The 51,719-nt window shown below is 57.6% G+C and carries 48 protein-coding genes; 11 read left to right on the top strand and 37 right to left on the bottom strand.

The window, feature by feature from the left end; all coding sequences use genetic code 11:
* From ASD60_RS13165 to ASD60_RS13125, 9 genes are all read right to left on the bottom strand, one after another.
* A partial coding sequence (locus ASD60_RS13165; protein ID WP_442965997.1) for an electron transfer flavoprotein subunit beta/FixA family protein occupies positions 1–258 on the bottom strand: 258 nt, incomplete at its 3' end.
* A gap of 62 nt (positions 259–320) precedes the next feature.
* Positions 321–1,523 carry a CaiB/BaiF CoA transferase family protein gene (locus ASD60_RS13160; RefSeq protein WP_056854423.1) on the bottom strand — a complete coding sequence of 401 codons (1,203 nt, stop codon included), beginning with the start codon at positions 1,521–1,523 and terminating at the stop codon, positions 321–323.
* Positions 1,524–1,597: 74 nt separating this feature from the next.
* Entirely contained in the window at positions 1,598–2,761 is a 1,164-nt protein-coding gene (locus ASD60_RS13155; RefSeq protein WP_056854422.1) for an acyl-CoA dehydrogenase family protein, read from the bottom strand.
* 66 nt (positions 2,762–2,827) lie between these two features.
* The gene (locus ASD60_RS13150; protein ID WP_056854421.1) at positions 2,828–3,424 is read right to left on the bottom strand and encodes a thiamine pyrophosphate-dependent enzyme; all 597 of its coding nucleotides are present in this window, start codon (positions 3,422–3,424) and stop codon (positions 2,828–2,830) included.
* Positions 3,412–3,951: a thiamine pyrophosphate-binding protein gene (locus ASD60_RS13145; RefSeq protein WP_019579805.1), complete on the bottom strand. Its 540-nt coding sequence runs from the start codon at positions 3,949–3,951 to the stop codon at positions 3,412–3,414. Before ASD60_RS13145 ends, ASD60_RS13150 begins: the two co-directional genes overlap by 13 nt.
* 172 nt (positions 3,952–4,123) lie before the next feature.
* Positions 4,124–5,338 carry a pyridoxal phosphate-dependent aminotransferase gene (locus ASD60_RS13140; protein ID WP_056854420.1) on the bottom strand — a complete coding sequence of 405 codons (1,215 nt, stop codon included), beginning with the start codon at positions 5,336–5,338 and terminating at the stop codon, positions 4,124–4,126.
* Positions 5,335–5,973 (bottom strand): RraA family protein, encoded by a 639-nt coding sequence (locus tag ASD60_RS13135; protein WP_056854419.1) that lies wholly within the window; start codon positions 5,971–5,973, stop codon positions 5,335–5,337. Before ASD60_RS13135 ends, ASD60_RS13140 begins: the two co-directional genes overlap by 4 nt.
* Positions 5,973–6,635 (bottom strand): RraA family protein, encoded by a 663-nt coding sequence (locus tag ASD60_RS13130; protein WP_056854418.1) that lies wholly within the window; start codon positions 6,633–6,635, stop codon positions 5,973–5,975. Before ASD60_RS13130 ends, ASD60_RS13135 begins: the two co-directional genes overlap by 1 nt.
* The gene (locus tag ASD60_RS13125) at positions 6,635–7,300 is read right to left on the bottom strand and encodes an RraA family protein (RefSeq protein WP_056854417.1); all 666 of its coding nucleotides are present in this window, start codon (positions 7,298–7,300) and stop codon (positions 6,635–6,637) included. The genes ASD60_RS13130 and ASD60_RS13125 overlap by 1 nt, the downstream gene beginning before the upstream one ends.
* Positions 7,301–7,404: 104 nt before the next feature.
* On the opposite strand from ASD60_RS13125, the gene ASD60_RS13120 reads away from it, so the two are divergent.
* From ASD60_RS13120 to ASD60_RS13110, 3 genes are all read left to right on the top strand, one after another.
* A complete protein-coding gene (locus ASD60_RS13120; protein ID WP_056854416.1) occupies positions 7,405–8,298 on the top strand; it encodes a LysR family transcriptional regulator in 894 nt (297 codons plus the stop codon).
* A gap of 155 nt (positions 8,299–8,453) precedes the next feature.
* Positions 8,454–9,272 (top strand): alpha/beta fold hydrolase, encoded by an 819-nt coding sequence (locus ASD60_RS13115; protein ID WP_056854415.1) that lies wholly within the window; start codon positions 8,454–8,456, stop codon positions 9,270–9,272.
* A 166-nt stretch (positions 9,273–9,438) separates the two neighbouring features.
* A complete protein-coding gene (locus tag ASD60_RS13110; protein WP_056854414.1) occupies positions 9,439–10,887 on the top strand; it encodes an alanine/glycine:cation symporter family protein in 1,449 nt (482 codons plus the stop codon).
* A 62-nt stretch (positions 10,888–10,949) separates the two neighbouring features.
* On the opposite strand, the gene ASD60_RS13105 is transcribed toward ASD60_RS13110, so the two are convergent.
* Positions 10,950–12,326 carry an MFS family transporter gene (locus ASD60_RS13105; RefSeq protein WP_056854413.1) on the bottom strand — a complete coding sequence of 459 codons (1,377 nt, stop codon included), beginning with the start codon at positions 12,324–12,326 and terminating at the stop codon, positions 10,950–10,952.
* A gap of 504 nt (positions 12,327–12,830) precedes the next feature.
* On the opposite strand from ASD60_RS13105, the gene ASD60_RS13100 reads away from it, so the two are divergent.
* From ASD60_RS13100 to ASD60_RS29160, 3 genes are all read left to right on the top strand, one after another.
* Positions 12,831–13,754: a LysR family transcriptional regulator gene (locus tag ASD60_RS13100; RefSeq protein ID WP_056854412.1), complete on the top strand. Its 924-nt coding sequence runs from the start codon at positions 12,831–12,833 to the stop codon at positions 13,752–13,754.
* 145 nt (positions 13,755–13,899) lie between these two features.
* The gene (locus tag ASD60_RS13095) at positions 13,900–15,009 is read left to right on the top strand and encodes an MFS transporter (protein WP_056854411.1); all 1,110 of its coding nucleotides are present in this window, start codon (positions 13,900–13,902) and stop codon (positions 15,007–15,009) included.
* Between the two features lie 297 nt (positions 15,010–15,306).
* Positions 15,307–15,465 (top strand): hypothetical protein, encoded by a 159-nt coding sequence (locus ASD60_RS29160; RefSeq protein WP_177336576.1) that lies wholly within the window; start codon positions 15,307–15,309, stop codon positions 15,463–15,465.
* Positions 15,466–15,690: 225 nt separating this feature from the next.
* Here the strand turns inward: ASD60_RS29160 and ASD60_RS28845 are convergent, their stop codons facing one another.
* Positions 15,691–15,969 carry a hypothetical protein gene (locus tag ASD60_RS28845; protein ID WP_156386265.1) on the bottom strand — a complete coding sequence of 93 codons (279 nt, stop codon included), beginning with the start codon at positions 15,967–15,969 and terminating at the stop codon, positions 15,691–15,693.
* Between the two features lie 84 nt (positions 15,970–16,053).
* On the opposite strand from ASD60_RS28845, the gene ASD60_RS13085 reads away from it, so the two are divergent.
* The gene (locus tag ASD60_RS13085) at positions 16,054–16,362 is read left to right on the top strand and encodes a hypothetical protein (RefSeq protein ID WP_056854409.1); all 309 of its coding nucleotides are present in this window, start codon (positions 16,054–16,056) and stop codon (positions 16,360–16,362) included.
* Positions 16,363–16,430: 68 nt separating this feature from the next.
* Here ASD60_RS13085 and ASD60_RS13080 read toward each other — a convergent pair whose 3' ends face one another.
* From ASD60_RS13080 to rfaH, 15 genes are all read right to left on the bottom strand, one after another.
* Positions 16,431–17,477 carry an acyltransferase family protein gene (locus ASD60_RS13080; RefSeq protein ID WP_056854408.1) on the bottom strand — a complete coding sequence of 349 codons (1,047 nt, stop codon included), beginning with the start codon at positions 17,475–17,477 and terminating at the stop codon, positions 16,431–16,433.
* 195 nt (positions 17,478–17,672) lie between these two features.
* Positions 17,673–19,136, bottom strand: a complete 1,464-nt coding sequence (locus ASD60_RS13075) for a family 16 glycosylhydrolase (RefSeq protein WP_056854426.1) — start codon at positions 19,134–19,136, stop codon at positions 17,673–17,675.
* A complete protein-coding gene (gene galE / locus ASD60_RS13070; RefSeq protein WP_056854407.1) occupies positions 19,136–20,191 on the bottom strand; it encodes a UDP-glucose 4-epimerase GalE in 1,056 nt (351 codons plus the stop codon). Before galE ends, ASD60_RS13075 begins: the two co-directional genes overlap by 1 nt.
* A 30-nt stretch (positions 20,192–20,221) precedes the next feature.
* Complete coding sequence (locus ASD60_RS13065) at positions 20,222–21,640, bottom strand: oligosaccharide flippase family protein (RefSeq protein WP_056854406.1); 1,419 nt, start codon at positions 21,638–21,640, stop codon at positions 20,222–20,224.
* Positions 21,641–21,653: 13 nt separating this feature from the next.
* Entirely contained in the window at positions 21,654–22,607 is a 954-nt protein-coding gene (locus ASD60_RS13060) for a glycosyltransferase family 2 protein (RefSeq protein ID WP_056854405.1), read from the bottom strand.
* Positions 22,608–22,624: 17 nt separating this feature from the next.
* Positions 22,625–23,938 carry an O-antigen ligase family protein gene (locus ASD60_RS13055; protein WP_056854404.1) on the bottom strand — a complete coding sequence of 438 codons (1,314 nt, stop codon included), beginning with the start codon at positions 23,936–23,938 and terminating at the stop codon, positions 22,625–22,627.
* Positions 23,935–25,047, bottom strand: coding sequence for a glycosyltransferase (locus ASD60_RS13050; RefSeq protein WP_056854403.1), 1,113 nt, complete (start codon positions 25,045–25,047; stop codon positions 23,935–23,937). The genes ASD60_RS13055 and ASD60_RS13050 overlap by 4 nt, the downstream gene beginning before the upstream one ends.
* The gene (locus tag ASD60_RS13045; protein WP_056854402.1) at positions 25,044–26,126 is read right to left on the bottom strand and encodes a glycosyltransferase; all 1,083 of its coding nucleotides are present in this window, start codon (positions 26,124–26,126) and stop codon (positions 25,044–25,046) included. Before ASD60_RS13045 ends, ASD60_RS13050 begins: the two co-directional genes overlap by 4 nt.
* 3 nt (positions 26,127–26,129) lie before the next feature.
* Positions 26,130–26,834, bottom strand: a complete 705-nt coding sequence (locus ASD60_RS13040; RefSeq protein WP_056854401.1) for a WecB/TagA/CpsF family glycosyltransferase — start codon at positions 26,832–26,834, stop codon at positions 26,130–26,132.
* A 13-nt stretch (positions 26,835–26,847) separates the two neighbouring features.
* On the bottom strand, positions 26,848–28,188 hold the full coding sequence (locus ASD60_RS13035; RefSeq protein ID WP_056854400.1) for a UDP-glucose dehydrogenase family protein: 1,341 nt from the start codon (positions 28,186–28,188) through the stop codon (positions 26,848–26,850).
* A 48-nt stretch (positions 28,189–28,236) separates the two neighbouring features.
* A complete protein-coding gene (locus ASD60_RS13030) occupies positions 28,237–29,628 on the bottom strand; it encodes an undecaprenyl-phosphate glucose phosphotransferase (protein WP_056854399.1) in 1,392 nt (463 codons plus the stop codon).
* A gap of 153 nt (positions 29,629–29,781) precedes the next feature.
* Complete coding sequence (locus ASD60_RS13025; protein WP_056854398.1) at positions 29,782–32,094, bottom strand: GumC family protein; 2,313 nt, start codon at positions 32,092–32,094, stop codon at positions 29,782–29,784.
* Between the two features lie 2 nt (positions 32,095–32,096).
* On the bottom strand, positions 32,097–32,630 hold the full coding sequence (locus ASD60_RS13020) for a polysaccharide biosynthesis/export family protein (protein ID WP_056854397.1): 534 nt from the start codon (positions 32,628–32,630) through the stop codon (positions 32,097–32,099).
* A gap of 12 nt (positions 32,631–32,642) precedes the next feature.
* Complete coding sequence (locus tag ASD60_RS13015; protein WP_056854396.1) at positions 32,643–33,803, bottom strand: outer membrane beta-barrel protein; 1,161 nt, start codon at positions 33,801–33,803, stop codon at positions 32,643–32,645.
* Positions 33,804–33,815: 12 nt separating this feature from the next.
* The gene (gene rfaH / locus ASD60_RS13010) at positions 33,816–34,352 is read right to left on the bottom strand and encodes a transcription/translation regulatory transformer protein RfaH (protein WP_056854395.1); all 537 of its coding nucleotides are present in this window, start codon (positions 34,350–34,352) and stop codon (positions 33,816–33,818) included.
* 611 nt (positions 34,353–34,963) lie between these two features.
* On the opposite strand from rfaH, the gene ASD60_RS13005 reads away from it, so the two are divergent.
* A complete protein-coding gene (locus ASD60_RS13005; RefSeq protein WP_056854394.1) occupies positions 34,964–35,941 on the top strand; it encodes an NAD-dependent epimerase in 978 nt (325 codons plus the stop codon).
* A gap of 112 nt (positions 35,942–36,053) precedes the next feature.
* Here the strand turns inward: ASD60_RS13005 and ASD60_RS13000 are convergent, their stop codons facing one another.
* The 7 genes from ASD60_RS13000 to ASD60_RS12970 form a co-directional block, all read right to left on the bottom strand.
* Positions 36,054–38,270 (bottom strand): DUF3604 domain-containing protein, encoded by a 2,217-nt coding sequence (locus ASD60_RS13000; RefSeq protein ID WP_056854393.1) that lies wholly within the window; start codon positions 38,268–38,270, stop codon positions 36,054–36,056.
* Between the two features lie 39 nt (positions 38,271–38,309).
* Positions 38,310–39,308 carry a HupE/UreJ family protein gene (locus ASD60_RS12995; protein ID WP_056854392.1) on the bottom strand — a complete coding sequence of 333 codons (999 nt, stop codon included), beginning with the start codon at positions 39,306–39,308 and terminating at the stop codon, positions 38,310–38,312.
* Positions 39,308–40,219: a peptidyl-prolyl cis-trans isomerase gene (locus ASD60_RS12990; protein ID WP_056854391.1), complete on the bottom strand. Its 912-nt coding sequence runs from the start codon at positions 40,217–40,219 to the stop codon at positions 39,308–39,310. Before ASD60_RS12990 ends, ASD60_RS12995 begins: the two co-directional genes overlap by 1 nt.
* Positions 40,220–40,398: 179 nt before the next feature.
* Complete coding sequence (locus ASD60_RS12985; RefSeq protein WP_056854390.1) at positions 40,399–40,608, bottom strand: hypothetical protein; 210 nt, start codon at positions 40,606–40,608, stop codon at positions 40,399–40,401.
* Between the two features lie 325 nt (positions 40,609–40,933).
* Positions 40,934–41,347, bottom strand: coding sequence for a VOC family protein (locus tag ASD60_RS12980; protein ID WP_056854389.1), 414 nt, complete (start codon positions 41,345–41,347; stop codon positions 40,934–40,936).
* Positions 41,348–41,437: 90 nt separating this feature from the next.
* Positions 41,438–42,097, bottom strand: a complete 660-nt coding sequence (locus ASD60_RS12975; RefSeq protein ID WP_056854388.1) for a TetR/AcrR family transcriptional regulator — start codon at positions 42,095–42,097, stop codon at positions 41,438–41,440.
* Entirely contained in the window at positions 42,084–42,935 is an 852-nt protein-coding gene (locus tag ASD60_RS12970; protein WP_056854387.1) for a 3-hydroxybutyryl-CoA dehydrogenase, read from the bottom strand. Before ASD60_RS12970 ends, ASD60_RS12975 begins: the two co-directional genes overlap by 14 nt.
* A 165-nt stretch (positions 42,936–43,100) precedes the next feature.
* Here ASD60_RS12970 and ASD60_RS12965 point away from each other — a divergent pair, with 165 nt between their 5' ends.
* Together ASD60_RS12965 and ASD60_RS12960 are read left to right on the top strand one after the other, a co-directional pair.
* Positions 43,101–44,153 carry an AraC family transcriptional regulator gene (locus ASD60_RS12965; RefSeq protein ID WP_056854386.1) on the top strand — a complete coding sequence of 351 codons (1,053 nt, stop codon included), beginning with the start codon at positions 43,101–43,103 and terminating at the stop codon, positions 44,151–44,153.
* A 198-nt stretch (positions 44,154–44,351) separates the two neighbouring features.
* Positions 44,352–45,356: a hypothetical protein gene (locus ASD60_RS12960; RefSeq protein ID WP_236708454.1), complete on the top strand. Its 1,005-nt coding sequence runs from the start codon at positions 44,352–44,354 to the stop codon at positions 45,354–45,356.
* Positions 45,357–45,391: 35 nt separating this feature from the next.
* On the opposite strand, the gene ASD60_RS12955 is transcribed toward ASD60_RS12960, so the two are convergent.
* From ASD60_RS12955 to ASD60_RS12945, 3 genes are all read right to left on the bottom strand, one after another.
* Positions 45,392–46,345, bottom strand: a complete 954-nt coding sequence (locus ASD60_RS12955) for an alpha/beta hydrolase (RefSeq protein WP_056854425.1) — start codon at positions 46,343–46,345, stop codon at positions 45,392–45,394.
* A 79-nt stretch (positions 46,346–46,424) separates the two neighbouring features.
* Positions 46,425–47,423, bottom strand: coding sequence for an NAD(P)H-quinone oxidoreductase (locus ASD60_RS12950; protein ID WP_056854384.1), 999 nt, complete (start codon positions 47,421–47,423; stop codon positions 46,425–46,427).
* Between the two features lie 53 nt (positions 47,424–47,476).
* Entirely contained in the window at positions 47,477–48,706 is a 1,230-nt protein-coding gene (locus ASD60_RS12945) for a YbfB/YjiJ family MFS transporter (protein WP_056854424.1), read from the bottom strand.
* A 110-nt stretch (positions 48,707–48,816) separates the two neighbouring features.
* Here ASD60_RS12945 and ASD60_RS12940 point away from each other — a divergent pair, with 110 nt between their 5' ends.
* Positions 48,817–49,692: a LysR family transcriptional regulator gene (locus ASD60_RS12940; RefSeq protein ID WP_056854383.1), complete on the top strand. Its 876-nt coding sequence runs from the start codon at positions 48,817–48,819 to the stop codon at positions 49,690–49,692.
* A 1,047-nt stretch (positions 49,693–50,739) separates the two neighbouring features.
* On the opposite strand, the gene ASD60_RS12935 is transcribed toward ASD60_RS12940, so the two are convergent.
* The gene (locus ASD60_RS12935) at positions 50,740–51,462 is read right to left on the bottom strand and encodes a pirin family protein (protein ID WP_056854382.1); all 723 of its coding nucleotides are present in this window, start codon (positions 51,460–51,462) and stop codon (positions 50,740–50,742) included.
* Positions 51,463–51,719: the final 257 nt, after the last annotated feature.

Here is a 51,719-nt window from a genome sequence, read left to right as displayed (position 1 = left end):
GACGAGGATGGCACGGTCGGCACCCAGAGCCAGCGCGGTGCGCAGTTGCTCCTGAGCGGTGGACGGGCCGACGGAGACGACGACGATTTCAGTCGCAACACCCTTCTCTTTCAGGCGTACGGCTTCTTCGACGGCGATCTCGCAGAATGGGTTCATCGACATCTTGACGTTGGCAAGATCGACGCCGGAATTGTCCGCCTTGACGCGAACTTTCACGTTGTAGTCGACTACTCGCTTCACAGCTACCAGGGTCTTCATTGGACGGTGTTCTCTCAAAAACTTTGATCGTTGCAAGCAGGCCTTTTGTTTTCAGACAAAGGCTAAATCGCCCCGGCTGCACGCATTTGTTCAATACGGTCCGGACCCAGCCCCAGTTCCCTGAGCACCTGCTCGGTGTGCTGGCCGAGACCCGGAACGGCATCCATGCGAGGCTCGAACGCGCTGTTGCTGCCCGGAGGTATCAAGCTCGGGACGATACCGGCGCTGGTTTCGACTTGCCGCCAGCGATCACGGGCCTGAAGTTGCGGATGGTCCCAGACGCCTTGCATATCGTTGACCCGGGCGTTGGCAATTTGCGCATGCTCCAACCGATCCAGTACCGCATCAAAATTGAGTCTGGAGAACGATTCAACAATGATTTCCCGCAGCGTCTGACGGTTCTCGACGCGCTTGAAGTTGGCGCAGAAGCGTTCGTCTTTCGCCAGTTCAGGTGCAATCAGGACTTTGTCGCAGAACAGCTGCCACTCTCGTTCGTTCTGCAACCCCAGCATGACTGTGGTGCCATCACCGATGGGGAAGGGGCCATACGGGTAGATTGTGGCGTGCGCGGCGCCGGCGCGCGGGGGCGGTGCAGCACCGTCGTAGGCGTAATACATCGGGTAGTTCATCCACTCGACCAGGCTTTCCAGCATGGACACATCGAGGTGGCTACCTTCACCAGTGCGTCCACGCAACAGCAAGGCAGAAAGAATTCCGGTGTAGGCGTACATGCCGGCCGCGATGTCAGCAATCGAGCAACCAGCCTTGGCCATGTCTTCCTCAGCCGGTCCGCCGGTGACCGACAGGAATCCGCCTTCGCTCTGGATCAACAGGTCATAGGCTTTTTTCTTTTCATAGGGGCCGCCTGCGCCGTAGCCTGAAATATCACAGACAATCAGGCGTGGAAATCGCTGATGCAAAGCCCCAAATGAAAGTCCCATTCGTGCTGCCGCACCCGGCGCCAGGTTCTGCACCAGGACATCAGCAGTGGCCAGCAAACTGTCTAGCACCTCGGTGGCTGAATCTTGTTTGAGATCGAGGGTCAGGCTTTCTTTCGAGCGATTGGTCCAGACGAAGTGCGAGGCGAGGCCGTTGACGCGTTGGTCGTAGCCTCTGGCGAAGTCACCCGCGCCAGGGCGCTCGACCTTGATCACACGCGCACCAAGGTCGGCCAGTTGTCGGGTGCAGAAGGGCGCTGCAATCGCATGCTCAAGGCTGACGACGGTAATCCCATCGAGTGGACGGATACCTTTGGGTTGGCTCATGATTATTATCTCTCTTGTCATGGCTCCCCAGTCGCGCCTGCTTAAGCCGACGCACTGGGCTTTACGCTGTTCCTTTAGAAGGAGCGCGGCAGTTCAAGCAGGTGTTCGGCAACATACGAAAGGATCAGGTTGGTGGAGATTGGCGCCACCTGATACAGCCGGGTTTCGCGGAATTTACGCTCGACGTCGTACTCGCAAGCAAAGCCGAAGCCCCCGTGAGTTTGCAGGCAGGCATTGGCCGCTTCCCACGAAGCTTTGGCGGCCAGGTACTTGGCCATGTTGGCGCTGGCACCGGCGTTGATGCCGCTGTCGTATTCCTCGCAAGCGCGCCAGCGCATCAGGTCAGCCGCTTCGATTTCGATGTGTGCTTCAGCGATGGGGAACTGAACGCCTTGGTTCTGCCCGATAGGGCGTCCGAACACCACGCGATCGCGGGCATAGGCGCTGGCCTTTTCGATAAACCAACGACCGTCGCCAATGCATTCGGCGGCGATCAGTGTGCGTTCAGCATTCAGGCCATCCAGGATGTACCTGAATCCTTTGCCTTCCTCGCCGATGAGGCTATCGGCAGGAATTTCCAGGTTGTCGAAGAACAGTTCGTTGGTTTCGTGGTTGACCATGTTGGCAATCGGTTGCACGGTCAGGCCGTTACCAATGGCCTCACGTAGGTCGACGAGGAAGATCGACATCCCTTCGGACTTTTTCTTCACGTCGGCCAAAGGAGTAGTACGCGCTAACAGGATCATAAGATCGGAATGCTGGACGCGGGAGATCCAGACCTTCTGCCCGTTAATGACGTACTTGTCACCGCGTTTGATCGCTGTGGTCTTGATCTTTGTGGTGTCGGTACCGGTAGTCGGCTCGGTCACGGCCATCGATTGCAGGCGCAATTCGCCGCTGGCCAGTTTCGGCAGGTAATAGCTCTTCTGCGCCTCGCTACCGTTACGCAGCAGGGTGAACATGTTGTACATCTGCCCGTGAACGGTGCCGGAATTGCCGCCGCAGCGATTCACCTCTTCGAGGATGACCGAGGCCTCGGCCAATCCCAGGCCGGAGCCGCCATACTCGACGGGAATCATCGCTGCCAGCCAACCTGCATCGGTCAGAGCCTTGACGAAGGTTTCCGGGAAGCCTTTTTCTTCGTCGACTTTACGCCAGTAAGCCGCATCGAATTCAGCGCATAGAGCACGTACGCCCTCGCGGATGGCATTGAGTTCGTCAGAGTTGCGGTCAGTCATTATTGTTCTCCTCAACGCGTCACGCACGGCAGCCGCCCTGCGTGACCGGGTACGGGCAAAGATTGGTCAGATCGGATTGAAACCCAGTGCAGCACGAAAGCGATTCTTGATGTAGTGACCGTCTCGCGGTGGCAGCACGCGTGGCGGGTTTTCCGCTTTGATCTTGATCGTTGCGAGCTTGACACCATCGCGCGTTGTGAAACGCTCGCGCAGGTTGTGTACGCCTTCCATGTCACGGATTTCATCGGTCCAACTGAAGCCGCAAGTTTTCGCGACCTGGTCCAGGGAAATACCAAATCCCGCATGGCTGACCTGCATGCCGGTCTCGCCGAAGTGGCCGTTATCCAGTACCGCAATGGTCAGGTTGGCAGGCTTTTGCAGGGCAACCGTAGCCAGGGCGCCGAAGCCCATCAGCAATTCACCATCCCCGGTGACGACGACCACTGATTTGTCAGGTTGCGCATTGGCCAGGCCAAGGCCAACCGTGATGGCACTGCCCATGGCGGCCCACAGGTAATAGTTCAGGTCGTTGTCGCCTGCGGCCATGACGTCGTAGGACGCCGAGCCCAGACCGGTCACGACCAACACGTCTTTGCGGTCGGCCAGGAGGGCTTTAACCACTTCGCGGCGGCACAGAGTGTGGTTTGCGCTTACTTGACCCATTTCTTTTCTCCAATCAGGCGTTGACCGAGCAGCAGGGCGGTGGAGGAATCTCCGTTGAATGCCATCGTCGCGGCACCGTGCAGCAGCGGAGCGACGTCTTCCGGGACGTCCGCGCGCCAGGTCATGACCTTCATCAGGTTCAGAGAGGCTTCGGTTGCCTGACCCATAGGGTTCTGCCACGCGTTGAATTCGGCCCAGTCGCCTCGCATGGTGACGACCATCAGCAGCGGGAAGCCGGCGCAGACTTGCAGAGCGAGGGTGTTGATGCAGTTCCCGACTCCGCTGGACTGCATAAGCAGAGCGCCGCGTTCCCCGCCAAGCCACGCCCCTGCCAGGTAGCCGATGCCTTCTTCTTCGGTGGTGAGGACGACGGCTTTGATGTCTGGGTCCGCATACGACATGCGTATCGCTGCCGAGTGGCCGGCATCCGGTACAAAGACCACGTGTTTGACGTTGTGGGCCTTGAGCACGCGGAACACGTCCTCCTGCCAATCCTGTCCCACGGTTTGTTCAGCTTCTGTTGACATACCCATCTCCCAAGCAGTGCTGCTTTTGTGTTTTCACTCATTCTGGGATGGCTGGAACCGAACTGCGACTACCGTTTTTGTCTTTGAGATATGCCCGATTTTTATAGCTGGTTAGGGGCGCGTGGCGTGTCGGGCAAATGCGATAGCCACGCTTTATAGGACGGGACAATGATTAACGCAGGGAGGTGCAGAATGTACGGATGGCCTCGCAGGCTCGGCGCAATGAAGCATCATCCAGCGCATAGGCAATACGAATGTAAGGACCAAGTCCAAACGCGCTGCCATGCACCACGGCCACATCTGCCTCATCGAGTAGCGCATGTGCAACATCTTCGTCGGTGTGCAGTACCCGGCCACCCGGTGAGGTAAGGCCGATCAACCCGGCGCAGGAAGCGAACGCGTAAAAAGCTCCTGCCGGACTGACACATTCAAGACCTGGCGTGTTATTCAGCAGCGCCACCATCAAGTCGCGACGACCCTGGAAAGCAGCGCGGCTTTCACGGATAAAGTCCTTGGGACCCTCCAGAGCAGCAAGTGCGGCTTGTTGCGAAATCGAGCTGGCGCCAGAGGTTTGCTGACCTTGCAGTTTTTCCATAGCCTCCAGCAGCCAGCGTGGTCCGGTAGCAAAACCGATGCGCCAACCGGTCATGGCATAGGCTTTAGATACACCGTTCATGGTCAGTGTTCGCGGTGCCAGCCGCGGTTCGACTTGGGCCAGGGTATGGAAAGTTTGATCGTCGAAGATCAAATGCTCGTAGATGTCATCAGCCAGAATCAGCACGTGAGGATTAGCCAACAACACTTCAGCCAACGCTTGCAGTTCGCCCCGGCTGTACACCGCGCCGGTCGGGTTGGACGGCGAATTGAGGATTAACCAGCGGGTCTGCGGTGTGATCGCCGCGGCCAACGCAGGTGGTGTTAGCTTGAAGCCGGTACCCGCATCGCACGTCACTATCCGGGCTTCACCTCCACACAATTGAACCATCTCCGGGTAACTGACCCAGTACGGCGCCGGCACGATGACCTGATCGCCCTCATTAAGGGTTGCTGCCAAGGCGTTGTAGATCACCTGTTTGCCACCGTTACAGACGAGGGTGTCTTGCCAGGTGACATCCAGGCCATTCTCGCGGCGGAACTTGGCGGCCACTGCTTCTCGCAGTGAACGTTCACCGGCAACTTGTGTGTAGCGGGTATGGCCGTGCTCGATGGCGACAATAGCCGCTTCGCGAACATGCTTGGGCGTATCGAAATCTGGCTCGCCGGCGCATAGCGAAATGATCTTCGCACCTTGTGCCCGGCGTTCCGCTACACGGTCCATGATCCGATAAGTCGCTGATGGTTGTGCGCTGGCCAGGCGTTGATTCAGTCGTTGGATAACGGCGCTCATGCGCGGGTTCTCCACTCAGTCAGGTTCATCAGCTCCAGTGTCGAGCGGCCTTCGGTCAATGCCTGCATCATCTGCACTTCCTTGTGCGCACGCGCCTCGCCTTCGGCCAGCGTGCGTGCCGCATCAGCCTTGGGAATGATAATCACGCCGTCATCGTCGGCCACAACCAGATCGCCCTGAGCCACGAAAGCACCGTTGAAATTAAAGGGTTGTCCAATCGAAGGCGCGCTTACCTTGACGGTGCCTTTCACCGAGATTCCGCGGGCAAAGACCGGAAACTGGCGTTTCTTCATGGCTGCTATATCTCGTACGCCGCCATCGATTACCAGACCGACCACGCCAGCCGCTTCAGCCGCCACTGTGAGCACTTCGCCCCAGTAACCGGCGATGAAGCTACCTGTGCCTACCACCAATACGCTGCCACGAGGCACTCGTTCCATGGCCAAGTGCAGGGCGAGGTTATCGCCCGGCGAACATTCCAGCGGGTAGGCGGGGGCAGCGATGAAGGCGCCGTCCCAAATTGGACGGATCGTACTGTCGACCGCACAAGGAAGATGGGACGCTTCATACAGCGTCGAGCTGCCTAACACTTTTGCCCGTTCGTGGAAATTCAGGGGGAGGGGGAGCATGGTCATCAGACTTTCCTCTGCAAGCTGTGGTAACCCAATGCAGCGCGGGCTTCTTCAAGGGTTTTGCCTTGAGCGATCAGGGCGCGAATGTCGGCTTCGACCGATTCGATCTGACGAGCACACGCCGCCACTTCAGCCGCGCGAGCACGGGGGACGATGACCACGCCATTGGCGTCGGCGACCACGATGTCGCGGGAGCAGACTCGGGCTGTGCCGACAGACACTGGCTGGTTCACCGATTGAACTTGTACGCGGTCTTTGCCGGTGCGCATAAAGCGGCCTTTGCTGAAGATCGGATAGCCGTCGCCCAGCGCTTTGTTCACGTCACGGCAAACTCCGTCGATGACCGTTGCAGCGATCTGCCGGTGGCCGGCGTACTGGGTCATGATGTCGCCCCAGACAGTGCAGTCGGTACGGCCGCCATTGTCGATGACCACCACATCACCGGGTGCCACGTCTTCGATGAAATCGCCCACGGTGCCAGGAGGTACGCTGGCCGTGACGTACTGCACGGTGAAGGCCGGTCCGACGATAACCTTGCTGTAGTTGTCCAGCGGTGCCACGCCGAGGCATTGACCGGGCAGGCCTAGCTTGTCCAGGGCATCGGAGACGCCCGGGGTGTCAAGGCCTTCAAATAAGGCGACCAGGGTTTGATCTTCAAGATTCATCAGGCGTGCTCCACGTGGATCGCTTCGAATTGGGTGTCATGCATGACCTCGGCCACCGAACGGCCGCTGCGCACTGCCTCGACCATTGCGTCCTGGCGGCGGGCGATGCGCTCGCCAAGGTCGACCACCTTGTCGATATAGGCTTGTGGGACGAACACAGTTCCGCAGGTATCGGCAATGACATAGTCGTCTTCATTAACGTCGACGCCGGCCACTTTTATGGTCACGGCCGCGTCGATCTGAATGACTCGATTGCGGGCACTGATCATGGTGACCCCGCGTCCGTAAACCGGGTAGCCAATCGATTCGCTGCCATCGATGTCTCGACTGAAACCATCGATCACAGTGCCGCGTACTTTCTTGCGGGCCGACGCGTTGGCCAGGATGTCGCCCCAGCACGAGATGCCCTCGATACCGCCGGCGATCACGAGTACTCGGTCGTCGCTGTCGATCTTTTCAACCACTGGGGTAATCAGATGCACTGTAGGTGCACTGTCAGATTTCGGGGCCAGTTGTACCGTACTGGCGCGGCCTACGATCTTTGGGCAGTTCCACAGGGGACGCAGCCCAATGGTGGCACCCGGCAGGCCAAGGAAGTCGAGCGCATCGGACACCGTGTTGGTGTCCAGCGCTGCCAAGCGATTTAACAAGCTCTCATGGATCATGGGGTAGCCCCTCTAGTGACGAGGCGCCCAGTGTCGGTGAGGCTATTTGATAGGTATATTACTAATCACAGAACTATTAGATACGTTAAACCTATGGGTTAATCATGATCAACTTTCGTCTGATTCGTCATCTCTGGTTGTTCCTGGCGGTTGCCGAAGAACAGAATTTTGGCCGCGCGGCCAAGCGTTTGGGTATGTCCCAGCCTCCGTTGAGCGAGCAGATTCAGGTGCTGGAGCAGGCGCTCAAGGTCAAGTTGTTTGATCGCTCGCGACGTGGTGCAAAGTTGACGCCGGTGGGGGCGGCGATCCTGCCGGCCGTGCGTAAGTTCGCCGACCAGCTTGAGCGCCTGGAACTTGCCGTGGAGGAGGCAGTGGCGGGGCAGTCGGGGATGTTGACCATTGGAGCGATTTCCACGGCAATGTTCGATGTCTTGCCGAGGCTGATCGAGCAATTGAAGAGCGACTATCCGCACCTCACCGTGTCCGTGCGGGAAATCGACAGCGTTGAAGCCGTTCCGGCGCTGGAAGCCGGCGATATCGACTTGGCGTTCGCCCGCCTGGATGGTGATTTGGGGGCCTCGATCAAGTCACTGCCGCTGTTGGAAGATCGACTGGTGGTGGCTTTGCCCAGTGATCATCCCTTGGCTTCACGCACTCGAATCAGTTTGTCCAGTCTGTCCAACGAGCCCTTGGTGATGTTTTCCCGAAAGGTCAGCCCGGTATATTTCGACAATCTGATCGCGACCTGCCGGGCCAGTGGTTTTTCCCCTCGCGTGTTGCATGAAGTGCGCTCTGTTGCCTCGCAAATCGCCTTTGTCAGCTACGGTCAAGGCATTGCGCTGGTACCGGCTTCGCTGAAGAAAATGGCGCCGGCCAATGTGGTATTTCGACCGCTTAGCCAGAAGCTCAATGTCGTGACCACTGCCATGGCCTGGAATGCTGATCGGCCTAATCCGCTGGTGGAGGAAGTGGTTGACCGTTTCCGTACCAAGACCTGAGTCGGCCAATATGCTCGCTCATCGGTTGATAGGTTTGGCGTATGAAAGCGTTCCCCAATTAGGAATTTACAGAACATACGATTCCCTTGAAATTGTATGCCTGATTGCCGGCAAACCTGGCCCGGCGCTACCTTTTCGCTCAAGGAGTCAATAACGTGCCTTCACCAGAAAGCTTCAGTCACGTGCAACTTCCTCTGACGGTGGAGGGTGTTCAGTTGAACGTGGCGGCCATCCATCGCGAGGGCGTCCTGGCGCCAATTGTGTTCCTGCATGGTTTTGGTTCGACCAAAGAAGACTATGCCGACATCGTGCAGCAGTCAGCATTTGCTGGTCACCCCTTCGTCGCTTACGACGCACCGGGTTGCGGTGAAAGCCAGTGCAATGACCTTTCCAAAGTTTCCATACCCTTCCTGATGCAGACGGCATTGCAGGTGTTGGGACATTTTGGCATCGAGCGCTTCCATCTGGTCGGCCACTCCATGGGTGGGCTGACCGCACTGATGTTGGCCCATGAGTTCCCGGAGCGGGTACTCAGCTTCGTCGATATCGAGGGCAACATCGCCCCGGAAGATTGCTTCCTCAGCCGGCAGATTGTTGACTATCCGAGTAACGATCCCGAGTCGTTTTTCGCGGCATTTATCGAACGCGCCCGGCATGCCACGGCCTATGCCAGTGCACTTTATTCCGCGAGCTTGCGGCACAAAGTTCGTGCCGGTGCAGTACGGGGAATTTTCGAGTCGATGGTTGACCTCTCTGATAACGCTGACCTGATGGGTAAGTTCCTTGGGTTGGAATGCCCTCGAATGTTCATGTACGGCGAGCAGAACGCGTCACTGTCCTATCTGCCGTATATCCAGGCTGAAGGTGTACGGCTGGCAGCAATTCCTGAGTGCGGGCATTTCCCGATGTATTCCAACCCTATCGCGATGTGGCAGCAGATCGCCGATTTCCAGGCAAGCAGCCTTACCGGGTAAGCCCTGCCGTTCTGAGGGCTTTCGGATTTTTCGCGGGAGCCCCTCAGGCCACGCAATTGAAATTCACAAAGCTGGTTCAGTCACTTCTGCTGCTCTCGGGCGGCGATGTGTGCAGGCGCATGCGTGCCTGAAATTCGTGTACCTATAACAACAAGAGGTTCGACCCATGCTTGAAGTCATTAACAGTTTTCTTTCCGGCAAGCTTCTGATCGTGCTCATCGTAGGCTTGGGCGGCTACTTCACGGTGCGCTCACGCTTTGTCCAGTTCCGCCATTTTTTGCATATGTTCGGCGCGTTCCGCGATAGCGTGCAAAAGAGTGCTGGCCAGATCAGTTCGTTTCAGGCTCTGATGCTGAGCCTCGCCGGTCGTGTAGGCGCAGGCAATATCGCTGGTGTCGGCTTGGCGGTCACGTTGGGTGGTCCAGGCGCGGTGTTCTGGATGTGGATCACGGCCCTGGTCGGTATGTCCACTAGCTACTTTGAATGCAGCTTGGGGCAGTTGTACAAACGGTGTGATGCGAATGGGCAGTTCCGAGGCGGGCCGTCGTATTACATCCAGTACGGACTGAAGCAGGCCTGGTTGGGCAAGGTCATGGCCTTGTTGCTGCTGGTGACCTTTGGTTTCGCCTTCAACGGACTGCAATCCCACGCTGTGACTCACTCACTGAATAATGCCTTTGGTTTCTCTACGACGTATTCCGGCATTGCGGTTGCCGTGTTGCTTGGTCTGGTATTCATGGGCGGTATCAAGCGAATCGCTGCCGTCTCGGATCTGCTGGTGCCCGTTAAAACGCTGGCTTACATCGGTGTCACTGTCTACGTGATCGTGCTCCAGTTCGATCATGTCCCTGGCATGCTGATGACCATCTTCAAAAGCGCTTTCGGTCTGGATCAGGCCTTCGCCGGCCTGGTCGGCAGTGCCATTGTGATGGGCGTCAAGCGTGGGGTATTTGCCAACGAGGCGGGACTCGGCAGTGCACCAAACGTGGCAGCGGTGGCGAAAGTGGATCACCCCGCAGCTCAAGGTGTGGTTCAAGCCTTCAGCGTGTTCCTCGATACTTTTGTGATCTGTACCTGCACGGCGCTGTTGATTTTACTCTCAGGCTTTTACACGCCGGGATTCGAAGGAGATGGGCTGGTACTAACCCAGAATGCGCTTGCTGCTGTGGTTGGAGACTGGGGGCGCACTTTTATCAGCGTGGCGTTGGCTCTCTTTGTGTTCACTTCGATCCTCTACAACTACTACCTGGGCGAGAATAATCTGCGCTTTCTGCTGGGGGACAAGCGCGCTGCCGTAATGGTCTATCGTGGACTGGTATTGCTGCTGGTCCTGTGGGGAGCCATCCAGAATCTGGAAACGGTCTTCGCCTTTGCCGATATCACTATGACGCTGCTGGCCTTCGTGAATCTGATTGCCCTGGCGCTGTTGTTCAATGTCGGGATGCGCTTGCTGCGTGACTACGACCAGCAACGCAAGGCTGGCATCAAGACACCGGTCTTTGATTCAAGCCAGTTCAGGGATCTTGATCTTGATTTGCAGGCATGGCCGAATATGGAACAGGTGACCAAGGATATCCACGAACCTTCCACGCAGGTGGCATCCGCTACCCCGTGATGTAAAAAGGGCCCATGGATCATCATGGGCCCTTTTAATTAACCGCAGAAATCGTCAGTGCTTCAGATCCTCGCAGCCTGTGACTTTGTGCAACCCCTCAGTCCGGTGCGTTCTTCGATTTCACCCGAACCGCTGATGTAGCCATAACGGGACAGGTTAGGCATCAGTATCGCGGCGATGAAAGTGATGGCGACAATGGTCGCGACGTAGAAGAAGAAATACTCCTCGATGCCCTGCGAACGCAGCGACAAGGCGACGTATTCGGCGGTGCCGCCGAATGCTGCATTGCCTACCGCATACGGAAAGCCCACGCCTAGCGCACGCACTGCAGGTGGGAAAAGTTCAGCTTTGACGATCCCGGCAATGGGAGTGTAAAGCGATGCGATAGCGAGGCCGCCAAATACCAGCAGGAACGCCGTAAACGGACTGCTGACTGATTGCAGTGAATAGAGCAGAGGGATCACCAACAGCATGGCCAATCCGGAAAACATCAACATGTGAGCCTTGATCCCGATACGGTCGGCGAGTAGACCAAAGAGCGGCTGGCAGAACATAAAGCCAACCAGTGCCGCCGTCATGATGAAGCTCACTGTTTCCGGACTAAACCCTGCAGAGATCACCAGGAATTTCTGCATGTAGGTGGTGAAGGTGTAGAAGTACAGCGAACCGCCAATGGTGAACGCCACCACCAGTGCAACGGCACGTTTGTGTTTGAACATGCCGCGCAGAGACCCGGCATCTTTGCGGTTCATTTCTTTTTTGGTGGCGGTTTCATGCATGGCACGCCGCAGATATACCACCACGATGGAACTCAATGCACCGATAAAGAACGGAATTCTCCAACCCCATTCGCGCAACTCTTCGTTGCTGAGAGTTTGTTGAAGAATGACCACGGTCATCAGCGCCAGGAGTTGGCCCGCAATGATAGTGAAGTACTGGAAAGACCCATAAAAGCAGCGGCGACCAGGAGTTGCGATTTCGCTGATATAGGTGGCACCTGTGCCGTACTCTGCGCCTACAGACAGGCCCTGAATCAATCTGGCGACGACCAGCATGACCGGCGCCGCCACACCGATGGTTTCATAGGTCGGCATCACGGCAATCAGCAGTGAGCCGGCGCACATCATGAACACCGAAATGATCATTGAGACCTTGCGACCACGGGTGTCGGCAATCCAGCCGAAAATCCAGCCACCGAGAGGGCGCATGAAAAAACCGACAGCAAAAACGCCAGCTGTAGCGAGCAGTTGGCTCGTGGTGTCACCTTTGGGGAAAAACGAAGCTGCGAAGTAGATGGCGGTGTAGGCGTAAATGAAAAAGTCGTACCACTCCACAAGATTGCCCGAACAGGCACCCATGATTGCTCTGACACGATTCGGGCTTTTCATCTGATCGGAATTTACAGTGTGGATTGTAGATTCGCTGGTTGATGCGGACATGTTGTTCACCCTTTGTACAAGGCGAGACGATACGAGGCGCACGCTGAGGCGTGTCCGACGTTGTTAGCTCGATGGGTTGATGTGCTTAACGCAGATGCTGTGACCCTTTGACGACCAAGGCACATGAGGAGGGGGGATGTATATGAGAGCTCAGCTGTTCGCTGAGTGTGTAAGACGGGTCGGTCAAGTAACGAGAAAGGTAGTAAATCATGGCGCAAGCCCTCGAATCTTATTCTTGTATTCAGTCGATCGCTCTTGGCGTCGACGTTGAATGCACGCTACCGCAGAGTGACGAGGGTAATAAGCCGTCAGCCAGGCCTAACTGATATACCGAAATTTTATAGCTTGCCTTGCAACCCGTGCGGGCTGGGGGGTACAGCTGGCTCGAAAGTCGCGAGGCCCATGCGGCGCGGGTCCTGTGGCATTCCAAGGAACGCTAATGCGTTTACACTCATACTACTTTCGACGCATTTCGCGCCGAGCCCGACTTTGACTGGCCTGGTAATGGATGTCGTTCAACTCAAGACCCTAATTCATGTGGCCGAGCTTGGCAGTCTCAGCAAGGCCTCCGACCGGCTTCACATCGCACAACCGGCACTCAGCCGACAAATTCGAATGCTGGAAAAAGAACTCGGCACCTACCTGTTCGATCGACATGGACGAGGCATGGAGATTACCGATGCTGGTCGCGAGGTGCTAGCGCATGCCACTCGAATCATGGAAGAAATGGAGTCCATTCGAAGTTCTGTGGTGGGCGGAAAGACCTCTTTCCGGGGAACGGTCGTCATTGGTACGACGCCGACGGTAGCGGAAATCGTCACCGTTCCTCTAGTGCGCAAAATCAAAGAGGCGCATCCGAATCTTGCCGTCAGGTTTTCCTCGGCCTTCAGCGGCTATCTGCTGGATTGGGTTCAGCGTGGCGAATTGGAACTGGCGATTTCTTACGATCCCCAACCCTTGCATACGCTGCGTATCGTGCCGGTGATGATGGAAAATCTGCTGCTGGTCGGCCCCGCCAGCGCCAACCTGCGTCTTGATACACCGGTGTCGTTCGAGTCTTTGGCAGAGCAGCCATTGGTGTTGCCAAGCGCTCGACATAGCCTTCGCGAGATTCTGGATGATTGTGCGCGTGAAGTGGGGATCAAGCTCAAGACCAGTGTCGAAGCGGATTCCTTTGGCGCGATGATTGCCTTGGTCTGCAATGGGTTCGGTTTGACCGCGTTGCCTTTGGCATCGATTTACGCCCAAATCGAAGCTGGCGTGCTCAGCGCCGCCCCCTTGGTTGACCCCATTCCCATGCGCAAACTTGTTCAGGTTTTCCCTGCCGACAGGCGTGTCAGTCCCGCTGCCAAATTCGTCGGAGATGCCTTCATCGAAATTGCTGCCGACCTGGTCCATCGTAAGATTTGGGCAGGGCACATGCTTTGAGCCAACGGATTCGTTGGCTAGGTGAATCGTTCGTTTAAACGTAATTGCTCAGCTACTCACGCTATCCTTCTTTCTCACCACTGATGACATTGTCTTGAATCAACAAACGCGACTGCCTGGCGTATTCGGCATTTTTATTTTGGGGATGCTGCAGGTTCTGGTCTGGGGAGGCTCGTTCTTCCTGATGGCCGTGATGGCCGATCCGATCATGAAAGAAACCGGCTGGGCCAGCCAATGGGTGTATGGCGCACTGTCTCTGAGCATTCTGGTTTCCGCGATGCTAGCACCGTTGACCAGTCGGCTTATTGCCCGATACGGCGGCCGCCTTATTCTGGCCAGTAGCGGTCTGGGCGTCGCCATCGGATTGTTTCTGATGGCCAGTTCGACCTCGTTGCCGATGTTTTTTTTGTCTTGGGCTGTAATTGGTGTCGGTATGGCGCTGGGGTTATATGAAGCGCTATTCGCCGCTTTAGGTTCTCTCTATGGGGAGCGAGCGGGCAGTGCGATTACGGGCATCACCCTTGTGTCCGGGTTTGCTACAACACTGTCATGGCCCGCGGTTGCGCTGGTCATCGAACACGTTGGTTGGCGCACGACGTGCGAGGTTTATGGAGTGTTATTGGTCATTGTCGTGGCGCCGCTTTATCTCTGGGTGCTGGCGCGGGGCACGGGACCACTCATAAAAAGTCAGGCAGTGGGTGGCGAAAGTTTCTCAATCGATCGGCGGATCTACTTGTTGCTTACGCTGATTTTTGCTTTGGGTGCAGTGATCATGACGGCGATGTCGGTCCAGCTGATTTCATTGTTGCAGGGGCAGGGTTACTCGCTTGCAGCCGCCGTCGGACTGAGCGCATTGCTGGGGCCAAGTCAGGTAGGATCACGTGTTCTACAGGTGTTTTCGCGTAAGCGACACCCGATCTGGACGACGTTGATCTCCGTGATATTCGTGGCAATTGGTCTGCTGTTTGTGACCATCGCACCGGCAATGACTGCGCTGGGGCTGGTGATTTATGGCGCGGGTAATGGTTTGCGGGCGATCGTTCGAGGACTGCTGCCGTTGGCCCTCATGTCGCCCACCCATTATGTTTTGCTGATGGGGCGCATGGCTCGGCCATCGCTCATAGGACAAGCCTTGACCCCCCTTGCAGGCGGATACCTGTTGCAGAGCTGGGGCGCTGGCGGTGTGCTTGCGGGACTGAGTGTGCTGGCCGTATTGAACGTGCTCTTGGTATTGCTGCTCATTCGACTGGTATGAAAAGAACAGCGCTGATGGTCATCTTCCCTACGGATTCGGCTGGCATCTTCAGAGGTCAGCGACTCAAGTTCTTTGATGGTGATTTTGGCCATAAAAGTAAGTTACCCCTACTTTTCCCCCCACAAAAACGTCGGCTCTTGATGGACGTCACTGGACTCTCATAGAGCCGAATACCGCTGGATCCTGCAAAACTACCCGGTGATCTCGATGAAGAGCACGTCGTTGTTTCGTGATCATTGACGGAAGAAACGAATCTGCATATACAGTCCGCTCTTTTCAAATTTGCTGCGGTAAGTCATGAGCGAAGAAAGAGATATCCCAGAACCCGAGCACGACCACCTGCTCGATCATGAATTCCATGATGACGAGTCATGGGGTGAAGAGGACGCTCAGGCAATTGTTGGCGAAGAAGATGATGACGTTGATTTTCTTGATCAGATAGATCAGGACGACTGAGACGGATTCAATAGCCAGAAGGCCCGTCCATCCGCAAGGGCCTACATTGCATCGAATCAAACCCTGGCAGCCGCCGGGGTTTTTTATTGGCGGGAGTTTTCGCAACTTCGTGGTGACAGGAGCTGGATATAGATACTGACTACCGTTCGTCGGAACCTACGCACGATCAACCGTTTCGCAAGTCATTGAAGTAGCCCAAAAAAAAGACAGGTTTCTATGCGACCACTAATCCTCGATTTGCCGAATGGGCGTGAGCTCGCTAATGAGCTTGATCTCGCGATTTCGCAGATGATGTCCATCCCGGTCGAGCACATCGGTGGCGCTTTGTGGCTGGAAGCTTCCAGCAGGCAGCAGCAAGCTTTCCAGAAGTGGCGTGAGTATCTGCAGCTCATGGCTGATGGCCGGGTGCGTGTCGAAGCGCTTAAAGTCGCTTGAGTCCAAATGCTGAATAGATGAGCCGAACCATGCAGGCGAGGGCGGGGTCGGGTGCTTCGTTTTTGCCATTCGTCCAATGCCGGGCACTCGTCCATGGTGTGACTTTCTTACGTTTAAGCGCGGATTTACCGAGCATGAGAGCGGAGAGTCACCATGGAAATCGACGAGAATGCACCCGGCAACAAATCGCAGCAGCGCGAAACACGCACAACGGATAACGAAGCGGGCCATGATCCGAGCTGGAACCAGTATGAAGTGCCGTTACCGCCGGACGATGAATCGCCTGTGGATGAAGATATGGCGGATGTGGATGCAACTAACTCGGTATCGAGTGAGCACCCGCAATCTGGCACCAACAGCCGCGCCGATGATCCTGATGCCGACCCACAGATGAACGAATTGGGCGAAGGTGAAAAAGAGCAGCGCGGCGTGCCGGCAAGTGATCCTGAATCGGGCGCCTGAACAAGTTTGAAGCATTCCGACTGCCCGCTAATCGCGGGCTTTTTTATGTTGCTACATTGGCCAGCCAATCATCCCCAGACACGTATGAAAGATAACGAAAGGAATTTTTTAATGGACCTGGCCATGGGGATTTCTATGAGTTTGTTGATGGCGTAAGACGCACCCAGCATCAAGACGATGGTGCCCCAAAGCAATATGTGTGAGTTCACAGCCGGATAGGCAATGTTGAAGATCATGAATCCGATCATTTGATGCAGCAGGTAAAGCGGGTAGGTCAGCGCGCCCAATGCGGTCCAGTTGTATGTCGCTATGGCTCCCGTTTTGTTGGTTGAGATCAAGATAAACGTGATGAAGAACAGACCGATGACGCTGCATACGATCAGCGGGTTGTATTCGGTTGCGTATTTTGATTCGAGCAATTCGGCCCAGACAATTGCCGTGTAGTTGGCTAATGCCAGCGCACCCGCCAGCAGGAAAACCCGTGTTTTCGTGATGCCCTTGGCCCATATGATGTAGAAGGTTGCGCCTGCTATGAAATAGGCAGCGTAATCAGTAATCAGTATCGAGCGCAGCTTTTCAAAAGCGAGAAGTTCGGCAGTGGCGGATATCAGCAGCCAGAACACGAGGTAGGTCTCTACTTTTTCTATTTTCTTGAAGGCCAACAAGATGGAAATCATTAGATAGAATTGAATTTCTACAAATAGTGACCAGTACACGCCGTCGATTTGTGGAACTCCCATCAGCTCGCTCAGGAATGCCATGTTGATGATGTATTGATAAAAATCAGCGCTATATCTGGGCTGTCCAATGGCAAGGGTGATTGCAAAGGTGATCGTGCAGCACACCCAGAAAGCCGGGCAGAGGCGGACGACGCGGGAGATAAAAAACGCTCTCAGATTATTGCTCGAAGCGGTCATCAGAATGACAAACCCACTGATCATGAAAAACAGTTCAACGCCCAAATAACCGTATTTGGCGGGCTCAGCCAATAGCGGGTAGGGCATGGTAGACATGTCTCCTTTGGCATAACCGCGAAACGCATAGTGAAAAAACACTACAGCGATGGCAGCAAGGAAACGCAGCAAATCCAGTTCGTTTAATCGTCGCTTGATCATGTATATGCGCTCCATACTTGTTAGCGCGAAATGAATACTGACCTCCCTGCCGATTGAAATTTTACCCAGGGCGTACGCTATGGCGGCAGTAGCGCCTCAGGGACTTCAATTGAAGTGGGCACGCAGTTACAACGTGCGGGAAGTGAAGCGGATCCGAAGCAACAAGACCAAGGGCACCTCGGCCTTTGTGTGACGCTATCGATTGCGTTGCCACAGGCGGAAATAGTCGACTTCGAAGGTGGAAGGCAGGTCGGCATCGTCGACTACACCAAACCATTTCCACATGGCTTCGCTGTCGAAGATCACCTCCATCGGGAAGTAAAAATGGGTGTTCTTTGATTCCCTGACCAGTACACCATCGACGTACCAACTCAGGGTGTCGGGCTGCCAGTCGAAACCGTAGACATGGAAGTCGTCCGCCAGGCGCCATGGACTGATCCAGGTGCTGCCGTCGGCCAAGTGCTCCTTGCTTTGCGGTGTAGCCCACACGTGGGCATTCATGTTGTACGAGCGGTCGAGCGCCGCGTTTTTGGTTTTGCCGCCGATTTCGAAAATGTCGATTTCGGTGGCGTTGTCCTCCATACCCGTCCACGCCAGCCAGAATGCGCTGGAACCCGCAGAATTCATGGGTTTGGCGCGTGCTTCATAGTATCCGTAGAAGCCCTTTTCAATGGTTCGGACCATGGCGGAGGTGTAGTCCTTGAAGCCGAGCTGGACGTACTTCTGCGGCAAGGTTTCCTTGCGGAAGACAATGTTCAGGTTGCCGTTGTTGACGGATGCATTGTTCGGCGTGAACAACGCCGGTTTGCGTCCCAGCGACTCGTTGCCGATGGCATTGTTGACGTGCCAGCGTTGGCGATCGAGGGTGCTGCCATTGAAGTCGTCGGACAGTTTGCTGTTGAGAATCCACTTACCGGTATTGGCCTGATCGGACAGCGGCAGATTGGCGTTGACCCGTTTCGGCAGTGGGCCCAGTGGTCCGACGCGGGTCCATGTATTGGCTGATTTCGGAATGGCAACCGACCATTTATCCGCCAGGTACTGAAATGCATGCTGGCGTTCTGCGAGGGAGGCAAACGCACGGTCGTACACCAACACTTCCGCGATGTCGCCGCGAAAGTTTTCAGAATTGCCAATGGCATTGCGCCCGACGGCATAGGGGCCAATCGGCACATCGTAAAGCTCCAGGACGGATACGGTCGGCGCATACGCCGTGGTCTGTTGCAGGCTGACGGCGAAATTCGGCAACACGTTATCGTTGTCGGTGCTTTGCGGGCGTGAGCTGAACAAGCGTTGCCAGGGATCAACCTCGGCTTGTTCGGCCAATCGGCGGGAAACGATCAATACCGTGACCGGGCCTTTGGCGCTGCGGACGGTTTTTCCCAGAAACCCCGACACGCCACTGAAACGCACCACCGAATGGCCATTGAGAGCGTTTGCCATGCGCTGTGGCTTGGAGGCGCCATCATCGACTGTGGCGTGATGGGATTTTCCGGATTTGTCGTTCCAGCGCTGGACACTGTCCTGCGCGCCCAGGGTCAGCGTGTTCGCATCGGCGCCGTCCAGCCACAGCACCAGCCCGGTGGTGGGGGGCGATTGTGCGGCGGTGCAAGCCAGCGAAACCCACAGCAGTACCAGCAGCAGACAACCCCTGAACATCATTTGACTGCAACCAGCGACGGGGTTTCGAACGAAGATTGATACCCCTGCGGATTACACGACTGCCACCGCCAGGTATCGATGATCATTTGTTCCAGGCCACGTTGCGCGCTCCATCCCAATTCACGTGCTGCCTTGCTCGGATCGGCCCACATTTGCGCGATGTCACCTTCGCGTCGCGGTGCGAAGCGATAAGGAATGCTGATGCCGGTGATGTCTTCGAAACTGTGGATGATCTGCAGCACGCTATAGCCAATGCCAGTGCCCAGGTTCCAGAAATCGATGCCGCGGGTGTGCTGCAATACCTGAAGTGCCTTGAGGTGGCCGATGGCAAGGTCGACCACGTGGATGTAGTCGCGCACGCAGGTGCCATCCACGGTCGGGTAATCGTTGCCGTACACCGTGAGTTCGGGGGTGCGGCCAATCGCGACCTGCGTCAGGCACGGCAACAGGTTATTGGGGCGGCCTCTGGGGTCTTCGCCGATCATTGCGCTTTCGTGAGCACCAATCGGATTGAAGTAGCGCAGCAGGCCGATGCTCCAGCGTGGGTCGGAGTGGCACAGATCGGTGAGCAACTCTTCGATCATGAGCTTGGTACGGCCATAGGGATTGACCGGTTTGCCGGTGCCGAAATCTTCGGCAATCGGTGTGCGTGTGGGCTCGCCATAAACCGTGGCCGAAGAGCTGAACACCAGCTGGAATACGTTGTTGCGAGCCATTGCCCGGCACAGTTCAAGCGTGCCGGCGACATTGTTGGCGTAGTAGTCCAGCGGCTTGCGCACGCTTTCTTCTACGGATTTGAGGCTGGCAAAATGCACCACGGCATCAATGTCGTAGCGGTTGAAGATGGTGTCCAGCAGGGCCGTATCACGGATGTCGCCATTGATGAAATCAACCCGGGTCAGGGTCAGTTGCTCAAGGCGCGCAATGCACTCACGGCAGCTGTTGCACAGGTTGTCGAGCACCAGCACTTTGTGTCCGGCATTGATAAGCGCCAAAGCGGTATGAGAGCCGATGTAGCCGGCGCCGCCAGTAATCAACGTAGTTTTGCGCATGGTGAGGTCTTCCTGTCTCAGTGACTGAGTTCAGCGGGTGGTGAAAACCGATTTGAATTCCTGTGGCCAGCGCGGGTGCATGACGCTATACGCCACGGCATAGCTCAGCGCACCCACCACAATGTTGCAGACCAGGTGCAGGTAGCCTTGCAAACCCAGCTGCGGTGACACGTACAAGACGGTTGCGGCCATGACGAGTGAGGCAATCACGCTGCGGTAATTGGAGTCGAAGTACCGGCGCCAGCCGTAACCGATGGCTGCGTTGAGTCCACGGATTTGCAACGGTGTGATGATCAACATCCGCGTCAGCAGCGCGAGCGCCGCGGCCATACCGCCATAAAAGGTACCGAAGCCGTACACCAGCGCCAGCGCCAGTACAGTGGTTGCCACTTCGGCTTTGATCGTGAGGTGGCTGCGGTTGACCGCCACCAGTGCGGTGGTGGCGTACATGGCGGTGTTACCGATGGCCGCCGTGCAGGCCAGCACTTGCAGCAGGGGAATGGCTTCGGCCCACTTGGCACCGAATATCAACAGGATGAGGTCGTTTGCCGTCAGCGCGAGGCCAATGAACAAGGGCGTCAACAGAAAGCCGCTGACGGCGGTTGAGTCACCCAGGATCCCGAGCAATCGCAGGGGTTCTGCGCTGCGCCGGGCGAACGCCGGCAATGCATAGCTCAACAGACCGTTATAAATCGCAGTGCGTGGCAGTTCGATGATGCGCATCGCCATGTTGAACATGCCGACCGCGTTCACGCCGGCCGTCATCCCAAGCACCACGTTGACCCCGCGCTGCAGCGTTTGTGAACTCAGTGCGTTGATGGCAACCGGTGCGCCGGCTTTCAACAGTTCGCGCAAGAAAGGACGGTCAATGTAAAAGGCAATGCGCCGCGGATCTGCGCGCATCAAAACGATGATGGACACGAACTCCATGAGCAGCGCCTGGGCAACGACCGCCCAGGCACCCAGTCCCCAGAGCGCCACAGCGATGCCGCCGACACCGCCTACCACCTTGCCCAGCAACGTGCGCGATGCCAGTGTCTTGAAGTCGCCGCTGCGGCGCATTTGCGCGACATAGACACGCGCCATCATCGTGAAAAGGATTTTCACCGAGGCCACCGCCGTCAACCATCGCAGCAGCGGGTCGGGCGTGTACAGCATCACCGCGACCGAGATGACGACGATCGACACCAGGCTGACGAGGACCGAGGCCCAGAACGCCGTGCTGATGTGTTTGTCTTCCAGCCGTTCGAGCCGTACCAGCGGGTCTTCCAGAACCGACGAATACACTAGCCCGATCAACTCGACGATGGCAATGATGACGGTGCCCACCCCCAACTCTGCGGGCGACAGCAGCCTGGCATAGGCGACAAAGGTAATCATCGACAGGAAGATCAGGCCGAATTTCTCGGTGAAGATCCAGGTCAATGTCACCAGACGATGATTAGCCATGGCGGGTACCGGTTCAATGAGCGGTGGTTGACGCCGTTGCCTTGCGCAAGGTTTTGGCGCGGGCATAGAGGTAGCGCAAGGTCGGTTTGCCGTTGTGGAAGATCAGCGCTTGCCAGGAGCACTCGAGCATTCGCCGGTACACATCGATCACTTCGGCATGCTCGTCGCGTCGGGAAAACGCATTGAGAAAGTCAGTGTGGTTACCCAGCACGAAATCGATCCGTTGCTGTTTGCTGAGCTGCGCGCCATAGCGGGCAAGGTACACCTCGATGAACCTGATCTTGTTCTGGTAGTACTTTTTCGGTTGCGCGGTCATGTTGCCGGCGTTGACCGTGCGCTCCAGCAGAATTTGCGGCACCGTGTGGATCTCCCAATGTTCGGCGATCCGCGTCCACATGTAACGGTCTTCGGAGTAACGCAGGCTGGCATCGAAGCCACCCAGTTGCATGATCACGTCGCGTTTGACCAACGCGGTGGATACGCCATTGACGACGTTGGCGTGGATGAAATCGTAGAAATGCCTGCCGCTCTTGCGCACGTTGTCCAGTTGCCGCCTGCCGTCGCTGTAATTGACCTGCGTGTAGCAGTCGATCAACCCCACCTGCCGACCCTGACGCGTGAGTTCGTCATACAGGGCCAGTTGTAACTCCAGCTTTTGCGGGCGAAATTGATCGTCGGCGTCGAGCATCGCGACAAAGGTTTCCTGAGAGTGGCGCATCCCGTGATTACGAGCACTGGCCTGGCCTTCGTTGGCCTGCTGCAACAGTGTCAGGCGAAACGGCGCGACGAAGTCTCTGACCCGCTGGGGTCCGTCATCCGTAGAACCGTCGTCGACGACGATGACGTGATCGGGCAGCCGGGTTTGCTCGGCCAGCGATGACAGCGTTTGCTCAATGCTTGCGGCGCCGTTGTACATCGGGATCACGACGCACACTGTTTGCGGTGAAGGGGAGGCTTGATTGGGCACGGGTGATTCTCCTTTTGTTACGCCTTGGCTGAATCGCGCGGGAATCCCCGACCAGTCGAATGCTGGCCCAGGGTTGTCGGTGATAATTCGGGGTATGTGACGTGGTGTTGCCGGAAGGACAGGGCCAACGTGCAGAACACCAAAAACTCGGCAGAGCGGTAATTGGGTATCACGTAGGCCACATAGTTGGTGACGATGAACAAGCCGATGATCACCAGGGCGCTGGCGCGAAACCTGGCAGCCTGGTTCGCCGTTACGGCGCGGTACTGTTTAAACAGGGCTTCGCCCAGCAGCAACGCCAGCGCAGTCAACTGAATAGCGCCGCCGTTGAGCAGGGTTTCCATGTAGCCGCTATGGGCGTTGCCGATGTAACCCCAGCGACGGATGAAACCATCGGCGTCGGGGCTGGCCCAGAAGGCGCCGAAGCCGTATCCCTTGAGCCATTGGTCATCGACAAACGGCGCGAGCAGCTCCCAGATCAACGTGCGGTCAGTGAGTGACGGGTCACGACCGGCTAACTCCAGCAGCCACGAAAGGTTGTTGTACAGAAACAGGCACACCAGCAGGAACGCCAGCGTGCAAAAGAAGAACAGCCACTGCGAGCGGTTGATGTGCAGCCGGATCAGGGTGAGGAAATACCAGTAGCTCAGCGTCCCGGAAAGGATCAGTGCCACGCCCGTTGCCGATTGGGCGAGCAGGATGGCGACCAGTGAAAAAAACGCACAGAAGAGTGCCCAGCGATTGCGTTGGCGGATCATCGGCAGCAACAACAGGATGGCGATTGCGTTGAGCCGCGCCCCGGCGTTCTTTTCGGCGAAAATCCCCTTGAATGCACCGTCACGGATGCCGCCGGACAGGAACGCGACGTCAGGCATGATCACGGCGAGTATCAAACCGATAAACGCCGCCACGCCGATGGCACAGCCCAGCATGAAATTGATTTTTTCAAGCGGGTAGTTATAGGCAATGAAACCGGCAAAGAACACCACGCTGAGCAGCGCGATACAGCGCTTGAAACTCAGCATCGGGTCGCTGGACCAACTGATCGAGGCAATGACACAGAATATGAACACCAGCAGAAAGAAGTTGCTGCGGTAAAAGGTTTTGCTCAGGAACACCTTGTTGCGGATGAAGAAATACAACGGCACCAACAGTGTGATGAGGCCGCAGATCTGGTTGGCGACGTTGCCTTCGAGGTCTTTGCTGATATCACCGAAACTGGCTGCGCCACCCAGGCTGAGAACAAACGTGATCACCTGGATGTAAAACAGCACACCGAACAGGGTGAAGGCATCGCGTAGCGTGGAATATCTGATCTCCAGGGTACTCATGGCGATGGTCTCCGCAGTAACGCGGCGAGGTAGGTTTCTACCGCGCAGCCGTTCATGAAGCGCGCAGCGGCATCGATGCGGGACTGGCGCTGTAGATCTCGCGGTGTCGAGAGTTGCAGGGTGATCGCTTGCGCCAGGGCGAGCGGGTCGTCGACCGCCACCAGTGGCGCGACGAGGCCACCGATAAGAATGTCTTGCGGGCCGTGGGGACAGCGGGTCGACACCACCGGTGTGCCGGTGGACAAGGCCTCGACCAGCGCGTTGGGACTGCCCTCGAAACGCGACGACAGCACAAAGCAGTCGGCGGCGGCCACTTCTGCCATGGGATCACTGGCATAGCCCGGCAGATCGACTCGATCCGCCACGCCCAGTGTTCGGGCCAGGTCTTGCAACGAGTCCCTGAGTGCGCCCTCACCAAAAATGATCAGGCGAGTGTTGGCGTCCGGCAACGAGGCGAACGCGTTGATCAAGGTGTCGAAGCCTTTTTGCGGCGCCAGGCGCCCTACGGCGACAATCACCGGCCCGGGCTTGTCCTGGAGCCAACGGTGGCTTGGCCGCGCCGGCCGCTTGTTGCGAAAGTCGTCGTCAAGGACCGGGTTGTCGGCAATGGTCACGTCCTGGCGGCGCGCAATGGTGGTGTTGACCAGATCCTGGGCGACACCTCGCGAGACGCAGATCACCGGGTTGGGAATCAGCCGGTACAACAACGGTGCCACCAGGTATGCCAGCCGCACCATGAAGTCGGGGTTGACGTGTTTGTCATGGGAAAACGCGTTGCGCTCGCTGACATGCAGCCGTGTCAAAGTCCCCGACAGCAATGCGGCGAGGATGGCCACCACGTTGACGTGAGTCAGGGCCGCCAGTTGCGCGTCGAAGCGATTGGCCCGCAGAAACCGCGCGAGCGCCGGCACTGCACGAGCAGTGCGTGGGCTTCGCAATTCGACTTTCTTTACTCGCGGGTCGAGGTGCGCCGCATGCAGGCCGCCACCGGTGAGCATCAGCAAGGTCACGTCATTGCCGGCGTCCACCAGTGCACTGGCCAGGCGCGCCATCATTTTTTCCGCCCCGCCAGCGCTGAGGTCGTGCAGGATAATCAGCAATTTTTTCATTGGTTCCATACCTGGTAGTACGTTTTCGCGGCGTACTGGCTGGTGTACGGTTGAATGGCGTCGGCGAGCATTTTTGCGCTTGGCGCAACGCCAGTCGGTGAAACCAGGCTGTTGAGCATTCCCTTCGCCAGGGCGGGTACGTCGTTGGCATTGACCAATTGACCCAGCCGGCCGTTGTCCAGCAGTTCCCTGGGCCCGGTTTCGCAATCACATGCCAATACAGGCGTACCCAACGCCAGTGCTTCAATCAGCACAGTCGGCATGCCTTCCTGTACCGAGCTCAGAATGAACAGCCGGGCGTGCCTGAGCAGGGGATAGGGGTTGCTCAGGAATCCGCTGAAATGCACCCGATGTGCGATGCCCAATCGGCTGGCCTGGGTGGTCAGCGCATCGAGCAGGGGACCGTCACCGGCGATCACCAGATCCGGCAGGGCTTCACTGCGCAGCGCCAGGGCATAGGCATCGAGCAACAGATCAAAGCCTTTGGGTTCCACCAGGCGACCCACGCTCAACCAATAGTCGCCGGGTAACCCGACGGGCAGCGGCGCCCGTGAGGCTCGCAACAGTTGGTCGGTAACTACGGCGTTTGGGCAATAACGGATGCGTTGCCGACCCCAGGGCATCAGATCGATGAGGGACTGGCGCAGGGCCGTGGAAACCGTGACCACCTTGCCGCTGCCGCAGAGGTACAGCGCGTAGAGCAGACGCAGGCTGGAGGGGCCGGTTTTCTGTTCAGTGCAATCGAGTGCCGCGTGGCGGCTATAGATGACTTTGCAGGGAAGGCCGAGGGTGGCGAACCAGGTGCAGAGGTTGGCTTGCTCCTTGGCCGAAATGAGGTGAGTGATGCCCTCGCGGCGAATCAGCCGGCGCAACAGCACGATGGACTTGAACAGGCCGACGATGCCGTTGCCGCCAGCGCCGTTGAGCGTTTGCGCACCCGCGCTGTCCGGCGTATCACCGTTCATGACGAAAAAACTCACGCGGTTGCCGTCCTTGAGAAACTGCTCGGACAAGCGTTGCTGGACGCGCTCGATACCGCCGCCCGCTCTGAAATCCTTGAGAATGAACAGAATATGCATCGGTCATTCCCCCACGCTGATGGCGACTTTGCGCCGAACGAGCAGGGTCAACAGGTGTAAAAAATTGCTCGGGTAGTCGATCAGGTAGCGTTTGATCGTATGGGGTTCGCGGTACATCCGGTAGAACGCGCGCAGATGCAGTTGGTCGATCATGGCGGGGTAGTAATACCGGGTGGCCATGGCTTCCTGGCGAATGAACCCGCCACAGGTAAAGGCGACACCGCGAAAGCCTGCACGCAGCGCATCCTGTTCAAACCGCTCTTGCAGCCCGGCACCCAGGCCGACGATCAGAATGTCCGCTTCGCTGCGGCAGATGTCGGACTGAATGTCCACAGCCTGGGACGCATCGAAATAGCCGTTGTGATAACCGGCGATGGTCAGTCGCGGATAGAGCGTCCTGATCTTGTCGATGAACAGATCCAGTTCAACCTGCCGGGCACCGACGAAATACACGCGCTTGCCCTGTTGCTCGGCACTGCCCAGTACCGCGTCGGCAATCGAGGTGAAGTCAAAGCTGACCCGGCCGATTGCACGGCCGGTCACCCGGGACATGAACAGCGACATCAGCATGCCGTCGCAAAAATAGGCGACGGTGCTTGGTGTCTGCTCGAAAAAACTGCTGATGGATGCAAAGTTGATGAAGGAATACGCCTGGTTGGCGTCCAGTAACCTGGGAGAAAAACGCCGGACTATCTGCAGCTTGATCATGGCGCGACTCCTGTCAGTTGACCGGCCGGGTTTGCCGGCCCACGGAGACGTAGGTAATGCCGCGCTTGCTCAAACGCTGCGGATCGAACAGGTTGCGTCCGTCGAAAATCAGCGGTTGCTTGAGCTGGCGGATCAGCAAATCGAAGTCCGGTGCCCGGAACGATTGCCACTCGGTGACGATGATCAGTGCATCGGCATTTTTCAGCGCTGCTTCCTTGGTGCCCGCCAGTGTCAGGTCATCGCGCGAGCCATAAATGCGCTGGGCCTCTTCCATGGCCTTGGGGTCGAACGCCTGGACGCTGGCGCCGGCGTGCCACAAGGCCTCCATCAACACCCGGCTGGGGGCTTCGCGCATGTCGTCGGTGTTGGGTTTGAAACTCAGGCCCCAAAGGGCGAAGGTCTTGCCGCGCAAGGCACCCTCGAAATGATCGAAAACCCTCTTGAACAGGCTGGCTTTCTGCTCATGGTTGCGAGACTCCACGGCCTTGAGCACCCGGGCGTCGATATCGACGCTGGTGGCGGCGTGTATCAGCGCCTGCACATCCTTGGGGAAACACGACCCGCCATAGCCCAGGCCCGGATAGATGAACTGATAACCGATGCGCGGATCGGACCCGATTCCGTGCCGGACCATCTCGATATCGGCGCCGAGTTTTTCGGCGAGGCAGGCCATTTCGTTCATGAAACTGATCTTGGTCGCCAGCATGCAGTTGGCCGCGTACTTGGTCAGTTCGGCGCTGCGCATGTCCATGACGATGATCTTTTCGCGGTTGCGATTGAACGGTTCGTACAGTTCGCGCATGACCGCTTCGGCGTGTGGGCTGTCGGTGCCGATGATGATGCGGTCCGGGCGCATGCAGTCCTCCACCGCGCAACCTTCCTTCAGAAACTCGGGATTGGAGACGACATCGAAGGTCAGATGGCTGCGATCGTGGTCGGCCAGCACCTGCTCGATGCGTTCGCGCACCCGGTCGCCAGTGCCGACCGGGACGGTGGATTTGTCGACGATGATGTGATGGCGGTCCATGTTCAGCGCGATGGTTTGCGCAACGTCCAGCACGTATTTGAGGTCCGCTGAACCATCTTCATCAGGCGGCGTCCCGACCGCGATCAACAGCACATCACCATGGTGCACCGCACTGGCAAGGTCAGTGCCGAATTGCAGCCGACCACTTTGGTGATTATCACGGACCAGGCTTTTCAAACCCGGCTCATAGAGCGGCAGCGTGCCGTCCTTCAGCGCGTCGACCTTGGCGCTGTCGACGTCTACGCAGAGGACGTTATGGCCGACTTCCGCCAGCGCGGCGCCTTGTACCAGGCCCACATAACCAATACCGAATACGCTCACATTCATGATCTAACCTCGGGGCGTCGTGACGCAGGTTCACGATGGGGCAGGGCGTCAGTAGATGTTTTTGGAGAACAGCGTGAAGGGGGTTTTGATGAGGATCTTGATGTCCAGCCACAGCGACCATTGGTTGATGTAGTTGAGGTCCTGGGCGACGCGCAGCTGCATCTTTTCCACGGTTTCGGTTTCGCCCCGATGCCCGGTGATCTGGGCCAGCCCGGTAATGCCAGGCTTGAGGCGATGACGGGCCATGTAGGCGCGCACTTTGCCGGTGTAGTAAATGTTGTGGGTCACGGCGTGCGGGCGCGGCCCGACCAAGGCCATCTGACCGAACAGCACGTTGAACAGCTGGGGCAATTCGTCGATGGAGCTGCGACGCAGGAAGCGTCCGAGCGGGGTGACGCGATCATCGTCCCGGGTGGCCTGGCGCACGTCGCTGTCGTCGTGGAGGCGCATCGAGCGAAACTTCCAGACTTTGATCACTTCGCCGTTGCAGCCGTGGCGATTTTGCTTGAACAGCACGGGCCCGGGGGAGGTCAGCTTGACGGCAATCGCCACCCCCAACAGCAACGGGCCAAGGACAATAATGGCCATGGCCGCCAGGCTGCGCTCGAACAGATCCTTGCAAAACAGGCTGGCGGGATGCGAGCTGATCAGGCTCTCGTTGAGATAGATGGCCGGCATTCGCTCTATTTCGGAGATCGAATGGTTGAGCAGCACCATGCTGCCGAAGTCCGGGATCCACACCACATCGACGTTCATGTCCAGCAGATCGATGTACAGCGCTTCGATGGTGGCTGCGTGCGCCATTGTCAGGACGATGTAGACGCGACGCACGTCCAGGCGCGTGATGATTTCGCGGATCGAGTCGACATGTCCCAGCAACGGCAAAATGCTCGGTGCCGGGCCACTGTCATCGGCGGCGGAGATGAAGCCCAGGACCAGCGCGCGGTTCGGTCGCGAGAGTTTTTTCGCCAGTTCGTGAGCGGTCGGGCAGGTGCCGATGATCACCGAGCGACGCTCCCTGCAGATCATCCGCGAATGCAGCCGGGCGAAGGAGTGCAGCGGCAGAAAACTCGCGGCCTGGACCACAAAGCCCAGCACTGCCCAGACCATGATGACCTGGCGAGAGTACGTCGCACTGGTCTGGGTGATGAAGGCAATGCTCGCCAGCACTGCCAGCAGGATCAGCCAGCCGGCCAGTAGACGGCCGAGCCCGACCACCAGGCCATGACGCTTGTGATAAACCTGCATCATGCTGTAGATCGGCACTGAACCGAGCACAGTCAGGATCATCAGGATACGGTAAGGGCTGGTGAGGCTGCCGACGCGCCAGTACACGAGCAGCATTAACAGCGCGACCACCAGCGTCATTGCGCAAAACCACTGGCCCCAGAACGTCAGGCCTCGGCGGTGTGCCATTTGAGCGGTATAGAGCGGAGTCATGGGCTTGACCTCAAGGCAAAATGAATGCGTCAGCGCTTTAGGAGCGGACACGGCGTGGCTCCCGCAGGCTTTTCCGTAGCTCGGCAGAGGTGAAGCGAAGTGTTGTGTTGTGTTGGCAGTTAACAGCGCAGTGACAGACCGGCAGGCCGGGCGTTACCGGGGTGCGAAGTCGTAGTTATAAAACGACTTGGAATGGTGGTAGCCGTATTTGCGCGCCTTGCGCAGGTCTACCTGATTGAGCACAGCGCCAAATACCGGCACATGGCTTTGTTGCAACATGGCAATGCCTTTCTGCACTTGGCTGATCGGCGTGCTGTCGGCCTTGACCACATAGATCACAGCGTCCGAATGCTTGGCCAGCAACAGCGCGTCGCTGATCATGTCCGCAGGCGGTGAATCGATGATGATGTGGCGGTAACGCGACTTCAGCGCCTCCAGCATCCGCGCCATGCGCGGTGAACTGAGCAGATCCTGCGGCGGAGGCTGGCGTGACGCGTTAAGCGAATCGGCAGGGGACGGCAACCGCGGTGCGGCGAACAGATCCACCGAAGGCGGCATGACCATCCCGGCCGGCAGCATGTCCAGGTTGCCCACCGAAACGATGCAATCCTCGAGCCTTGCAGTGCCTGCAATCACATTGGCCAGTCCCGGACTGTCGGGCGGAAAGTCAAAGTTCAGCGACAGGGTGGGCTGACGCATGTCGGCATCGATCAGCAGCACGCGCTCCAGTGGAGTGAGCGAGCTGGCCAGGTTGTTGGCAATGGTGCTTTTGCCTTCACCGGCAACCGTCGACGTGACCAGTACCACCTGCGAGGGCATGTCGCTGCTTTGCAACATCAGCCAGGTGCGCAAGTTGCGAATGGTCTCGGAAAAACGCGGGTTCTCATTGTCTTCGAACAACCGCGCCAGTTGCCGACGGCTTTTCTTCATGACCAGCGGCACGACGCTGAGCAGCGGAATGTTCAGCGTGCTTTCAATCGTCTCGTCAGTCTTGAAGGTGTTGCTCAGTTTGTCCATGAGCAGCGCCAGCGCCATGCCGACCAACGTCGCAACCAATCCGACGATCCCCACGATCAACGTTTTACGCGGCTTGCTCGCTTCGACAGGGACAATGGCCGGGTCGACGATGCGCACTTTGGTGGAGTCCATATCGGCGGTGGCTGCGGTCTCCTTCAAGCGGGTGACGAAGGTTTCATACAGCGCGCGGGTACTGTCGACTTCACGCTGGAACTCGCGCAACTGGAACTCTTTGCGAGCGATGTCCTGGATCTGCGCCTTGTTGCTGTTGAAGGACTGGCGCAGCGAGGCTTCGCTGGCCGTGGCGAGCTGGTATTGCCGTTCGATGCCGGCGACTACCTGCTGCACCTGCAATTGCAGGCTGGTGGTGGCCGCGCGCAATTCGGACTGCGCGGAGATCAGGCTCGGGTGTTTGGGCCCGTAGCGTCCCGCCAACTCATCGACCTTGGCCTGGGCTTTGGCGCGATCCGCCTGGAATTGCTGGACCAGCGGGTTGCTCAAGACTGCCGGCACGCTGGACAGACGGCTCAGATCGCCGTTGCTCAGGGCCTTCGCCTGACGGTATTCACTCTCGGCTTCTGCACGGTTGCGACGGGCGTCGACCATGCGATTACCGGTCATCTCCAGTTCATTGGCGCTGATGGTGGCGACACCGCCGACGTCAACCAGCCCTTGCTCTTCGCGGTAGCCCTGGAGCTTTTTCTCGGCGACACGCAGGTTGTCGCGCAGCTTGATCAGTCGAGTGTTCATCCAGGCAGTAGTGGCCTGCGATGACTTCTCGCTGGTGTCCAGTTGGCTGTCGGTAAAGCCTTGGGCCAGCGCGTTGGCCGCTGCTGCTGCCAGAACCGGGTCGGGCAGTTCGACCTCGATTTCCAGCAACTGGCTTTTGCCAACGAACTTGACGCTGGTGTGCTGCATGAGGTTTTGCGTGACCTGGTTAAAGACGTCTTCTTCGCTGGGCACTTTTTTCATCGGTACCCAGGTACTCAGCCCCGGCAGCCATTGGTCAAGCTCAAGCTCCGCCAGCCATTTGCGCGGGGTGAACCAGGGTGTCGGTTGCTGGCGCGGGTCAGTGACCGGGTTGGTGGTCAGGCCGAGTTTTTTCACCGCGCGTTCGGCAAGGTCCCGCGATTGCAGGAGCGCTTGTTGTGTCTGCAAATACTCGGTGGCATTGCTGCCCGAGTCCTTGACCTGTTGGAAGGACATCAGCGGCGGGGTTTTATCGTTGAACAACAAGGTGGTACTGCCGATGTATTGCGGGGTAATGGCTGATACAGCAATGGCGGCCAACGCACAGCAGAACAGGACGAGCCAGGCGATGTTCCATTTGGCGCGCCAGATCACCCTCCAGATTTTGAGCAGGTCAATGGTGTCCTGGTTTTCGCTGTACTGTTGATGTACGTGCGTTGACAGAGGACGTTCGACGTAGGTGCTAGGGCTGTTGTCCATGATTAGAAAAAGCCTTGTGCAATGGAAATGGTATCGCCGGGGCCGATCGTGGTGTTGCGGGTGACTTCATCGGTGAGTGTGGCGCCGCCATCACCGCGCACGATGGTCACGCGTTTGATCGAGGCCCGTTCGGTCAAGCCACCGCCCAGGGCGATGGCTTTCTCCAGGGTGAGCCCGGGTATGAAGGGATAATTGCCGGGTTTTTTCACTTCGCCGTTGATATAGAACGGACGATATTCGATCTGGCTCAGGCTGACTTTCGGGTCGTTCAGATAGCCTTGCTTGAGTCCGTCGACGATGATCTTTTCGACTTGCCCGGGGGTCAGTCCCTTCGCGGAAATTTCCCCCAGGAAAGGGTACGAAAAGGTGCCGGCATCGCTCAGACGGATTTTTTTCATGCTCAGCTCCGGCTCGCCAAAGACGATGATGCGCAAGACATCGCCGGCGGCGAGTTTGTATTGGGTGCCGGGGTCTGCTGCATACGTATTGGGTAGTACCGCCAGTGCGAACAACAAGGCAACTATGCGTATGTTCATGACGAAACCCTCTTAGAGGCTTACGTTGAAGCTGATCTGAACCACGTTACGGGTAAAACTTTCGTTGTCGGCATCCGAGTCGTTGTCGCGGAAGCGATAGCCGAGCTCGATGTCCAGCCACCGGCGCATCGCATAAATCACCGCCAGGTTGTAGTCCTGTAAATCGTCCGTGCGGCTTTGGCCTTCGTAGACATATCGACCGAATCCGGCCTGTGCCAGGGTGGTGATCCGATCCGTCCAACCATGGCGCCAACCGACCTGGGTAAAGGTCGACTTCACCGCATCGGCGCCATCGTCGCCCTCGGCGAGTGCCTGGCGGGCGACAAAGGTGAATGTTGAATAGGTGCGTGGCTTGTATTGCAGGTCCACTTGCCACGTCGGGTTGTCGAGGTCCTTGGATTCGCTGTTGTCGAAGTCTTTTTTCTCGTAACCGAGGCGGACTTTACCGGTGGTCTTGGCGGTGACGTCCCAGACGGCACCGGCGTATACCGCGTTGGATTGGCTGCTGCGCGTGCTGTTGGTTTCCAGATAGTCGAAATCGGTGTAGTCATACTCCAGCAGGCCACGGGTATTGCTGCCGATGCGGTGATACCAGGTGCTCGTAAGTGCAGTGGTATTGCGTTCCTTGTCCTCGTTGATGCCATCGGAGTTGTCGGTACGCAGTTCGGCGTAGCTGGCGCCAAAATCGATCTGGTTGTCCGCGCTTTTGGCGCCATAGGTGTAAAGACCGCCCACCCGTTTGTTGTTGAACTTGTCGTTTTCACCTTCGACCGCGGTCGATTCGGTGCGCTGCCACTTGCGGTATTCGGCTTCCAGTTTCAGGCGGTGCCTGTCGGTGAACTCCATGATGCTGTCCGCCCGCAGCCGTTGTGCGGTGTAAGAGGCATCCGATTCGTCGTGATAAATGTAGCGGGCAGGCTGCCAGATCAGTCGTGTTGCGCTGTTGCGGTCTTCAGCCTTGAGCTCGAAGTTGGGCACCAGCTTGGTGATCATCGAGGACTGCGTGTTGTTTTCCAGTTCTCGAAAGTTATCGTCATAGCTCTCTGCGACCAGGAAGGTCGGCGTGAAATCGAATCCGTAAACATTGATCGGTGCCGGATCGAGACTCCAGGCCATTCCTGGGTAAAGAGAGACCATCATCAATGCAAAAGGGCAACGTGAACTCAAGGCCATGTCATGGCTCCGTCAGATATTGGGGTGAATCGAGGATAGCTGACGTTCGAGGTCACGGAGTGGCATGCAGATCGTTTGATTCCGGTTCAGAAATTGAAGCAGGATCATGACGCGCTCAGCCCCGTGCGATGTGATGAAAACCCCCTCGAGTGTTGACAGTGGCCCGCGAATTATTTGCAGGTGGTCGCCGGGTGTCAGGGGCGGGTCATCAGGGGTTAACGATGATTCAAAGCAGCGCGCACGCAGGTGCTCGATGACGTTCTCGGGCACCGTCGCAGGACCATGATTGAATTCGACGAAACGACTGACGCCACGGGTAGAGCGAATGGGCGACCAGTTGTCGTTCCCGCCAAGATGGATGAACAGGTACCCGGGAAAGAGGGACTCCCGAACCCGTTGTTGTTTGCCGCGAATGACGCGATCCCTCAAAAGCTGGGGATGAAAAACGGCATAATTCTGTTGAAGCAGATTGAGGTGGGCGCGTTCGTCCTGGTGAGGCTTGCATTGCAACAGGTACCAGTTGGAACGATCGGAGCTAATTGCGGGCATGCTGGTAAACTCCGTCAATATCGAAAGTTTAGGCAGGCAGTGGCTCTACTGAGTCCGAGAAGTTATCAAGTCAGGCAGAGTTGTTGTTTTTATTTGATGTCCATAAGTGTGTTTCAATAATGAATCACAATATGTTTCATCGGCGTAACAGTGAAGGTAACTGGATTGGCGTTATATCTGACAGCTTGTTAGGCATAACCATCAGGCAGTTTTCGATAGGCAAAGCTACCGCACGGTCCTTACCAAGGATCATTGAAAAACAGAAAAAACTGATGGCGCCCGATCAACAGAAATAAGCGTACAAACTGCACTCGTATTCTGGTTTATCAGACCTGTGTAGTTATTGACCAGTCTCGACAGCATGTCAAACGTTCCTTGTCAAAAAACATGCCTTCTATCCAATAGTTCAAAGGGTGTTGCTTAACCTGTTGTTTTGTAATGTGTTTATATTTCGGCCGAACGGATTAAACTTTTTTTGATGCTTATAGTCGTGTGCTGCATGAGGGGTTCAGAGGCAATTACCCAATAGTGGGGCTGGTTATTGAATCTGGACCCTGAAATAAAGCAAGGCTATAAGTAACGGCCATGGGAATAACACGCGGGCAGAGATCATGACGATTCTTGTGACTGGCGCTGCAGGCTTCATCGGGTATCACACCGCCAAACGGTTGTGCCGGGACGGTCTTGAAGTTGTCGGTATCGACAACCTCAACGACTATTACAGCGTGGAATTGAAACTCGCCCGACTCAAGCAACTGAGTGAGCTGAGCAATTTCCGTTTTCAGAAGATGGACATTGTCGACAAGTCGGCCTTGATGGCTCTATTTAAACAGCACGGTTTTACCGAGGTTGTGCACTTGGCCGCTCAGGCGGGGGTTCGCTACTCACTGGACAATCCGGATGCCTATGCGCAATCGAATCTGGTCGGGTTTCTCAATGTGCTGGAAGCCTGTCGACACTATCGGCCCGCACACCTGATCTACGCGTCGAGCAGTTCTGTGTACGGCGACAACAGCAAGTTGCCATTTAGTGTCGATGACGCGGTCGAGCAGCCGGTTTCCCTGTATGCCGCGACCAAGCGCGCCAATGAGTTGCTCGCCTGCAGCTATTGTCATCTGTACGGTCTGAAGGCCAGCGGGTTGCGTTTTTTTACCGTTTACGGGCCTTGGGGCCGGCCGGACATGGCGTTGTTCAAGTTCACGCAAGCGATCCTCCAGGGTCAGCCGATCGATATTTACAATCATGGCCAGATGGCTCGGGATTTCACCTACATAGACGATATTGTCGAAAGCATTGTCCGCCTGTGTCCGAAGCCGCCGGTGCCGGACAAACAGGGGGAGGGCGTCAACCGGCTTTTCAACATAGGGCGTGGCATGCCAATGGCCCTGCTGGATTTTGTCGATTGCCTGGAAGCGGCACTGGGCATACACGCTCAGCGCAACTTCGTGCCGATGCAGGCCGGCGATGTCGTCAAAACCTGGGCTGATGTTTCGGCGCTGGCAGACTGGGTCGGGTTTTCTCCGCAAGTGGAGGTTGAAGCCGGTGTGGCGCAATTTGTGAGCTGGTATCGCAGCTATTACCAGGTGTGAACGCAGCCTGACCAAGCAAGCTCGAAATACACCGATTGCCCGCACTCGCGGGCACTCTTGTGCGTTCAATTCCATCTATGTCCAGAGCGACCAACACTGAAATCCCGTGGCGCTATTTCATCTCTTCAACCTCATAATTCACATAACCGAACTCGTTGCTGCGAGCCGCCACATAGCGGCCGTTTTGCTCGAATACCGTGGCCTCGAAGGGCGCGCCGCCGAGGGTCGTCAGCAGATGCCCGTCCTTGATTTCGTATTTGGCCGGCACGCCGAATTGACCGCCATGCAGCATGTTCAGGTATTCCCCCTCTGTGGGCGGCTTGCCATCGACGCTGGCGACCAGGCGTTGGCCGTCTGTGCCGTAGACGATCTCGAATGTCTGGCCGGTGACGGTATTGCGTACCTTGATGGTTTTTCCCACCACGAAAGCTTGCAACTGCTCGTTGGTGAGGGCTTTGGCGCCTTCGGTTTTCAGTTGCTCGATGGTTTTGCCAGCCACCGCGGATTTGCTGTCCTCGGCTGACGGCGAGTACCAGATCGGTGAAGTCCACGCGCGCTCCTGGACGGTTGGCGCGACGTCGGCCGGTGGCGGTACTTGCAGTTTGGCCGCGTCGTAGGTGCTCCAGCGCGGTGTTGGAATCTGTAGCACGCGGGCGTAGTAGAACGCGTGCTGAGCCGGATCGAAATCCGGATCGACCCAGACTTTTTTCAGCTCCGTGGCACCGATGGTGTTGGAGTAAGTTGCCTTGGAGACATCGACCGTGGACCCCACCGCAGGGACTTTGCCAGTGATCGAGTCCGGCTGGCGATCGCCGGCCCAGGCGACGTCGTAGATCTTCTCGAAGGTCTGGCCGTTTTTGGTCCAGCCCTTGATGATCTGGATGCGGTCGAGGTTGCCATCGTCGGCATCCTTGACCGCCCATACCACGAAGGAGGGTGCCTGTTTACCCGGTTTCGCCGGCAAGTCAGCGCCCATGGGTACGCCCCTGGCGTAAGCGGCATGCACCCAGTCCTTTTCGTTCCACACATTATTGTCGAAGCCCCAGCCACCAAACAGGCGCACGGGAATTCGCACGCCGCTGGTGCCGTAGACTTCTTTACGCTTCATGGCATCGAAAATCGATTCACGGGTGTTTTCTTCAGCCCATACGCCAGCCAGACCCGAGGTGCTGGTTTGCAATGCCACCATGCCCGAATTGGCTTTGCCGGAAAGACGTGCCGCCGGTGTGCTGTCGGTGAAACCGTGGGAACCGAAATTGTTGTTCTGCAAATAAGGGATGACCCCGTTATGCGAGTCGCTGGCACCCACCACGCCCATTTTATAAGGGTTGTATCCGCGAGACTCCTGCAGGGCCATGCCGTTTTGCCAGGCTTGCCTGATGTAACTGCCATTGATTTTCGACGTGCTGTTGTCGACGCCAAGCAAGAAACTCATGATCTCGTAATTGGCGAATTCATCGGTCGGCGACAGCTCAGGGTGGGTTTCGGAGGTGCCCTTGACCTGGTGGATTTCGGTGAGGGATTCATTGCGCATTCGCGTTTCGGCCCAAGCCGCATCGATGGGGCGACCACGGTCATCGACATCCACCGCAAACATCAAGCCGTTGCTGAGGTTGGCGTTGTGGGAGATCGCCAGTACTTCGTTGCCCTTTTTGCGCTGATCGTCCATCCAGCCCCACAAATCCTCCGGTTTGTCCGAGTCGAGGGCCGTGAAGGGCAAGTCCGGCACCTTCTTCGAATCACGGAAAAACACGTTGCGGTGCATGTTCTGATTGTTGGGGGCCGAGGTCCATTCATAGGCGACGAAGGTGGTGAACTTGCCGGGTTTATAGTACTTATCGGCAATGGCGATGTTCTGCCGCCAGATGTTGCCGGCCACTTTCGGATCAATCAGTTCCTTGATCGGGTGGCTCAAGCTCCCGGCAATCCACTTGAACACCCGGTTGAATTCCTCTGGTGTCCTGGCGATCAGTTTTTGCGCGATCGGCTGTTTGCTGAAGTCTGACTTGGGATCGTTGGCCAGGGCGATCACGCCAACGTATTCCGAATGATCGGTCACGCCATGGAAATCCAGCGGTCGGCCCTTGAGCTGGACTTCAAACCCCATCGGATGCTTGACCGGCATGCCCAACGAGTATTGGTAGGCTTGCTCGGGATCGACCTGATGATTGCCGATCAGGTAGGCATCGATTGACCAGGAGGTGTGCGAATGCGTCTGGCCAAAGTAAACCTCGCGATCCGGGTTGCCCTCTGCCATTGCCATGGGGCCGACAGCCAGCAAGGCACAACCCAGCAGTGACGGTGTGATAAAGCAGGATAGGGTTTGCATATTCCACGTCTCCGCAATACGGCAGTAACAGTGCTGGGTTCAGGCCCAGAAACTCGAGACACGCTCAAAAAACCAAAAGGCAGCCAGCGTACCCAAACCGTAAGCAGCCATCGGTCGGGCATACCGGAGGCCGGGCTGTGGTAGCCGACAACGCAACAACAACGCTCGCAGGCACAGCACGGCGGCGACAAACATCAACTGACCGATTTCGACGCCGACATTGAACGTGAACAGGGCCAGCGGCAGGTCGCGTTGGGGCAAACCGATTTGCGTCAGCGCACCGGCAAAACCAAAGCCATGCAGCAAGCCAAAACAGAACGCCACCACCCATGGCCATTGGAGGGTGAAGCTGACGTCACCGCGGTTTTTGCGGGCTATCTCCACTGCCAGCAACAGAATGCTCAGGGCAATGGTCGCCTCCACGGGTGGGCCGGGAAGCCGCACCGCATCCAACGCTGCAAGGGCCAGGGTGATGGAGTGGGCGAGGGTGAACGCGGTGATGGTCTTGACCAGCATCCAGCCATTGCCCACCAGCAACAGGAGGCCGAAGACGAATAGCAGGTGATCAAAGCCTCCAAGAATGTGCTGGATGCCATGCACCAGAAAGGCACCGGCCACGGAAAACGCCCCCGGCGAGGCGGCGATTTCTATCCAGGGCCGGGCAGGGTGGACAAGGGTGGTCGTCTGACTGCCGTCCAGGCGCGAGACACGCACCAGCACATCGGTAATGCTCGCTTGCAGGCCTATGAATTCGATGCGCTGCCCGACCAGTCCCGATTGGCCGGTATCGATGATCCGACGTTCGATCAGTGAGTCGTTGAGCTGGCTTTCCACGGGTTCGACGACGGTGCGCATCCCTTCGGCAAAGCGCAATGCAATGGGCAATCGCATGCCTGAAAGCACCGGTGTGCGCCACAGCACGTCATAGCGTCCGATGGCCGTTTCATTGAGCTCCAGGTACGCGGGGCGCGACTCATGGGCGATCGCGGTCAGGCCCATGAACCAGAGCAGCAACAGCAGCCAGACCTTGCGCTTCATTATTGCTGGCGCTCGGCTTGCGTGGCGGCAATCGCACCGTCCGCTGCGGGAACCATCATTACCACTTCGTAACGTGCCTTCAGCGCGTCGAAACTGCTGCGCTTGGATGCGCTGCGTTGCTCCGACAGCCAATCGGACTTGACCTGCTGCGCCACGGTTTCGAAGGGCGGTGCCGCTGGTGTGGCCAGCGCATCGATCCACAACAGATGCCAGCCGAACCCGGATTCCACAGGCCCGACCCAACGTCCGGGCGTTTGCTTGAACAATGAAAGGGCGAAGGTTGAGCCGAATACCCGCGCCACCTGATCCTGTGATTGCTCTGTGTAGGCGTTTTTGAACAAGAACTCATCGCCTGTACCGCTGTTCTTGTCTGCCAGACTATTCAAGGCGGCCATAGCGTCGGCTTGCGCAGTGGCACCGCGCTTGTCCGCAGCAAAAAACACATGGTGGAAAGTTGCAAGAGGTGGGGGGGCGTATTGCTCTTGATGCTGTTGGTACCAGGTTTCAAGTACACCAGGCGCAGGTTCGCGAAGCGACGCAACATCTTCGGCAAGGAAATCCATTTTTTGCGCCAATCGGCGTCGAATAATGGTGTCGTCTTTATCCAGACCAAGCTTCAGGGCTTCGCGATAGAGGATTTCCTCTTTCACATATTCATCAACCAGACCCTGCATTTGCAGTTCCGAGGGAGAGCGCTGCCAGCGCGCCAGCCAGGAAATGGCGATGCGCTGAACAACTTCAGGGGTGATTTCGATGCGTTGCGGATCTTGATTGACGGTTGAACGCTGTAAACCGCCGTACAGCATGAAGAGTGCAAAACCGGCCAGTAAAAAATGCACTAATGGTTGGCGAAGGCATCGCCTGACTAACGAAAATCGAGACTGTTTCGGATCGGAGACGGTCAAGTTCATGACTTATTGCCCCACGCCATACTCGAATGGTTTTCGAATCAGAGTGGAGTATTGCTGTTGGGCCGGAACTTTCCACCGAGGTTAATCACGATAAGCGCTAAGCATTAGTCGCAATTGGATTAAACCATTCCCGCAGGGCGGTGCAGTTCTACGCCGCACGGCCCTTGCCTCACGTTGCGTCAGATCAGATAGCCAACAGCCTGGCCAGGGATGTTTTCCTGAGCGCCCGCTACAAGGTGCAACGGCACCACCGGTTGTTGATGATCCATTGAGGGGATTTCAAAACTGCCCACTATTTGAAGCTGTCGCTCGCCCAAACCGGTCGCCTCCAACTCTTTTGCCTTGGCCATTCTCGCGTGGTTCGCTGCGATTTCATTGAGAGTTGACACGTTACATCTCCGGTGACTGACCAAGCGTTTCGCTGGAGTCCTTAAGCGTTAGTTTGAGGTGCTGCCGTGTCAGAATTATGTCACTCCTGGGCAGCTACGCTCGGCCTGTGCAAGCCGCAAGCCAGACAAGGCTGTGTATTGCGCCCAGCGTTTTGCTTTGCGACGAAAGGTTATGCGACACGTCTGAACCGGTCTTATCCGAACATTTTCGATATCGGGAAGACCGTTTTGTTGACGGTAGCAGACAGGCGAGGAGTTGCCAGAAAGCCCAATCTTTCGGATTGGGCTGTTTGCGAATGGGCCATCTTCGAACAGGAAGGCCTGATTACTGGTCCTTTTCGCAGTTGACCATCCACGACACACCAAATTTGTCGATCAACATGCCGAAACGGGCGGCCCAAAAAGTGCTGTCCAGCGGCATCTCGACTTTGCCGCCCGCGGCCAGCGCATTGAACACCCGTTCGGCTTCGGCGACGCTGTCGACATTCAGTGAGATCGAACAACCGCTCATGCCCGGTGTCGGGCGGTCGGGCGTGGTATCGGACGCCATCAGCATCTGATCGCCAACTTTCAGGCAGGTGTGGATGATCAGGTCGTGATGTTCCTTTGGCACATGCTCGGCGGCAGGCGTTTCACCGAAGGTCATCATCGCTTCGATATGGCCTTGCAGGCATTGGGCATAGAAGGTGAAAGCGGCTTTGCAGTCGCCGTTGAAAATGAGGTAGGGATTGATTTTCATGATTCTGCTCCCGGTCAATGAAGGTGCACATCGGATCTGACATCGTTTGGCGCGATGAATTCTGATGAGGCTGACCGGGACAGCAAAGCGCTAAAACGCGGCGGCTGCCTGAACATTGTCAGATTTTTTTTCGATAGAGCGGGTGATGCTTATCGCTTCGCTCGCGCGCCGTGGCGCCAGCAGGCGTTCAATGGCGCCGCTCACCAGATTCTCAAGCAACTCGTTGTGCTCCTGCTCGTCCAGTGACTGAGTCGTCAGCCAACTGGGTGCGCTATTGAGCAGCGAGGCGATGGCATGCCCGGCCGCCAATTTTCCCGATTCGCTGAATCGCGAACGGGCGCCGAGCACCACCAGCAAGGTGCGTTCGTACTGCTCGCGCAATTGCCGGACCCGAGCCTGCTGGTCTTCATTCAGGCAGCCGCAGTCGCGTTCGACCAGGCGAAAATGCCAAGGCATCTCGCGGTGCAGATTGAGGTGGGCGCGAATCACATGGTTGAGCCGGTCTCGCTTGGCCGGAGCCTTTTGCTGGATGCGTCCCAGGGTCGCCAGCAACTCTTCGTAAAACTCTTCGATGAGGTCCAGCAACAGGTGCTGTTTGCTCGGGTAATGGTGATACAACGAGCCCGGGGAAAGCCCCAGGCACGTCGCGAGCTCACGCATGCCGACCTGACCGAAACCCTTGCAGGCGAACAGTTCCAGCACCTTGTCCCGGTATTCGGCAAAACGCGAGCAACGCTCAGGCATAGGCATGGAAGCCGCGCCCCGTTTTGCGTCCCAGGTAGCCGGCGGCAACCATTTCCTTGAGCAGTGGCGCCGGACGGTATTTGCTGTCGTTGAAGCCTTCGTAGAACGCTTGCATGATCGCCAGCAGCGTGTCGAGGCCGATCAGGTCGGCCAGCGCCAACGGGCCGATGGGCTGGTTGCAGCCAAGGCGCATCCCGGCGTCGATGTCTTCGGCGCTGGCCAGGCCCTCCTGAAACACCAGGATCGCTTCGTTGATCATCGGCACCAGAATCCGGTTGACCACAAACCCCGGGCGGTTGCCGGCGGTGATCGCGGTTTTGCCCAGGGCCGTCGCCATGTCCAGCGCGAGGGTGTGGGTGGCGTCGCTGGTTTGCAGGCCGCGAATGACTTCGATCAGGCCCATCACCGGCACCGGGTTAAAGAAGTGCAGGCCGATGAAGCGCTCAGGCTGGCTGACGCTGGCGGCGAGCTGGGTGATCGACAGCGATGAGGTGTTGGAAGCGATCACGCAGTCAGCGCTGACCTGTGCGGCGATCTGTTGCAACACCCGCAATTTCAGTTCGAGATTCTCGGTGGCAGCTTCGATGACCAGCTGAGCATTGTGCAGGCTGCTGTAGTCGGTGCTGGTCTGGATCTTGTCGAGGGCCGCGTTTTTTTGCTCGGTGGTCAGGGTGTCCTTGGCGATCTGCCGATCGAGGTTTTTACCAACGGTGGCGATGGCTTTTTGCAGAGCGCTTTCGGAAATGTCGAGCAGGGTCACGTTGAAGCCGGCGAGGGCGCAGACTTGCGCAATGCCGTTGCCCATGGTGCCGGCGCCGATCACGCCAATGTTTTGCAGATTCATGTTGCCGTCCTTCCGATAAACCCTGCGATACCTTGGCCGCCGTCGTGGCACAAAGCGTACTATTGCCGCGAGTCTAGAACCGGCAGGGCGGTTGTCCTATGCCGAAACTGTTCAACGGGCCTGATGTTTTTTGCCATTTCGGGTGATCGGGAGAGAAGCGTTCACATGCGGGAAAAGGATTCAGTGGCCGCCTACTTCGTGCAGGCAATGATCCATGGTCTGGCCGACGATTCGCAGCGGGTGCGTGCCGTGCTGGAACAGGCCGGCATCGACCCGACCGTGATGCAGCAGCCATCGGCGCGAGTGCCAGCCAGTGCCTTTGCGGCGTTGTGGCTGATTCAGATCCGCGAGCTCAACGACGAGTTCTTCGGCCTCGATTCCCATGGCATGCCGCCAGGCGCCTTTGCGCTGATTTGCCGGGCCTTGATTCAGGAGCCCGACCTGCACAAGGCCATGCGCCAGTGCCTGGCCAATTTCGCCCTGTTCCTGCGCGACTTTCGCGGCACGCTGACCGTGCGCGGCAAACGGGCGGTGATCAGTCTGGAGACGTATTCGCAGAATGCCGATGCCAATCGTTTCGGCGAAGAAACGTTCCTGGTGCTGATGATCAGTTTGCTGTGCTGGCTGGGAGGCCGGCGCATACCTATCGACCGCGCAGACTTCCGCCATGAACGTTTGTCCCTGAGCGATGACCGGTTGCTCTGGGGCCCCAACCTGACCTTCGGTGCCGAGCGCACCGAAATCGAGTTCGCCAGTCACTACCTGCGGCTACCGGTGGTCCAGGACCTGGCGTCGCTGAAAGTATTTCTGCGCACCGCGCCACAATGGCTGGTGATCCGTTTTCGCAATCAGCATGGTCTGGCGTCGCAAGTGCACCAACGCTTGCGCAGCAGCCATTACAGCCAATGGCCGACCTTGCAGGCCTTTGCCCTGGAACAACACCTGAGCCCCAGCACCTTTCGCCGAAAACTGGAGCGCGAAGGTTGTTCCTATCAGGAAATCAAAGACGAAGTGCGCAGGGCGGTGGCGTTCGAACAGCTGCGCGAAAGCCGGGCGAGCATCAGCGACATTGCCGAGCAGTTGGGGTTTCAGGAGCCCAGCGCGTTTCACCGGGCATTCAAGAAGTGGACGGGAGAAAGTCCGGGTCGCTATCGGGCGCGGTTTCAAACGGCTGAGGCGAATTTTCTGTCAGAGACTTCTGATTCGCTGCAGCGATGATGTTTTTGCCAGCCCCTGCCTGTACATTCGAGGCCTGCTACCGCGGCTCAACATTGCTGAAACAAGGATTGTGCGTTTATGGAATTGGAACCGGTCGACGTCATCGATTGCGAGCAAAAAACTCAAGTTGCCTCCACACGAAACCGCTACGCGCAATTGAGCCAGGGTTTGTTGTGGCTCAATGAGCGTGCCTGGCCGTTGGGCGGCAGTATTTTGTTGATTGCCGGGATTTACCTCTTTCAATACATCCAGGTGGAAAAAATACCGTTAAGCATCACGTCTTCCGCCGTCGTCGCGGCATTACCGGCGATGTTCGCAATGCTGGTCTTCGTGATCGCGATGCTGGGGGCGTTGATCGTCATGCCGGCGTTCATCATCTTTCACCGGTTGAATGATTCTGGCGAACGCTTGAGTGACCACTTGAGTTTTGATCAGGGCAAATCCGGACTGACTCCGCTCCGTCGTCGACTGATGTTGCATTGGCTGTATGGGGTGCTGTTGTTGGGAGGGTTTGTCTGGCTGGTCGGCGTCCATGCTTCCTATGGCCACACCAGTGGCTGGTGGATGCTCGGCATGGTGGCTCTGGGGGGACTCACGTTGTTGGGGCATGCGTGGATTATCACCCGCGTGTGGAAGACCAGCGTCTCCCTTGAGTTCTGGTTCGCCTGCGTGATGTCGGCACTTGTGCAGTGGATCGCGATCCTCAATGTCACGGTGGTGGTTGCCCGCAGCGTCAGCGAGTACGTGGATGATGTCTGGCTGTTTATACCGTTCATGTTCCTTGAGCTGGTTTTGTTGTGGTTGATCCAACTGGGCGGGGCTTATTTTGTGGTGGTCATGCGTCGCCATGAGCATCCCGTCGCACACGCGGCGCTGGTGGCGATGGTGGTCATCTTTGTTTTGGGTCTCATCCCTCAAACGAGCGCCAAATTGGCGGGGGTAACCTTGCAATTGCCATCCTCCGGCGCTCGCAACTGCACCGTGATGACCTGGGCAGCGAGCACTCAGTTATTGGAGGCGATCAACGACCCGGACAATCCAGGCAGCAGCATCCGCTTGCGCTTGCTGGCGGAAGCGGATGGCATGTACATCGTTCGACCCTGGCGCGCGGAGGCCAAAGCCGTACAGTTTGTACCCCGAAGCAGTGTGACGGGGATCGATGAATGCGCGCCCGAACCGAAAACAGACGATGCAACCCGGTAATCAGCGCGATTTCTGACTGGCCGATCGCGAAAACCTCAGGAGTCCTGGGCGCTGCGAGCCACCGCCCCGGCCATTTGCGATGGTTTGGTTTGCATCAGGCCATCGAGCGCCTGGCGATACCGGGAACCACCCAGGCTCATGCTGTTGTTGTGCGTGCCGCCGGGAATCAGCAACAGGCTCTTAGGTTGGTTGGCGGCATTGAACAGTTGCTGGCTGAATCGCGACGGCATGAACTGATCGGCCAGGCCATGGACCACCAGCAGCGGCATGTCGATGTCGACGATCTTGTCGATGGAATCGAATTTCTGCGACAACAACCAGCGCACCGGCAACCAGTTCACCGGCAGGTTGTTGCCGGCGACTTCCGCCACGGCATCGCCAAGCGAGGTGAAGGTGGACTCGATCACCAGGCCCCGGACCGGCACCGAACCATGATTGTTTTTCGCCTGAGCGGCGAGCTCTGCTGCAAGGTCGATGGCCACCGCACCTCCTAGCGAATGGCCGTAGATCAAGCGTTTGCCGGCGTCAGGTTGCATCACCTTGAAACGCTCCCAGGCGGCCCGGGCATCTTCGTAGACACTGGCTTCCGATGGCAGGTCGCCTTTGCTCTGGCCAAACCCGCGGTAGTCGATCGCCAGCACCGAATAACCCATGGCGCGCAACTGCTCGATACGGAACGCCTGTCCGGTCAGGTTCCAGCGCACACCGTGCAAGTAGAGAATTGCCGGTGCATCTTTACGCGCTGCCGGCCACCACCAGGCATGCAGGTTTTGCCCGGCCTTGAAACTTGCTGGCTTGATGTCCAATTCCTGAACGTCCTGCGGCAAGCCGCGATACCAGCCTGCCGTGCCCGGTTCGATGCGAAACAGCAACTCGCGCTCCTTATATTGCAGAGCACCGCAACCCACGGGCAGGCCCACCACCAGCGCGGCCATGCACAGCAGCGGCAGCCAGCGTCGCCGCAGACGAGTGAGAAGAGCAGTGGACATCGGTTGTTCAACCCGCACGGACATGAAGTTCGCGTTTTAGCAGATGCACACGCAGGGCGGGAATAATTTCGACAGCCGTTCAATCCACCCGCAACACAATCTTGCCGATGTGATCGCCGCCCTCCATGCGCCCGTGGGCCTGCGCCGCGTGGGCCAGGGGATAAACCTCATCGATCATTGGCAGGCAACGCCCGGCCGCCAATACCGGCCACACGTGCTCGCGCAACTGTTGCGCAATCGCGGCTTTTTCTTCCCGGGTGCGAGAACGCAACAACGAGCCGGTGACTGTGGCGCGTTTGGCCATGATCGCCAACAGATCGACTTCCCTGGCTACTGCGCCACCGAGGAAACCGAGCATCACCAGTCGCCCTTCGAGAGCCAGCGCCGCAACGTTACTGTTGAGGTACGAACCGCCCATGATGTCGAGAATCACATCGACGCCGCGCCCCGCGGTTTTTTCAGCAATGACCTGGGTAAAATCCTGTTCGCGATAGTTGATCGCCTCGGCGCCCAGCTTGCGGATCACCGCGCACTTTTCTGCACTGCCCGCCGTGGCAAACGCTTCGATGCCGAACTCACGGCAGAGCATCAACGCGGTGGTGCCGATGCCGCTGGTGCCGCCATGAATCAAGACTCGTTGATCTTTGCGCGCGCCGCCCATCTCGAACAGGTTGGCCCACACGGTGAAGAACGTTTCCGCAATGGCTGCGGCGTGTAGCCAATCCATGCCGGCTGGAATCGGCAGAGCCTGACTGGCGGGGACGACACAATACTGCGCATATCCGCCGCCGTTGGTCAGGGCGCAGACGTTGTCGCCGACCACGAAGTCGCTGACGCCTGCGCCAAGCCCGACCACTTCACCGGCCACCTCCAGCCCCGGGATCGGATTCATGCCCGGTTTCATCGGGTATTGACCGGCGCGTTGCAGCACATCAGGTCGATTGACCCCGGCGGCATGAACACGGATCAACAGTTCCCCAGCGCCCGCTACGGGTACGGGCACCAGGTTTGGTTGCAGCACTTCAGGGCCACCGGGTGTGGTGATTTCGATTTGGGTCATGGTTTGCGGCAGCGACATGATGAATACCTTTGAGCAATGAAGTCAGTTCGATAACGGTGGGATTGTTTTGTTTATGTGATCGTTGCAGCGGCGCAGGTTTTTTCCTTCGGCCCGGTCAGCAAACGCGCCGCCCATTCCAACAACAACGCACCGACAATCGCCCCGGCCGCCACCATGAACATCAATCGGTGATTACCACCGCTGCCGTTGAACAGCGCCGAATAGGCGAAGCCGGAAATGGCCTGGAAAGTGGCGAACGAAACCGTGGCGCGGCTCCAGGCGATCTGTTGTTGATGGTGGCCGGGAATCAGTTCGTGAACCCGGGCCAGCGCCAGGGGCACGATGCCTGGCGGAAACGAGCCGATGATGACCGCGAGTAGCGCCAGAGCCACGAAGGTGCTGGACATCGACAGCAAGCCCACCGCAATCGCCTGCACCAGCAACACCAGGCGTATGCTGCGTTTGGCGCCCAGGCGATCAGCCAGAAAACCGTAACTCACCGGGCCGACAATCGCGCCGAGACCGTACATCACCCAGACCATTGCGCCGACGTGTTGCCCGGCCCCGAGACCCCGGGCGACGTAATCCACCAGGAAGACCATGGCGGGCACGAGTCCGGCTGCCATGAGGGCGTATTGGGCGAACAGCAGGTAAACACCCGCAAGCATCGACGTCGGCGCTGTTTTGACCGCTGCCGGCGCTGGAGCAGGGGAAGTGGAAGATGGCCAGCCAAACCAGCTGACCGCCGTCAGGACCAGCGCCAGCACCCCGAGGCCGAGCCAGGTTTGTTGCAAACCCATACTGAGCAGCGGCGGTACGAGGGTCCCCGAGCCGGCAATCCCCAGGCCCAGGCCGAGGAAGATCGCACCACTGGCCAGACCTCTGCGGGAGGCGGGTACATGGGGCAACACCGTCGTAGCCACCAGCACCATGACCGCGCCACCGGCAACGCCGGACAGCAAACGCCAAGCGAAGAACCAGCTCACCGATAACGGGAAGGCACAGGCAAAAAACGCCAGGGTCACCGTGAGCATCATCAACCGCAGAACGGTTTTGTTGGAAGTACGCTTGGCCAGTGGGTGGCCGAGCAAGGCGCCGATCAGATAACCCACCAGGTTGGCGGCGCCGAGGAACACCACGTCGCTGGCGGAAAACCACTGGTTTTGGATCAAAGAGGGAATCAACGGCGTATAAGCGAAACGCGCCAGGCCGATGCTCACCAGGCTGGCGCAGAGACCTGCAAGGATCGGCAGCCAGATCGCGCTGCCAGGTTTATCGGGGGTCAGTGAGATACGGTCCATGAACGTTGTCCTGAGTGTTTTCATGGCGACCAGCATATCGAGGTTCTTTGATGCAATAATGCTGCGATTACACTTTGTAGTGATGCACAGATGCATCACCAGGAGAAACCATGAACTGGGATGACGCACGGGTATTTCTCGCGGTTTGCCGCGAATCCACGTTGCGCGGTGCCGCACGGGTGCTGGGCGTGGATCAAGCCACGGTTGGCCGGCGAATCGCGGCACTGGAAAAGTCCTTGAGCGCGACGTTGTTCCTGCGCACATCCGAAGGCTATGCGCTGACAGCCTTGGGCGAAGCGGCAATGCGCGCCGTGGAAAAAATGGAGCATTCAGCGCACGAGCTGGAGCGACGCATTCAAGGCCTGGACGATCGATTGACCGGTACCGTGCGAGTCACCACCACCGATTCCATGGCTATCGATTTGCTGATCCCGGCCATCGCTCGTTTGCATCGACAGCATCCCGACGTGCGGGTTCAGCTGGACGCTTCGACGCAAATTCTCAGCCTGGCCAAGCGCGAGGCCGACATTGCCGTGCGCAATACCCGGCCGGAAAACCCGGATCTGATTGCCCGCCGACTCGCCCGATGGCCGATCGGTTTGTTTGCTTCGCAAGACTATGTGGACGCCCACGGCATACCGCAGCCGGGTTCGGCGTTCGAGGGGCATGATCTGGTGATCTATCAGCCCTATTTGCAAGGCGACAAGGACGTGACACTGGTTGGTGAACCGATTGGCCGCGGGCGGATTGTCTCGAGCCTGAGTTCCAGTTTGCTGGTGCGCCGATCCATCGCTGCCGGGATCGGAATCGGCGAAGTCCCCGTGTACATGGGCGAACGGGACGGGCTGGTCAGGCTGTGGCCGGAACGTACGAAGCCTGTGCCTTATGACATCTGGCTGGTAACCCACGCCGATTTGCGGCATACGGCCAGGGTGCGGGTGGTGATTGACGAGATCGTCGCGGGGTTTTGCGGAACCGGTGAATGAAAACCTGATACTGCGCTCATTCAGACAGGGCGCGTTATCGTTGCCGCCCATCGCGGGCAAGCCCGCTCCCACAGGGATCTTCAATGGCCGCAGTTCCAAGTACAGCCGGAAGCTGGCTTGCCAGCGATGGCGGCCTGACAGCCGACCAATCTCCTGCGGATGTACCCAAGCCAATGGTAGGAGTGAGCCTGCTCGCGATGGCGGCTTCTTATTCAACTGGTGTGTTGACTGATCCACCGCTATCGCGAGCAAGCTCACTCCTACAGGGGATCTTCAGNCTGTGGCTTGCCAGCGATGGCGGCCTGACAGCCGACCAATCTCCTGCGGATGTACCCAAGCCAATGGTAGGAGTGAGCCTGCTCGCGATGGCGGCTTCTTATTCAACTGGTGTGTTGACTGATCCACCGCTATCGCGAGCAGGCTCACTCCTACAGGGGATCTTCAGTGGTCGAAAATCCCGATCAAACCGGGATCCACTGTGGCTTGCCAGCGATGGCGGCCTGACAGCCGACCAATCTCCTGCGGATGTACCCAAGCCAATGGTAGGAGTGAGCCTGCTCGCGATGGCGGCTTCACNCTGGCTTGCCAGCGATGGCGGCCTGACAGCCGACCAATCTCCTGCGGATGTACCCAAGCCAATGGTAGGAGTGAGCCTGCTCGCGATGGCGGCTTCACGCTCAACAGGTGTGTTGACTGATCCACCGCTATCGCGAGCAGGCTCACTCCTACAGGGGATCTTCATTGGTCGAAAATCCCGATCACACCGGGATCCTCTGTGGGAGCTGGCTTGCCAGCGATGGCGGCCTGACAGCCGACCAATCTCCTGCGGATGTACCCAAGCCAATGGTAGGAGTGAGCCTGCTCGCGATGGCGGCTTCACANTGGCTTGCCAGCGATGGCGGCCTGACAGCCGACCAATCTCCTGCGGATGTACCCAAGCCAATGGTAGGAGTGAGCCTGCTCGCGATGGCGGCTTCACATTCAACAGGTGTGTTGACTGATCCACCGCTATCGCGAGCAGGCTCACTCCTACGAGTTTGATGCCTGTTACGGCATTTCAGGCAGTTCTTGCGCACGCAGATCGAACATCAGGACTTCAGCATCCACGCCGTTGCTCAAGGTCAGCACCTGCTCCTTGCGAACCCTCACGCCGTCGCCCTCCTGCAATGGCATGCCGTTGAGTTCGACGCTGCCCCGTGCCACATGCACGTAGGCATAGCGGTCAGCGGCCAGTTCCAGAGTGGCGCTTTCCTGGCCGTCGATCAGTGCCGCATACACCCGCGCATCCTGGCGCACCTTCAGCGAACCCTTGGCGCCGTCGGGCGAGATGATCAATTGCAGGCGACCGCGTTTTTTCTGCGTGCTGAAGTGCTCTTGCTGATAGCGCGGTTTGGCGCCACTGACGTCGGGCACGATCCAGATTTGCAGGAAATGCACGGGACGGGTGGCCGAGTGGTTGTATTCACTGTGGGCCACGCCGCTGCCGGCACTCATCAGTTGCACGTCACCGGGGCGAATCACTGAACCGGTGCCCAGGGTGTCCTTGTGCTCCAGCGCACCTTCGAGCACGTAGGAAAAAATTTCCATGTCGCGGTGCGGGTGCTGGCCGAAACCTTTCCCGGCTGCCACGCGGTCATCGTTGATCACCAGCAGGTCGGAAAACCCCTGTTCTTTCGGGTTACGGTAATTGGCGAAGGAAAAGGTATGGAACGACTTCAACCAGCCATGGTTAGCCATGCCACGATCAGATGCTTTGCGAAGGGTCAACATGATGGAATCTCCTGCGGGGACGTTGATTCGTCCGAGTGAGGAGAAGGTTAATGGTTACCGGTTAGTGCAATAAGTAGATGAAAATTGAAATACTGTCTCTCTCAAGTTGACAGTGACCTGCAAACGATTCGCCATGTTTGAGGCATAATCACGACACTCAACCTGTAGATACTCTGTTCACGGTCAAGCTTTCGCGAGATGTTTTTCGCTAAAAAGCTTGGCCGTATTAAATTCTTCTCCGGAACGCATGCACGCCC

The sequence above is a fragment of the Pseudomonas sp. Root562 genome, from assembly GCF_001427125.1.
Classification (GTDB): Bacteria; Pseudomonadota; Gammaproteobacteria; order Pseudomonadales; family Pseudomonadaceae; genus Aquipseudomonas.
Note: the sequence above shows the minus strand (reverse complement) of the source record. Positions and strands in the feature narration are given on the sequence as shown.

Excerpts from the sequence above, each read along its gene's own strand:
- ASD60_RS13160 (WP_056854423.1), bottom strand. The coding sequence starts at position 1,523 with ATGAGCCAACCCAAAGGTATCCGTCCACTCGATGGGATTACCGTCGTC.
- ASD60_RS13155 (WP_056854422.1), bottom strand. The coding sequence starts at position 2,761 with ATGACTGACCGCAACTCTGACGAACTCAATGCCATCCGCGAGGGCGTA.
- ASD60_RS13150 (WP_056854421.1), bottom strand. The coding sequence starts at position 3,424 with ATGGGTCAAGTAAGCGCAAACCACACTCTGTGCCGCCGCGAAGTGGTT.
- ASD60_RS13145 (WP_019579805.1), bottom strand. The coding sequence starts at position 3,951 with ATGTCAACAGAAGCTGAACAAACCGTGGGACAGGATTGGCAGGAGGAC.
- ASD60_RS13140 (WP_056854420.1), bottom strand. The coding sequence starts at position 5,338 with ATGAGCGCCGTTATCCAACGACTGAATCAACGCCTGGCCAGCGCACAA.
- ASD60_RS13135 (WP_056854419.1), bottom strand. The coding sequence starts at position 5,973 with ATGACCATGCTCCCCCTCCCCCTGAATTTCCACGAACGGGCAAAAGTG.
- ASD60_RS13130 (WP_056854418.1), bottom strand. The coding sequence starts at position 6,635 with ATGAATCTTGAAGATCAAACCCTGGTCGCCTTATTTGAAGGCCTTGAC.
- ASD60_RS13125 (WP_056854417.1), bottom strand. The coding sequence starts at position 7,300 with ATGATCCATGAGAGCTTGTTAAATCGCTTGGCAGCGCTGGACACCAAC.
- ASD60_RS13120 (WP_056854416.1), top strand. The coding sequence starts at position 7,405 with ATGATCAACTTTCGTCTGATTCGTCATCTCTGGTTGTTCCTGGCGGTT.
- ASD60_RS13110 (WP_056854414.1), top strand. The coding sequence starts at position 9,439 with ATGCTTGAAGTCATTAACAGTTTTCTTTCCGGCAAGCTTCTGATCGTG.
- ASD60_RS13105 (WP_056854413.1), bottom strand. The coding sequence starts at position 12,326 with ATGTCCGCATCAACCAGCGAATCTACAATCCACACTGTAAATTCCGAT.
- ASD60_RS13100 (WP_056854412.1), top strand. The coding sequence starts at position 12,831 with ATGGATGTCGTTCAACTCAAGACCCTAATTCATGTGGCCGAGCTTGGC.
- ASD60_RS13095 (WP_056854411.1), top strand. The coding sequence starts at position 13,900 with ATGCTGCAGGTTCTGGTCTGGGGAGGCTCGTTCTTCCTGATGGCCGTG.
- ASD60_RS29160 (WP_177336576.1), top strand. The coding sequence starts at position 15,307 with ATGAGCGAAGAAAGAGATATCCCAGAACCCGAGCACGACCACCTGCTC.
- ASD60_RS28845 (WP_156386265.1), bottom strand. The coding sequence starts at position 15,969 with ATGGCAAAAACGAAGCACCCGACCCCGCCCTCGCCTGCATGGTTCGGC.
- ASD60_RS13085 (WP_056854409.1), top strand. The coding sequence starts at position 16,054 with ATGGAAATCGACGAGAATGCACCCGGCAACAAATCGCAGCAGCGCGAA.
- ASD60_RS13080 (WP_056854408.1), bottom strand. The coding sequence starts at position 17,477 with ATGATCAAGCGACGATTAAACGAACTGGATTTGCTGCGTTTCCTTGCT.
- ASD60_RS13075 (WP_056854426.1), bottom strand. The coding sequence starts at position 19,136 with ATGTTCAGGGGTTGTCTGCTGCTGGTACTGCTGTGGGTTTCGCTGGCT.
- galE (WP_056854407.1), bottom strand. The coding sequence starts at position 20,191 with ATGCGCAAAACTACGTTGATTACTGGCGGCGCCGGCTACATCGGCTCT.
- ASD60_RS13065 (WP_056854406.1), bottom strand. The coding sequence starts at position 21,640 with ATGGCTAATCATCGTCTGGTGACATTGACCTGGATCTTCACCGAGAAA.
- ASD60_RS13055 (WP_056854404.1), bottom strand. The coding sequence starts at position 23,938 with ATGAGTACCCTGGAGATCAGATATTCCACGCTACGCGATGCCTTCACC.
- ASD60_RS13050 (WP_056854403.1), bottom strand. The coding sequence starts at position 25,047 with ATGAAAAAATTGCTGATTATCCTGCACGACCTCAGCGCTGGCGGGGCG.
- ASD60_RS13045 (WP_056854402.1), bottom strand. The coding sequence starts at position 26,126 with ATGCATATTCTGTTCATTCTCAAGGATTTCAGAGCGGGCGGCGGTATC.
- ASD60_RS13040 (WP_056854401.1), bottom strand. The coding sequence starts at position 26,834 with ATGATCAAGCTGCAGATAGTCCGGCGTTTTTCTCCCAGGTTACTGGAC.
- ASD60_RS13035 (WP_056854400.1), bottom strand. The coding sequence starts at position 28,188 with ATGAATGTGAGCGTATTCGGTATTGGTTATGTGGGCCTGGTACAAGGC.
- ASD60_RS13030 (WP_056854399.1), bottom strand. The coding sequence starts at position 29,628 with ATGACTCCGCTCTATACCGCTCAAATGGCACACCGCCGAGGCCTGACG.
- ASD60_RS13025 (WP_056854398.1), bottom strand. The coding sequence starts at position 32,094 with ATGGACAACAGCCCTAGCACCTACGTCGAACGTCCTCTGTCAACGCAC.
- ASD60_RS13020 (WP_056854397.1), bottom strand. The coding sequence starts at position 32,630 with ATGAACATACGCATAGTTGCCTTGTTGTTCGCACTGGCGGTACTACCC.
- ASD60_RS13015 (WP_056854396.1), bottom strand. The coding sequence starts at position 33,803 with ATGGCCTTGAGTTCACGTTGCCCTTTTGCATTGATGATGGTCTCTCTT.
- rfaH (WP_056854395.1), bottom strand. The coding sequence starts at position 34,352 with ATGCCCGCAATTAGCTCCGATCGTTCCAACTGGTACCTGTTGCAATGC.
- ASD60_RS13005 (WP_056854394.1), top strand. The coding sequence starts at position 34,964 with ATGACGATTCTTGTGACTGGCGCTGCAGGCTTCATCGGGTATCACACC.
- ASD60_RS13000 (WP_056854393.1), bottom strand. The coding sequence starts at position 38,270 with ATGCAAACCCTATCCTGCTTTATCACACCGTCACTGCTGGGTTGTGCC.
- ASD60_RS12995 (WP_056854392.1), bottom strand. The coding sequence starts at position 39,308 with ATGAAGCGCAAGGTCTGGCTGCTGTTGCTGCTCTGGTTCATGGGCCTG.
- ASD60_RS12990 (WP_056854391.1), bottom strand. The coding sequence starts at position 40,219 with ATGAACTTGACCGTCTCCGATCCGAAACAGTCTCGATTTTCGTTAGTC.
- ASD60_RS12980 (WP_056854389.1), bottom strand. The coding sequence starts at position 41,347 with ATGAAAATCAATCCCTACCTCATTTTCAACGGCGACTGCAAAGCCGCT.
- ASD60_RS12975 (WP_056854388.1), bottom strand. The coding sequence starts at position 42,097 with ATGCCTATGCCTGAGCGTTGCTCGCGTTTTGCCGAATACCGGGACAAG.
- ASD60_RS12970 (WP_056854387.1), bottom strand. The coding sequence starts at position 42,935 with ATGAATCTGCAAAACATTGGCGTGATCGGCGCCGGCACCATGGGCAAC.
- ASD60_RS12965 (WP_056854386.1), top strand. The coding sequence starts at position 43,101 with ATGCGGGAAAAGGATTCAGTGGCCGCCTACTTCGTGCAGGCAATGATC.
- ASD60_RS12955 (WP_056854425.1), bottom strand. The coding sequence starts at position 46,345 with ATGTCCACTGCTCTTCTCACTCGTCTGCGGCGACGCTGGCTGCCGCTG.
- ASD60_RS12950 (WP_056854384.1), bottom strand. The coding sequence starts at position 47,423 with ATGTCGCTGCCGCAAACCATGACCCAAATCGAAATCACCACACCCGGT.
- ASD60_RS12945 (WP_056854424.1), bottom strand. The coding sequence starts at position 48,706 with ATGGACCGTATCTCACTGACCCCCGATAAACCTGGCAGCGCGATCTGG.
- ASD60_RS12940 (WP_056854383.1), top strand. The coding sequence starts at position 48,817 with ATGAACTGGGATGACGCACGGGTATTTCTCGCGGTTTGCCGCGAATCC.
- ASD60_RS12935 (WP_056854382.1), bottom strand. The coding sequence starts at position 51,462 with ATGTTGACCCTTCGCAAAGCATCTGATCGTGGCATGGCTAACCATGGC.